Here is a 56,143-nt window from a genome sequence, read left to right as displayed (position 1 = left end):
GCACCGCCCGTGGCTTGCCGCCTACGCCGACGGTGTGCCCGCGGACATCGACCCGGTCGACCAAACGCTCGTCGACATGCTTTCGGCATCCGTCGACCGATACCGCAAGGACGTGGCCCTCGAGTTCTTCGGCAGAACGACGACGTATGGCGAGCTGGGGGAGCAGGTCGAGCGCGTCGCGAACGGACTCCGTAAGCAGGGGGTCGTCGCGGGTGACCGGGTCGCGCTCGTGTTGCCGAACTGCCCGCAGCACGTCGTGGCGTTCTACGCGATCCTGCGCCTGGGCGCCATCGTCGTGGAGCACAACCCGCTGTACACGGCTCGGGAACTGCGGCACCAGTTCGAGGTGCACGGTGCGGTCGCCGCAATCGTGTGGGATAAGGTCGCCGACACGATCGCTGAGATGCCCTCAGACGTCAGGCCGCGAACGATCGTGTCGGTACGGATGCCAGACGCGCTGCCCCTGGGCAAGCGTCTCGCTCTGCAGCTCCCGGTCCCCGCAGCGCGGGAGACCCGCACCGCGATGACGGCAAAGCCGACCGCGAAGAAGCTCGTGGCGTGGAAGACGCTGACGGCTGCCCGTCCTCTTGCGAGGAAGACCGCGAAGCCGACGCTCGATGACATTGCGCTGCTGCAGCTGACCAGCGGTACGACCGGCACCCCGAAGGCCGCCATCCTCAGCCACCGTAATCTGCGTTCCAACGCGGCGCAGGGCCGGGCGTGGGTGCCGGGTCTGAAGGAAGGCGCCGAGACCTTCTACGCGGTGCTTCCCCTCTTCCACGCCTACGGCCTCACGCTGTGCCTCACCTTCGCCGTCTCGATCGGCGCACGCATCGTGCTGTTCCCTCGGTTTGACGTCGACGCAGTGGTGGCCGCTGCGAAGCACTCGCCGCCGACGTTCTTGCCCGCCGTCCCGCCGGTCTACGACGCCCTGGCCCGGGCTGCTGCCCATCGCCGGATCGACCTGCGCAGCATCCGGTTCGCGATCTCGGGGGCGATGAGCCTGCCGATTCCGACAGTCACGCGGTGGGAGGAGGCCAGCGAAGGCCTCCTTGTCGAGGGGTACGGCATGACCGAGTCCTCTCCTGTTGCCCTCGGAAATCCCATCGGTCCGACGCGGCGCCCCGGGACGGTCGGGGTTCCGTTTCCGAGCACCGAGATTCGCGTGGTCGACCCCGACAATCCGGGCATCGATCGTGAGATCGGCGAAGCTGGCGAGCTGCTCATTCGGGGACCCCAGGTCTTTCAGGGCTACTGGGAGCGTCCCGAAGAGACAGCTGCAGCCCTGCTTCCGGGCGGCTGGCTGCGCACGGGCGACATCGTGACGGTCGCCGAGGACGGCTTCGTCACGGTGATCGATCGCGTGAAGGAGCTCATCATCACGGGCGGCTACAACGTCAGCCCGAGTGAGGTCGAGCAGGTGCTTGTGTTGCATCCGGATGTCGGTGCCGCAGCCGTCGTCGGTGTCCCGCGTTCCTCGGGTGGCGAGGATGTCGTGGCAGCCGTCGTACTGCGCGAGGGTGCCCACTTCGACTCCACGGGACTGCGCGACTTCTCGCGTCAGCATCTCGCTGCGTACAAGGTTCCCAAGCGCATCGTCGAGGTGGCCGATCTGCCCCGCTCGCAGATCGGCAAGGTCCTGCGCCGGTCGGTGCGCGAGAGCCTCACGGGGAGCTGAGGCGAGCGCCCGGCTCCTGTAACGCGGGTGAAACCGACCGCGCGTATCGTGGCGCGCGACGCTCATGAAAGCGAAAGCCCGCTCCCGGCGGGTGAATGGAAAGCGTGAAGCGGCTCGAGAAGGAGTTGCTATGACATTCCAGGTTCCCCTCGTGGACATCACCGCGTACGTGACCGACGGGACGCCCGAGGCGAAGGCCGAGGTCGCCCGCCGCATCGACGACGCGTGCCGCACAGTCGGGTTCGTCCAGATCACCGGCCACGGCATCCCCGATCCCGTCATCCGCGGCCTGACCGACGCGATGGACGCCTTCTTCGCCCTCGACCTGGAGGCGAAGAAGACCTATCGAACCCCGCCGCAGATCAACCGCGGTTACAGTCCGCCGAAGTCCGAATCGCTGAGCCTCAGTCTCGGCGTCGAGCAGGCCAGCCGCATGAACGACTTCTTCGAGGCGTTCAACGTCGGGGCATCCGCTGCGACCTACCCGCACATGGCAGAACTCCCACAGCCCGACTACGCCGAGAACCTCTGGCCCGCGGTCGAGGGGTTCCAGACGCAGGTGGAGGCCTACTTCGACGAGGCTGCCCGCGTCGCCCGGGTCATGACCCGGATCTTCGCCGACGCACTGGGGCTGGACCCGGAGTTCTTCGCCTCCCGCACCGATCACTCGCTGGATGTCATGCGGATGAACAACTACGCGCTGCCGCCTGGGACCGATGTGACTCTCGACGGCGACCTCATCGGCATGGGCGAGCACACCGACTACGGGATCGTGACGATCCTCTGGGCCGATCAGGTCAAGGGTCTGCAGGTGCTCGGCGCGGACGGCTCGTGGAACGACGTGTCGCCTGCCGACGATGCCCTGCTGATCAACCTTGGCGATGTCACGGCCCGGTGGACCAACGAGCGGTGGATGTCGACGCTTCACCGTGTGAAGCCACCCGTGATCGACGGCACGATCGAGCGGCGCCGATCGGCTGCCTTCTTCCACGACGGGAACGTCGATGCCCTGATCGAAACGCTGCCCTCGTGCGTGGATGCCGAGCATCCCGATCTCTACGAGTCGGTCACCGTGGGCGAGCACATCGCCGCAAAACTTGCCGGGTCCCGCGCGGGTGTGCGCAACGAGGCGGCCGCGCGGGAGTCGGCGCGCGTGCTCGCGAGCCAGCGCTACTGAGGATGTGAGCGTTCGAGGCGCGCATCGAGACCGTCGAGCAGAAGCATCAGACCGAAGTCGAATCCCGACCCCTGGTCGGAGGCGTGAAGGTTCACGTGCTCGATGAGATGAGTGTGTCCGACCTGTTCGAGGTAGGCCAGGGCGGCGTCGCGTTGTTCACGCTCGGCGGCGGCATCCGTCGGCGCGAAATCGAGGGCCTGGATGACGTACCCCTGGATGTAGGCCTCGAGCACGTGATGGGCATGAAAGGCCTGTTCGGGTGTGAAACCAGCGCTGCGCAGGTGCCCGAGGGATACGTCGATGTAGGTCATCCGTGCCGGACCACCGCTGGACGCACGAATCCGGTTGGCCCACGGGTGGCGCAGCAGCGTCGTGAACGCTGATCGGGCGGTGCGACGCACAGCCGTGCGCCAGTCGCGCGTGTCGCCGGTCAGGGTGACCTTGGCCCAGACGAGATCAACGATCCCGTCAATGACAGCTTGCTTCGATGGCAGGTGGTGGTAGATCGACATCGCCTCGACGCCGAGCCGGGCACCCAGTGCCCGCATGGTGAGCGATTCGAGCCCCTCGGCGTCGACGAGTTCCAGCGCCGCGGCGAGGATGCTGTCGCGGCTGAGCGGTCGGCGAGTCGCGTCGGGCTCCCCGTCGGATCTCGTCATGTGACGACCTTCCCGCACCTTGACGAACTTACGGTGTAAGACTAGCCTGGTCGCCAACCATACGGTGTAAGGCTGAATCGATTCGACTCAGGAGGGCCACCATGCTCGCTGTTCGCCGCTCCCGCTACGGCGGACCGGAGACGCTCGAGATCGCTGACATCGATGAGGAGCCGCTGGAAGCGGTGCGCGTTCGGCTGAGGGTGGCTGCTTCATCGCTGAACCCGTTCGAGTGGCATCACATGCGCGGCCTGCCGTGGTTGATGCGCCCCACATCCGGATGGCGCCACCCGCGCAATCCCGGACTCGGCGTAGACGTCGCCGGCATCGTCACCGAGGTCGCGGATGACGTCGCTGATCTGCGAGTGGGCGATCCCGTGTTCGGCGTCGCGCGAAACTCGCTGGCGGAGTCGGCGACCGCGCGCGCCGAGTATCTCGTGCGGATTCCCGATGGCGTGGAGCTGGAAGCCGCGGCTGCTGTGCCGCTTGCGGGTCTGACGGCGCTGCAGGCCCTGCGCAACCAGGGGCTCATCACGGCGGGCTCCCGTGTGCTGATCCTCGGCGCCGCGGGCGGCGTGGGGCACTACGCCGTGCAGATCGCCCGCGCCCTCGGTGCCGGTCGGGTTGTGGCAAGCTGCAGCGGGCGAAACGCCTCGTGGGTCCAGGGTCTGGGAGCGGACCGCGTTCTGGATTACACGCGGGGCGAGGTCGACGCCATCGACGAGCGGTTCGACGTCATTCTCGATATCGCCGGCGGAGCACGAATCGCGTATCTGCGATCCCTTCTCGCGCCGGGAGGCTCGCTTGTCCTCGTGGGTGGCCCCGGCGACGGGTTGCTCCTCGGGCCTGCCACACGGATCTTTCGAGGACTGATCACGAGTCGATTCCGCCGAGAGCGGGTCGTCATGGTAAACGCGACGTGGTCGGGAGAAGACCTCGCGACCCTCGCGACGATGCTCGGCGAGGGGAGCCTGCGCAGCATCATCCATCGAGAGGTCGGACTCACGGAGGTGCCCGCGGCGATCGCGGAGCTCGAGGGTGGACACGTCCCGGGAAAAATCGTCGTGCGACCCTGACGGCCGCGGTGGCCTCAGCGGGGACCTTCGGCCCTTCATGTGGCCTGACCACAGGCGTATCGTGCCCGTGTGCGCACGATCGAAGAGACCCTCGACCTCCAAGCCGATGCGGCGATCCACAAGATCGAGGGGATGAGGCATCCGCTGCGCTTCACCGTCTCGGGGATGCTCGCCGGCGCCTACGTCGGCATCGCCGTCGTGTTGATGCTCAATGCGGCAGGCCCGCTGGTCGACACCAGCGGCGGTTGGGCGAAGCTCGTCAGCGGCTTGGTGTTCGGTGTCGCACTGACCCTCGTCGTCTTCGCGGGGGCAGAGCTTGTGACCTCATCGATGATGACGCTCACGCAGGGAACACTCATGCGCGCGACAGCACCCGGCCCGGCCGCGGGCGCGCTCGGCTTCACGTTCGTCGCGAACCTCCTCGGCTCGGCACTGTTCGGGGTGCTCGTCGCGGTATCGGGAGTCCTGCACGCCAATCCCGCTGCTGGCGCGATGCTCGAGACGATGCTGGATGCCAAGGCTCACGAATCACCTCTGGAGCTGTTCGTGCGCGGCATCCTGTGCAACGTGCTCGTGTGCCTCGCGATCTGGATGGTCGCGCGGTCGACCACCGACGGTCCGAAGTTCGTGGTCATCTTCTGGGCACTTCTGGCGTTCATCACGTCGGGTTTCGAGCATGTCGTGGCAAACATGACGACCTTCACCCTGGGGTTTGCGACCGGAGTCCCGAGCGCGACCTGGCTCTCGTTCGGCACAAACATGCTGTGGGTCGGCCTCGGCAATCTCGTCGGCGGTGCGGTGTTCGTGGGACTTGCCTACTGGGTGATCGGCGGGGCGCCGCGCTGGCCCTCCGTACAGACCCTCAGGCCCGAGGAGGCCCAGGCATCGGTGTGACGGATGCCGCGAGCTGTGTCATCCGACGCTGGCGCATCGCCAGAAACAGGGGGAACGTGAAGGCGAAGGCCGTAAGCCCCGAACCGAGGATGTAGAGCCACGCGAAGCGCATCCCGAGCCGGCGAGACTCGGCGACGATGAACACGCACCCGGCGACGGCGACGACGAGCAGGTCGACCGTGATCGAAGAGACAGCCGGGCCGCTGGAGATGAGGTCGCCGATGAAGTCTCGCAGCTGGATGATCGCGAGGGTGTTGAAGAACCACGTGCCCACCAGCCCCGCGAGGGCCAGGACGAGGTAGGTGATGGCGAGGGGGCTCCAGTGTCTGGTCATGCCTCGATCCTGACCGCTCGCTCAGCATCCGACCAGATGCGCGCCTCAGGCAGGATGAATGAGTGATCGATGACTCCTCGCACGGCTCCCCCGATCCTTCCGTCGACCTCGACGCTCTTGCCGGCCGAGCGAGCGAGATTCGTCTGATCGCTGTCGATATGGACGGCACCTTGCTTGACGGCGAAGGCGCGGTGCCGCCGGCGCTGTGGCCGATGCTCGACCGCCTGCGCGCGGCGGGGATCGCGTTCGCACCCGCCAGTGGCAGGCAGCACGCCACACTGCGCCGGGAGTTCGGCACGCACGGTGACGATCTTGTCTTCATTGCCGAGAACGGCACGTTCGTGACGCGCGGTGATGAGGAGCTCAGCTCCGATGTCATGGACCGCGCGTTCGTCGCAGAGCTTCTGGGTGACATCCGCGGCTTCACCCACGACGTCGGCGTCGTGCTGTGCGGCAAGGGCTCGGCGTATATCGAACGAACGGATGCCGTCTTCCGCAGCCAGGCGGAGAAGTACTACGCGCGCCTGACCGATGTCCCCGACCTCACCGCCGTGGAGGACGAGATCCTGAAAGTCGCCGTCTTCGACGTCGAGGACGGCGAGAAGAACACGGCTCCCGCGCTGGAGCGACACCGTCTGACGCACCAGGTCGTCGTATCGGGACACCACTGGGTCGATGTCATGAACCGGGGAGCCTCCAAGGGCAAGGCGCTTCGCGCCATCCAGGACCTCCTGAACGTCACTCCCGAGCAGACCGCCGTGTTCGGGGACTACCTCAACGATCTCGACATGATGGATGCCGCAGACTTCTCGTTCGCGATGGCCAATGCGCATCCGGATGTCGCGGCAGCAGCCCGCTACCGGGCGCCATCCAACGTCGACCACGGCGTCATCCGCGTCCTGGAGCGCCTTCTGGGCTGACGGCCCCGCGTGCGGCTGCCACGGGGCAGGATGGACCCATGATCTCTATCCCCACCGTGACCCTGGCCGACGGCGTGAGCTTCCCGCAGGTGGGCTTCGGCACCTATGGCCTCCGCGGCGACGAGGGCACCGATGCCATCGTCTCGGCCGTCCAGGCGGGATACCGCCTCCTGGATTCGGCAGTGAACTACGAGAACGAGGGCGAGGTCGGTGAGGCAGTTCGGCGCAGCGGCCTGGACCGCGACGAACTGATCGTCACGACGAAGATCCCGGGGCGCGACCACGGGTACGACGAGGCCCGCCGCAGCGCCCACGAGTCTCTCGACCGCCTCGGGCTCGACCGCATCGACCTGTATCTCATCCACTGGCCGAACCCCAGCGTCGACAAGTACGTCGACACGTGGCGCGCGATGATCGACCTGCGGGCTGAGGGACTCGTGCGCTCGATCGGAGTGTCGAACTTCACGGAGGCGATGCTCGATCGGCTGCACGGCGAGACGGGAGTGATGCCCGTCGTGAATCAGGTCGAGCTCCACCCCTACTTCCCGCAGGCATCGCTGCGCGCGTACCACGCGACTCACGGCATCCGCACCGAGAGCTGGAGTCCGCTCGCGCGCCGCAGCGAACTGCTGAGCGAACCGGTGATCGGCGACCTCGCGACTGAACTCGGCGTCAGCCCCACGCAGGTCGTGTTGCGCTGGCACGTGCAGGTCGGCGCCACGCCCATTCCCAAGTCCGCTCACGCCGGTCGCCAACGCGAGAACGCCGATGTCTTCGGATTCACGCTCACCGACGATCAGGTTGCCGCGATCTCGGCGCTTGAGCGCGGGCGGCTCTGGGGCGGCGACCCGAACACGCACGAAGAGATGTGACGGCGACTCGCTTCAACCGCCGGCCGGGCTGTCAAGTCCCTCGCTGAGGAGGGCCGTCTGGCGCGATCCTGACGTCCTCCGTGCCGCGCGGGTTGCGCGGCTCCTGGCGAAAGGAAATCGACATGACCGACAGCGCACGTGATCCCCTGGAAGAGGCCGACACCGTCGAACAGATCGCCCCCGTCGAAGGAGCTGAGCCCACGGTCGACCCGCAGCGCTCGTCGGAGGACGGATCGGTCGAGGATGCCACGGTCGATATCGATCCCGACATCCTGCCCGAAACGCAGGGCGAGGATCCGCTGAGCGCCGACCTCGGTGAAGAGGGGCAGGGTGATCTTGCCCCCGAAGACGAGTAGACGGACCGGAGTCAGCGTGACCGGTGATCCTCGGGGTGCAGCCGCGGGGCGCGCCGCGGCTCGCGGGGTGCGCCGGCCGCCGCGAGCAGTCGGATGACGCGCTGCCGGTGACCTGCCCAGGGGGACAGCAGTTCGAGCATCCCGTCGTCGTCGGTGCGCGAGCCGGTGAGCGCGTAGCCGACCTCGTGGGCGAGGTGGTAGTCACCGACGCTCACCGCATCTGGGTCACCGAGCGCCTTGATGCGTGTCTCGGCTGAGGTCCAGGGCCCGATGCCGGGCTGCGAGATCAGGACCCGGTCGATCTGCTCGGAGTCGCTGGCGGTGACGATGGCACGCACGAGCGATTCGCCGCGCTCGGCGACTCGGGCGATTGTTCGCGCCTGAGGTGGTTCGAGTCCGGCCCGGTGCCAGTCCCACGATGGGATGCGCCGCCACCCCTCGATCGTGGGTGGCGCGGACATCGGCCGCGGCGTAGGACCCGGCGCCGACGTGCCATACCAGGTCACGAGCCGCCGCCATGCCGCGAACGCCTGCAATCCCGTGATCTTCTGCTCGACGACGGAGCTCACGAGAGCATCGAAGACGAGCTCGGTGCGCCCGAGCCGGAGCCCGGGGTTGCGGTGTGCGAGGTGCGCGATGAGCGGATGCCGCGTCGCGTCGAACCCGGTTGCATCATCGCTGGCACCGCACAGGGCGGGCGCCTGCTCGAGGGCCCACTCAGCGCCCGGGCCCCACGCCGCAATCCGCACCGAACCGTCCGCGGTGCCGCGCAGCGCGAGGGTCGCCACCCCGAGCGGCGTACGGCTCGCGCGCCAGATGACGGGTCCATCGACGGTGAGCGTAGGGTCGTTCGTGCCGCGGCGCTGGAACACCACGGTCGCGCCCAGATCGAGCGGGTGCCGCGGCCGGTAGACGGTCTCGAGGGCCGCCGCGGAAGCGGTGGGGCTCGGCGCCAGCGAGGTCATGGGATCACGATACGTGGGTCGGCTGACACGCCGACGGCGCCTGATGGTTCGGTCGCGCTGTCGTGCGGGTGAGTGGCGCTGAAGCCCGCGTCAAGGCGCGACCGAACCGGGAGGTCGCACGCCGATCGGATGCCGAGGGAGAGACCCTGTGCGCTCTAGAACCGGTCGGGCGAGGGCGCACCGTGGCCGTAGCGGATGACGACGTCGGCGTGACGATCGAAGCGGTAACCGACACCGCGCACCGTGCGCACGATGTCTTCGTAGCGGCCGAGCTTGGAACGCAGGCGTCGGACATGCACATCGATCGTGCGCTCTCCGGGCACCTCGCCGTCCTCGGCGCTCTGCCAGAGCGACGAGACCAGTTCCGCCCGCTCGATCGTTCGGCCTTCGCGGAGCACCAGGTACTGGAGCAGTTCGAACTCCGTGAAGGTGAACGGCGCCGTCTCGCCGTCGATAACGACGCGCTTGCGCGAGATATCGAAGACGACGCCGCGTGCGGAGCGGTCGGTGTCTTCGGGTTCGGTGGCAGCAGTAACCGCGGCGATTGCCGACGGCTCACGCAGTGCGCGGCGCACCACATCGACATCGCGTCCGCCGGCGCCTCGGGGCGCAAGCGCGACAGTGGCGTAGGTTTCGGCATCCGGTGCGAGCTCGGCCAGGGTGCGGCGCAGCGCATCGACGAGAACCGGGAGTGAAACGCCGGCAGCGGCGGCTTTGGCCTCATCGAGACCGACGTAGAGAGCGAAGCCGCGGGGAGTGCGCGCGGCGGGCTCGTCAGCGATCGGCGGCACGGCGTGCAGGTGACGGGCGGGAGCGGGGCGGGTGAGAAGGGCGGTGTTCGACATGGGGATGATGGTCCTTGCGGAGGGCCCGGCTGGTTCGGGCAGAGGTGTTGCGGTGACCCGGCGGTCGGTGTCGAGCGCCGTTCTGATGGAGGCGCTCTGCGAGAGGGCTAGGGGGCGGTGCGATCTGGATCGCAGAACGAGCCCCGCTGAGGTGTCGTCAGCGACACATTCGACAACACATGACTGAGCGGCCGGCCATCATCATGCCGGCAGTACCGTTCGCCTCCCAGGCGGACAGGACATGCGCGTTGTCAGTCATGCGGCCGATTATGACCGACAGTGTCGAAGTGCGTCAAATCGCGGGCACCGCGCCCGGTTTCCCCGGTATTTCGCGAGCAATCTGCTCACGGGGAGTAGGTCGGTCGTGACACTTCGTCAGACGAGCGGCATGGGTCACGACCAGGTCACGGTTTGTTGTTTGCAAAGACAAAAAGGTTGCGGTCGGCATCCACCTGTGCGTACTATCGCCGTCGAAGCGTTTAGCGAAGCGCTTCGAGTATCAGGCAGGCACGTGAGATCCAGACAGCGGAGTCGTCAATGGCGAAGATCAACGAGGTGGCAGAGGCCGCCGGCGTGTCGATCAGCACCGTCTCGTACGCGCTCAGCGGCAAGCGACCTGTGTCGCCCGCGACGCGGAAGCGGATCGAGGATGCCGTCGCCAAACTCGGCTACAGCCCGAACGCGAGTGCCCGGATGCTCGCAGGGCGCCGCACGAACATCTTCGCGCTGACCGAGCCGCTGCGCACCGACACGCACGTCCCGACCCACATGGCGTTCGTGCTGGCCACGGCAGTCGCCGCACGCCGGCATGACTACGACATCCTCCTGCTGACCGAAGAGCAGGCGGTGTCGGGCATGAAGCGGGTGGCCTCCAGTGGTCTGGCCGACGCGATCCTCGTGCTCGATGTCGCGCCGGATGACGAGCGCGTCGCGCTCGCGCGGAGCCTCGCAACGCCGACGGTGTTCATCGGCGTACCCGACGATCATGAGGGTCTGGTGTGCGTCGACCTGGACTTCGAGGCTGCCGCTCGCCTGGCTGTCGAAAAGCTCGCGACGCTCGGTCACCAGCGCATCGGGATGCTCGGCATGACAGAGTCCGCGTACGAGAAGTCGAACTTCCCGCCGCGGGTCCGGGCAGCCTACGAACACCGCGCCGCTGAGCTGGGTGTGCAGACGTTCTTCCGCACGAGCGGCCCGGCACAGACCGACCGCAACGGATGCCGCGTGGCGGTGTCCGAGATGCTCGCCGCCGGTGTCACGGCACTTGTTCTGCACGCGAATGAGGATGCGCACGCGATCGTGCTGAGCGAACTCGACCAGCGCGGTGTGAGTATCCCGTATGACCTGTCGCTCATCTCGGTGGGCAACAGCTTCGATATCGACACGCTCGCGCGCCCGATCGACTCCCTGCCGCTCATTCCTGCCGAATCCTGCAACCGCGCTGTCGAACTCGCGCTCGAGAGCCTCGACGAGGGGCATCGGCAACCCGGGCTCCACCTCATTGCTCCCACCTACCTTTCCCGCGACTCGATCGGGCCGTGGGTTGGATCGACAAGCGACGAGCCGGAAGCGCCCGCAGCGATGTGACTCCCCACCGAGAAGCGATCTCGCATGTCCATTGTCGAAGCGCTTCGATGACTTTCCCTCCACAACTACACAGCCCCTCCGAATCCACCGACCGACGACGGTCACCAAGAAAGGAGTGCCACCGATGGCACGCTTCACCCGCACCACACAGCGAGCACTGGTCGCCGCAAGCGCGATGACCGTTGCCGCCCTCGCCCTGGCCGGATGCTCCGGCTCCGGTTCTTCGGATGCCGAAAGTGGCGACACCCTCGTCCTCTGGCACTACGAAGGCGAAGACAGCGCGATGGGCAAGGCCTGGGACGCCGCGATCGAGACCTTCAAAGAGGAAAACCCCGACGTCACCGTTGAGTTCGAGGCGAAGGGCTTCGAGCAGATCCGCTCCACCGCCAGCCAGGTGCTCAACTCCGACGAGGCTCCCGATGTCATGGAGTACAACAAGGGCAACGCGACCGCAGGCCTCCTGGCCAGCCAGGGTCTGCTGACCGACCTCAACGACGCCGTTGCCGAGTACGGCTGGGGTGACCTTCTTGCACCGGCGCTGCAGACGACGGCCAAGTACAGCCCCGAGGGCGTCATGGGCGGCGACACCTGGTACGGCATCCCCAACTACGGCGAGTTCGTGACGGTCTTCTACAACGAGGACATGTTCGCGGATGCCGGGCTTGAGGTTCCCACCACCTACGACGAGTTCGTCGATGTGCTCGACGCGTTTGTCGCCCAGGGTGTCACGCCGCTTGCCGAGGCCGGCGCCGAGTACCCCCTCGGTCAGTTCTGGTACCAGCTCGCGCTGAGCCAGGCCGATCGCCAGTGGGTCGATGACTACCAGCTCTACGCGAACCCGGTCGACTGGCAGGGCGAGCAGATCTCCTACGCGACTCAGACCCTGAAGGACTACATCGACGCCGGTTACATCTCGTCGGATGTCGCGGGGATGAAGGCCGAGGATGCCGGAACGGCGTTCATCGCCGGGCAGTACCCGATCTTCGTGTCGGGCAGCTGGTGGTACGGCCGCTTCCTCAGCGAGATCAGCGACTTCCAGCTCGGTCTGTTCCCCTTCCCGGGCTCTGACCTGAGCCTCGGGTCGTCGGGCAACCTCTGGGTCGTGCCCGAGAACGCGAAGAACAAGGAGCTCGCCTACAAGTTCATCGACATCACGATGCGCCCCGAGATCCAGGCGATCATCGGCAACAACGGTGGGCTGCCCGTCGCCGCGAACGAGGCAGACATCACCGATGAGGCAAGCCTGCAGCTGATCTCGGCGTTCAACGCGATCAACGAACAGGACGGCCTCGCCTTCTACCCCGACTGGCCGACGCCGACCTTCTACGACGCGATCGTCGCGAACCTGCAGGAGCTGGCCAACGGTACGGCAACGCCCGAGCAGGTGCAGACCTCGCTGGGCGACGAGTACGACTCGTACGCCTCGCAGTACTGGGAGTAAGTCCCGCAGTGGTGGGGCGGCTGCAGCGCCGCCCCACCACCTCCAATCCCCGGCCGGATCCCCGGCCCCCGCATCCACCCGAGGAATCGGAACTATGACCGCAGTACCCTTCGTCCGGCCCGCCCGGGCCAAGCGACTCCCACCCGAGGAGCCCCTGATCCCGCAGCGCGGCGGTCGCGGCACCGGCGGCTACTGGCTCTACCTGCTGCCTGGACTCGTCTTGCTCACGGTCGTGGTGATCATCCCTCTGGTATGGAATCTCTACCTGACGTTCACCGAGTGGCGAGGAATCAAGCCGCCGATCTGGATCGGGCTGGACAACTGGGTAGCGCTGATGCAGGACCAGAAGTTCTGGACCTCGTTCGGCAACAGCATCTGGATGATCGTCGCCATGGTCATCGTCCCCACCGCCATCGGCCTGGTGCTGGCGGCGGTGCTCTTCGACCTCGTCGGCCGCAAATTCGGCGGTCGATTCGCGAGCTTCCTGCGCGCTACCTACTACCTCCCGCAGATCCTTCCCGTCGCGGTGGCCGGTATCGTCATCGGCTGGATCCTGCGGCCTCAGGACGGCGCGCTCAACACGATCCTCGAGAACATCGGGCTCGGCTTCCTCGCCCACAACTGGCTGGGCAGCCCCGACACCGCGCTTCCGAGCATCATGGTCGTGCTCATCTGGGTGCAGATCGGCTATCCCGTTGTGATCTTCATGGCCGCGCTCCAGCGTGTCGACCCCGAGCTGTACGAGGCTGCCGAACTGGACGGAGCCAACTGGTTCCAGCGCTTTCGTGCCATCACGGTGAGCATCATCCGTCCCGAGATCTATGTCGTGACCCTCACCACGACCATCGCGGCGCTGAAGGTCTTCGGCCCGGTCTACGTCCTGACCCGCGGCGGCCCCGGAACCTCCACGATCGTCCCCGCGTACTACGCCTACACCGAGTTCTTCCAGGCGCAGCAGGTCGGCTACGGTGCGACGATCGCCACCGCACTCACACTCGTCATCGGCGTCATCGCCGTCATCTTCATCCGCGCGCAGAACGCGTCGGAGCGCAAGGAAAGGGCGGGGCTGTGATGGCGACCGTGACAGCGACATCCACCGGGACGACCCGGCAAGAGAAGACCCCGGGTCGCCGCCGCGGCGGGATGAACAAGCCGCGGGGGATCGACTGGTTGATGGTCGCGTTCGTCGTGGTCGGTGCCATCCTGGTGGTCGCGCCGTTCTACCTGATCATCGTCAACTCGTTCAAATCGCCAGCCGAGTACTCCAACTCGGGCCCGCTGTCGATTCCCACCCAGTTCTACATCGACGGTCTCGTGGCGTTCTGGGAGCGCGTGAACTTCCCCGAGAAGCTCTGGAACTCGTTTTTCATCTCGGGCACCGTCGCGGTGCTCGCCGTCCTGATCTCGGTGCTGAACGCCTTCGCTATCGGCATCGGACGCATTCGCGGGCGCAGCTGGATCGTGCTGCTGTTCCTCCTCGCGAACCTGCTCCCGCAGGAGGCGCTGCTCTACCCGCTGTACTACATGGCCAAGGGTGTCGGGCTCTACAACACCGTCTGGTCGGTGATCATCATCTTCACCGTCATCCAGGCTGCGTTCGGGACGTACCTGCTGGCATCCGTCTACGGCACCTTCCCGAAGGAAGTGCTCGAGGCTGCGGCCATGGACGGCGCCACCCGCTGGCAGATCCTCTGGCGGGTCGTGTTCCCGATCAGCAGGCCGACCCTCTCGGTGCTGCTCATCTTCTTCTTCATCTGGACCTGGAACGAGTTCCTGATCCCGCTGACGTTCCTGGTGTCCAACGCGACGCAGACGGTGCCGGTAGCGATCAGCGTGCTGCAGGGCGACCGGCTCATGGATGTCACCACCACGAGTGCGTCGGCGCTGCTGGGCATCGTTCCGACACTCCTCTTCTTCCTCATCTTCCAGCGCACCCTCACTCGCGGCATCACGGCAGGAGCAGTCAAGTAATGAGATTCACCGACGGGTTCTGGCAGATACGCCCCGGCGTCACTGCCCTGTACGCGCAGGAAGCGTATGACATCTGGGAGACCGCGCATCCCGCCGATGGTGCGGCGCTGCAGATCACCGCTCCGACCGCGCGGATCACCAAGCGCGGGGACGTGTTGAACCGGCCGGCCCTGACTGTCACGCTCAGCTCGCCGCTTGCGGGTGTCATCCGCGTGCGGATCACGCACCACGAGGGTGGGCTCTGGCACGGCGGATTCGCTCTGCCCGGCGCCGTAGCTGGAGCGGGTCAGGCGAGGGTGACGGATGCCGACGGCATCCTCTCTTCCGGTTCTCTCACCGCCCGCGTCACCCACGGCGCGCCCTGGTCGCTCGTCTTCGAGCTCGACGGGAAGACCGTCACCGCCAGCGGGCACAAGTCGGCCGGCTATATCCGACTGAGCCCGGATGCCGATGTCAGCCACGGCGTCGCGGGCAACGCGCGCACCGGGCTTGCCGCACCGGCATCCGATGCCTACGTCCACGAGCAGCTGGACCTCGGTGTCGGTGAGCTCATCTATGGCCTCGGCGAGCGGTTCGGTCCGCTCGTCAAGAACGGCCAGAGCGTCGAGATCTGGAACGCCGACGGGGGAACCTCGAGCGAGCAGGCCTACAAGAACGTGCCGTTCTATCTCTCCAACCGCGGGTACGGGGTGCTCGTCAACGACCCCGGCCATGTGTCGTTCGAGGTGGGTTCGGAGGCCGTCGAGCGCGTGCAGTTCTCGGTGCCCGGCGAGGTGCTGGAGTACTTCGTCATCGCAGGTCCCACGCCCGCTGAGGTGATCGAGCGGTACACGGCACTGACAGGCCGCCCTGCGCGGGTGCCGGCCTGGTCGTACGGGCTGTGGCTCTCTACGTCGTTCACCACCGACTACGACGAGAAGACGGTGACGGGATTCATCGACGAAATGGCGCGCCGCGAGCTGCCCGTGTCGGTGTTCCACTTCGACTGCTTCTGGATGCGCGAGTTCAACTGGTGCGACTTCGAGTGGGATCCGCGGGTGTTCCCCGACCCCGACGGCATGCTCGAGCGACTCCATGCCAAGGACCTTCGCGTCTGCGTCTGGATCAACCCCTACATCGCGCAGCGCTCGCCGCTGTTCGCCGAGGCTGCCGAGCAGGGATACCTCGTCACCCGGCCCGACGGCTCGGTGTGGCAGTGGGACCTGTGGCAGGCGGGCATGGCGCTCGTGGACTTCACGAACCCCGACGCGAAAGCGTGGTTCCAGGGCAAACTCCGGCGCCTGGTCGATCAGGGGGTGGATGCCTTCAAGACCGACTTCGGCGAGCGCATCCCCCTGGGCGTGGACTATTTCGACGGCTCCGACCCTGAGCGGATGCACAACCTCTACACGCAGCTCTACAACGAGGCCGTATACGAGGTCTTGGTGGAGGCTCGCGGCGCGGGGGACGCCGTGCTGTTCGCGCGGTCGGCGACCACCGGGGGTCAGACCATGCCGGTGCACTGGGGAGGCGATTCGACCTCGACGTTCACGTCGATGGCAGAGACGCTTCGCGGTGGTCTCTCGCTCGCGATGAGCGGCTTCGCCTTCTGGAGTCACGACATCGGCGGGTTCGAGGGCACCCCCGACCCGGCGGTCTTCAAGCGCTGGACGGCGTTCGGTCTCCTCAGCTCCCACTCCCGCTTCCACGGCTCGGAGTCCTACCGGGTGCCGTGGGCCTTCGACGAGGAAGCCGTCGACGTGACACGCTTGTTCACGCGGCTGAAGATGCGCCTCATGCCGTATCTCTTCCAGGCGGGACAGGATGCGGCATCCACCGGAACGCCGGTCATGCGGCCCATGGCGCTGGCCTTCCCCGGTGATCCCGCCGTCGAGTACCTCGACCGCCAGTACATGCTGGGCCCAGACATCCTGGTTGCTCCGGTGTTCACGGCTTCCGGCGAGGTGACCTTCTATCTCCCGCCCGGCGCCTGGACCCACCTGTTGACGGGTGAGCGCGTCGAGGGTGGCGGATGGCGCACCGAGGTCCACGGGTTCGACAGTGTGCCACTGTACGTGCGCCCCGGCGCAGTCCTGTCCTGGGGTGCGCGCGATGACAGGCCCGACTACGACTATCTCGACGGACTCGCGCTTCGTGTCTTCCCGGGGGGAGAGGGCGTTGCTAGCGTCACGGTGACCACCCCCGACGGGCGGGTCGAGACGTTCGAGGTCGACCGCGCCGCGGTGACCGAAGGCGAATGATCGAGAGTGAGCGAGCAATGACCGGATCTCCTGACTACCGCGATTCCGGCCTGGTCTTTCCCGAGGGCTTCACCTTCGGCTCCGCCACCGCGTCCTACCAGGTGGAGGGTGCGTTCGACGAGGACGGACGTGGCCCATCCATCTGGGACACGTTCAGCAAGACGCCGGGCAAGGTGTGGAACGGTGACACCGGGGATGTGGCGTGTGACCACTACCACCGGTGGGAGAGTGACCTCGACCTGATGGCTGAGCTGGGGCTGGATGCGTACCGGTTCTCGATCGCGTGGCCCCGCATCGTGCCGGCGGGCCGGGGCACGGTGAACCAGGCAGGCCTCGACTTCTATTCGCGACTGATCGACGGTCTGCTCGCCCGAGGCATCAAGCCGGTGGCGACGCTCTATCACTGGGATCTGCCGCAGCCGCTCGAGGATGCCGGGGGCTGGGCGAACCGCGCAACAGTCGATGCGTTCGAGGACTACGCGCGGATCGTGGGCGCGGCATTCGGTGATCGAGTCCACACCTGGACGACGCTGAACGAGCCGTGGTGCTCGGCCTACCTCGGTTACGGCCAGGGCGGCCACGCCCCGGGTCGCCATGAGCCGGCAGCTGCGCTCGCGGCAGTGCATCACCTCAACCTCGCGCATGGGCGAGCCGTGCAGGCGCTGCGGGCGACCTCGACCGGCAACCCGCAGTACTCGGTCACGCTGAACTTCCACGTGCTGCGCGGTCAGGGCGACGGGGCCGCCGAAGCCATGCGCCGCATCGATGCCCTCGCGAACCGCGCCTTCACGGGGCCCATGCTGCGCGGGGAGTACCCGGCCGACCTGCTGGAAGACACGGCGTCAGTGACCGACTGGTCGTTCGTGCAGGACGGGGACCTTGCCGACATCCATCAGCCGATCGACGTGCTCGGCGTCAACTACTACTCGACCGCGACAGTGCGCATGTGGGACGGCGTCTCGCCGAAGCAGCAGAACGACGGTCACAAGGGCGCCGAGGGTGGTACCGCGTGGCCCGGCAGCGACAAGCTCGTCGAGTTCGTGGAGCAGCCCGGCCCGTACACGGCCATGGGCTGGAACATCGCCCCCGAGGGGCTCGAGGAGCTCCTTGTGTCGCTGCGCGAGCAGTTCCCACAGCAGGCGCTCATGGTCACTGAGAACGGCGCGGCCTTCGACGACGTCGTGGCCGAGGACGGTTCGGTCCCGGATCCGGAGCGGCTGGACTACCTGCGGCGCCACTTCACCGCGGCCCACCGCGCGATGGCCCGTGGCGTGGATCTGCGCGGGTACTTCGTCTGGTCGCTGCTCGACAACTTCGAGTGGGGCTACGGGTACGCCAAGCGGTTCGGCATCGTGCGTGTCGACTTCGACACCCTCGATCGCACCGTGAAAGACAGCGGCAGGTGGTACCAGGAGTTGGTCGCAACGCACCGGATCCCCGCCTAGCGAGCGGCTGCGTCATCCGGTGCAACACCGACGCCGCGCCTTCTGCGCGAGCGTACGCTGGAGGCATGAGCGAGACGCGGTTCGCCGACCAGAAGGATGCCTCCCGGTACACCCTGCACGTGGGTGACGATCTGGTCAGCGCGCTCGACTACAACGACGACGGCCGCTCCGTCGCCCTCACCCGGGCGTTCACGCCACCACCCTTCCGGGGCAAGGGCTACGCGGCCGAGATCGTTGCGCGCGCCGTAGCGGAGCTGGAGGAGCGCGGCGACCGCGAGGTCATCCCGGTGTGCTGGTACGTCGCCGAATGGTTCGAGCGGCATCCCGAGCATGCCGGCATCCTCAAGGCTCGCGCCTGAGCATTCTCGTCAGCCACTGGGCGCGAGCTTCTTGCGCGTCGTGGGCGATGGCAGCATCCGGAGCGAGGGCATGGAAGCCATGCACGCCGCCCTGCCAGACGTGGAGTTCCGCTTCACCACCGGCAAGCCAGATCTGTTGTGCGTAGGCGATGTCTTCGTCGCGAAAGGTCTCGGCCGAACCGACATCGATGAACGCCGGCGCAAGGTTTGACAGGTCGGCTGCCGCAGCGGGGGAGGCATCCGCCGGGGGAGCGTCCCGGTTGGGGCCGAGGTAGGCAGTCCACGCGGTCTCGTTGGCGGTTCGGTCCCACGCCCCGATCCCGGTCATCTGCTGCGCCGAGACGGAGTCGTTGCGAGCGTCGAGCATCGGGCACAGGAGCATCTGCGCGAACACCGAAGGTTCCCGCCGGTCGCGAGCGCGCAGCGCGGCCGCGGCAGCAAGCCCGCCGCCGGCGCTGACTCCGTGCAGCACGATGCGCTCACGGTCCAATCCGAGCTGCGCAGCGTGGTCGGCGGTCCATGTCAGGCCCGCGTACACATCGTCGATGGCGGCCGGGTAGGGATGTTCGGGCGCGAGACGGTACTCCACCGCCATGATCGCCACACCGACGCGTTTGGCAAAGCGCGTCAACGCGGGGAGTTCGTCGTAGGCGTTGCCGACGACAAGCCCGCCCCCGTGCACATGGAAGAGCACGGGAACCGCGCCCTCGCGCAGCGCCGGACGCAGCAGCACCAGGTCGATCTCCGAACCGTCGCCGCGGGGCGCTCGGTGGTGCGACAGCTCGAACTCTCCTGACAGGGTCAGTTCGTCGAGCGTTGGCTGCACACTGCGCAGGCGCAGGTCGGGGATCTCCTCAGCGCTCAAAGTGGTAACGACATCCGGCGTCGACGCCAGCACCCGTTGGAGCTCCGGATCGATGGGTGGGGGAGTTCGCACGGTCATCCCTTCACCGAGCCCTGCAGCAGCGCAGCGACGAACTGGCGCTGGAAGATCAGGAACACGATCAGTGTCGGGGTGAGGATCAGCAGCGACCCGGCACACAGCAGCGGGATGTCGGTTCCCCACTGGCCCTGGAAGGCCCCGAGTGCTCCGGCCATCGTCCGCTTGAGCGGGTCATCGACCAGCACGATCGCCAGCAGGAACTGGTTCCAGGTCCACAGGAACAGCAGGATCGCGAGCGACGAGATCGCTGGCATCGAGAGGGGGACATGGATACGCCAGAACAGCTGCCAGGTGTTCGCGCCGTCCATGCGCGCTGCCTCCGAGAGATCCTGCGGCATGTTCACGAAGTGCGCACGCATCCAGGTCACGGCGAACGGCATGAACAGGCCGATGAGGGGCAGGATGATGGCCCATCGGGTGTTGAGCAGCCCCATGTCGCGGATCTGGTAGTACAGCGGGACGATGATGCCTTCAAAGGGGAGCGTCAGACCCAGCAGGAACACGATGAACACGATTCGTCCGCCGACAGGTCGCAGGTGACCCAGCGCGAATCCCGCGAGGGTGGCGATGATGATCGCGACGGGAACGACTCCCAGCTCGATCAGGATGCTCGACCACAGCAGCGCCGGCATGTTCGCTGCGTTGAAGGCCAGAAGGAAGTTCTCCCAGTGCGGTTCTTCGGGCAGGCTCAGTCCGCTCGGATAGGTCCCAGGCTCGTGTAGGGCGGTGATGAACAGGCTGATGAACGGGACGATGGTCACGAGCATCATGAAGATCAGAAGGGCGCGTCCGAGCCACTTCTCGGTCGTCGAGACGATCATCCGTCGCGTCCTCTCAGAATGCGCTGCAGCGGCAGCACGACGATCAGTACCAGGGCCATGAGGGCGATGCCGAGGGCCGAAGCTGTGCCGATGTCGCGTTCGAAGAAGGCCAGATAGTAGATCTGCAGGCCGGGCACGAGCGTCGCGTTGCCGGGACCGCCCTGCGTCGAGATGTAGATGATGTCGAAGCTCGCGAGCGCGGCGATCACCGTGATGGTGATCGCAACCGCGAGTTCCTGCCGAAGACTCGGCAGGGTGATCGAGACGAACTCTCGTACGGGGCCTGCGCCGTCGATGCGGGCTGCCTCGTAGAGATTCGGATCGATCTTGGTCATGCCGGCCAACAGCAGGAGCAGACAGAAGCCGAACTGCACCCATGCTCCGATGACACCGACGGCGGGCAGCGCCGTCGCAAAGTCACCGAGCCAGGCGCGGGTGATCTCCCCGAGTCCGATGGCGCGCAGGAGCTGATTGACAAGACCGTTGGTGGCCAGGAGCCACGTCCACATGATGCCCGCGGCCACAAGCGGAATCACCTGCGGCAGGAACAGCACGGTGCGAGAGACGCCCGCGAGCCGTGTGGTGGCGATGCCGCGGATGATGTTCGCCGCAAACAGGGCGAGCAGGACCGGGATGATGCTGAAGTAGAGGATCAGCTCGAACGAGTTGAGGATCGAACCGACGAGCTTCGGATTGGTGAAGACCTCGACGTAGTTGTCGAAGCCAGCCCATGTCGCCGGGCCGATGCCATCCCAGTCGTAGAGCGAGTACTGAGCGGTGCGTCCGATGGGCAGGATCACGAAGACGACGTAGAAGAACGCGGCGGGGAGAACGAGGAGGTAAATCCCCGCCGCGTTCCGGAGCCGACGCGCGGGCTGCGCCGGGGTTCGGTGCCGTTTCGTGGTGGGGGCCACGCCGGAAACCGGCGCAGCCCCCGTGGTACGGGAGGTCATGAGCGTTACTCGCTCACTTCCTGCTCGTAGTCGGCCTGCACGTTGCTGAGCAGCGTCGCAGCATCCTCTTCGCCAGCCGCCAGGCGCTGAACATTGGGGGTCCAGCTCTGCGCGTAGATCGATCCGGTTGCGTTGGCGATGAAGTCCATCGCGCCGTTGACCTCGTTGATGACGTTTCCGGCAGCCAGCGTCGCGGCCGTCACCGAGTCGGGGTCGACCTCGGGCATGAACGCGTCAGCCGGACCCATCGGGTGGGAACCGCCGACCTCGACCGTGATGGTGCGTGCGGTCTCGTCGGTCGCGATCCAGTTCAGGAACTCCGCAGCGCAGTCCGGGTGCTCGGCACCGGCAGCGATGCCGTAGGTCAGCGGGGCCGACATGGCGCCCATCTGGCCGCTTCCCTCGAGCGGGGGCATCAGGAAGAAGCCGGCGTTGCCGGGCATCTGGGCGTCGAGGTTTCCGGACTCCCAGTCACCACTGAAGACGAACACGCTCTCGCCGCCGATGAACCGGCTCATCATCTGCGAGTAGTCGAGCGAGTTGATGTCAGGCGCGAAGTATCCGGCATCCACCCACTTCTGCAGGTGCTGGGCGGCCTCGAGGTTCTCAGGGGTGTCGATCGTGGCATCCGGCACCTGGAAGATCCAGTCGTTGATCGGAGCCGTCGGCCCGTAGGAGGCCATCAGCGCCTGCAGCGGGAACAGCAGGCCACCGGTGGCACCGCCGTTGAACTGCGCCATCGGGGTGAGCCCGGCATCCTTGGCAGCCTGCAGGTAGCCGTCGAACTCTTCGAGGGTCTGCGGCGGCTCATCCATACCGATCTGGGCGGCAAGTTCCTTGTTGTAGAACACGCCGGTCATCGAGAAGTTCAGGCCCATGCCGTAGAGCGGGCCGTTGCCGCGGCGGCCCTCATCGTCGACGCGCAGCTGCTCGAGCTGCGATTCCGGCCAGTCCACCCAGCCGTAGGCCTCGGCATAGGGGTCGAGGTCGAGCAGCAGCCCGCCCGATGCCAGCTCGGACATCTGCGGCAGGCGCATCAGGTCGGGCGGCGAGTCCTGCAGCACGCGCGGGGCGTTCTGGGTGATGACGGCGAATTGGTCCTCGCGGATGTCGAAGGTGACGTTCGGGTGTTGGTTGGTGAACTCGGCGGCAAGTTCCTTGGGGAGGGGGAACCCGGTCTCGATGTACATGTCGAGAACGACGTCATCGGTGCCACAGCCGGCGGTCGGGTCGACGGAAGCGGCAGAGGTCGGTGCGCTGTCGCTTCCGGGCGGTGCGCAGGCGGTGAGTGTCAGGCCGGCTGCTGCGCCGGCTGCGAGGATCGCCAGGACTCGGCGGTGGGGGACTCGAGACATCGGTGTCTTCCTTCCGATTGGGGTGTGTACAGCGATGGCGCCAGGGCTGTGTTTCTGATGTCTCCGCGGGTGCGGCGGCGGCGTCACCACGGGGCTAGCGCGTGTGCTAAATCGCATTAGCAAGGCCATCCTCCGTCACGTCCACCCGATCTGTCAACTGCGTAAGCCATCCTCGTCGACGCACCGGCGAGGCGACGCGCGGCGCCGCAGCGCTCTAGGATGCTGCGAACGAAGGAGGAACGCCGTGAAGTCCAAGCGCGTGACCCTCGCCGATGTCGCAGCTGCCGCCGGTGTCTCGCGGACGACCGCCTCGCTCGTGCTCTCGGATCGAGGAGACGAACTGCGGATCTCGGAAGCGGCGCAGCAACGTGTTCGCCGCGTCGCAGCCGAGCTCGCTTATCGCCCCAACATCCTCTCGTCAGCGTTGCGCCGCGGATCGAGCCGAACAATCGGCTTCGTCTCCGACACGGTGGCCACTTCGCAACTGGCCGGCGATCTCATCAAGGGTGCTCTCGAGCACGCCCACCGAAACGGGTACATGCTCTTCATCGGTGAGACCGAGGGCGCCCCTGACGAGGAGCGGCGCCTTGTGCAGGGCATGATCGACCGCCAGGTCGATGGCCTCATCATCGCGTCGATGTTCACGCGCGTGCGTGCGGTGCCCGCGGGAATCGATCCTCGCAGCGTCGTGCTGCTGAACGCCCTTCCCGAAGACAGCGCCGTCGGAACCGTCCCCTCCATCGTGCCCGATGAGTACTCCGCCGGGCGCGCGGCAGTCGATGTGCTCCGGGCGGCAGGGCACTCCCGCATCCACCTCGTCGGCGCCGGCCCGGGACCCGACGACGTTCCGGTGCAGACGGTCGCGGGATCCGAGCGGTTGCGCGGCATCCTTGATGCCCTCGACGACGACGGGCTGGAGCCCGCCAGCGCGCGGCTGTGCTCGGTGTGGCTGCCTGAGGACGGGTGGGCTGCCACACGTTCTCTGCTGGACACGGGCGTGCGCGGCGAGGCCATCATCACGTTCAACGACCGTCTGGCCTTCGGGGCTTACCAGGCGATTCAAGAGGCGGGACTGTCGATCCCCGGCGACTTCTCGATCGTGTCGTTCGATGACCATCAGCTCGCGAGCTGGTTGCGGCCGCGTCTGACGACCTTCGCGCTGCCCCATTACGAACTTGGCGCGCTGGCACTTCAGGTCCTCCTGGAAGACGATGCTCCCGACTGGGGGCGGATCCGGCGCGTTCCGATGCCGCTGCGGATGCGCGAGTCGGTGGCAGCTCCGGACCCAGGCGGGCAGATGCCGGAGCCCACCGAGCGGCATCGGCCCCCCACCAGGCCGCCGTATCCCCGTGAGCCTCGGGGCGGATGTCGGGAGCCCGCCGTAGCGTGAGGGCATGCGCATCCTCCACACCTCCGACTGGCACATCGGGAGGTCCTTCCACGGACACTCGACCCTGCCTGCGCTCCGGGAGGTGCTCGACGCGCTGATCGAGCAGGTTCGGGAGAACTCCGTCGAGGTCGTGATCGTCGCCGGAGATGTCTTCGACTCATCGACGCCGCCAGCGGAGTGCTACACGCTGCTCACCGACATGCTCTCGGGGCTCGCTGATGCCGGTGCCGCCGTGGTCGTGACCAGCGGCAACCATGATTCGGCGGCCCGGCTGGGGTTCCAGTCCGGCCTGCTGCGGGCGGGAATCCACGTCCGGACCGATCCGGCGACCGTGGATGCGCCGATCACGCTGACCGACGAGCACGGGCCCGTTCACGTCTACGGCATCCCCTACCTCGAGCCGGCGCTGCTGCGACGGACCTGGCCCGGCGAGAAGCTGCGCACCCAGCACGACGCGATTGCGCACGCCATGGGTCTCATCCGCGCAGACCATGCTTCGCGGGGTGGCCGCTCGGTCGTCGTATCCCACTGTTTCACCGCGGGCGTCGACCCCACTCCCGGGCTCGAACGAGACATCCAACAGGGCGGACTCGACGTCGTCCCGCTCGCCGAGTTCGTGGGCATTGACTACGTCGCTCTCGGGCACATCCACGGTCGTCAGCAGCTCGCGCCCACCGTGCGGTACGCGGGCGCGCCGCTGCACTACAGCTTCGGCGAGGCCGACAAGCCGCGCGGCTCGTGGCTCGTTGACCTCTCGGCAACCGGCGAAGCCTCTGTCACCTGGCTCGACCTGCCGGTACCGCGTCGCCTCGTCACGATTCGCGGCACCCTCGATGAGCTGTGTTCCGCGGCCGAACACGAGTACGCGACGACCGCGTGGGTGCGAGCCGAGTACACGGATGCCACACCGCAGCGCGATCCGCTGCGCCGACTGCAAGAGCGCTTCCCCTTCTGCGCGGCAGTGGTCCACGCCCCTGAGCGTCAGCACGAGCGCGACGATCAGACCTACGCCGGCCGCGTGCGGACGGCTCGGACCGACGTCGAACTCATCGGCGCCTTCCTTGCTCACGTCCGCGAGGGTGAGGGTGCCAGCCCGGCGGAGGCGGAGCTGATCTCCGAGGTGATCGAGGGTCGTACGGTAGCGGAGGCCGTCGCGTGAGGATCCACCGGGTGCAGATCGAAGGGTTCGGTCCCTTCCGTGAGCGGCAGGATGTCGACCTCGACGCTCTCGCCCCCTCGGGTGTGTTCGTGATCGCCGGTCGCACCGGAGCGGGCAAGTCCAGCATCCTCGATGCCGTCTGTTTCGCCCTCTACGGCACGGTCCCCCGCTATGACGGAGTCGATCGGCGCCTGCGCAGCGATTACTGCGGCCCCGACGATCCGACGCAGGTCACGCTGGAGTTCAGTACCGGAAGTGATCGTTGGCGGATTTCGCGGTCGCCGGACTACGAACGCCCCAAGCGTCGCGGCACCGGCATGACAATCGTCGCGGCCGACGCTCTGCTCGAGCGGCTGGAACCGGCTGCGGACGGCAGCGAGCACTGGGTGGGGTACGCCGCCGGGCCGCGGGACGTGGGCCACGCGATCGACGAGGTCGTCGGCCTGTCCCACCAGCAGTTCCTGCAGGTGATCCTGCTCGCCCAGAACCGTTTCTCGCAGTTCCTGCTGGCAGGAAACGTCGACCGGCAGCGGGTGCTGCGGACGCTGTTCGGTACCCAGATCTACGAGGACTACGAGAAGCGCCTCGACGAACTCCGACGCGAGTCCGAGCGTGAACAAGAGCGTGACGCCGGACACCTGCAACGCCTGCAGAGCGACGCCGAAGCGCTCGCACGAGAGGCCGGTTGGCACGTCTCGGACGAGACGATCGACCTGGAACGCGTGGCTGCCCGCGCGGGATACGACCTGCAGACCCGCGCTGACGCCGTCGAGCGGGCCGATGCGGCCCTGGCGGCCGCGGAAGCCGCGCACACCCGCGTGCGCCAGCTGCGCGAGCAGCAACAGCAGCGCAACGCCGCACGCGAGCGCATGGCGGCGATCGAGACCGAATCCGCGTCGCTCGCGCCGGACCGAGCGACGCTCGAGAGGGCCCGCGCTGCCGAGCCGCTGCGCGCCGTGATCGAAGAGGCGGGCCGCGCCCACGCCGACGTCGAGGCGACAGGCGCGATCGAGGCGGCGGCGCTCGCTGACGCTGCGGCGGGGGTAGACACCGCCCTTCCTGTCGACGAGTTGTTCGCCGTGGCACAGGCCCTCACGGGCGACATCGCGCGATGGCAGGATGCGGAGAATGCTGAGCGGCAGCTCGCTACCGACCGCGCCGACCTGACCCGTGCAACCGCTCAAGCTGAGGCAGTTCGGGCGGTTCTTGCCGTGACCCGCGACGCGCTCACCCGGGCCGAGCATGAACGGGGGCGGCTCGGCGATGAGATCGAGAAACTGTCCGTCGCTGCGGCTGGACTCGAGGCCGCCCGTGCCGACAGCGAGGATCTTGCGGTGCGCCTGGTCGCTGCGCGAGAGGCCGAAGCTGCCGCAGTGGAGCTTGCCGCGGCAAGCGCCGACCGGCTCGAGGCGTCGCGCGCCGTCGAAGAGGCTGTGGCAGCCTGGGGTCAGCTCATGCGTCGGCGCCTCGCCGGATTCGCCGCAGAGCTTGCCGACGGGCTCACCGATGATGACCCCTGCCCCGTGTGCGGTTCGCTGGATCACCCCGAGCCGGCTCCGAGCAACCACGATCCCGTCACGGACGCTGTCCTCGCGGCCGCCGAAGAAGATCGCGACCGCGCCCTCGCGGCGGATCGCGAGAGCGCCGCACGCCATACCGCGGTCACCGCGCGCGTCGATGCCGCACGTGCCCGGGCGCGCGGCTCGGTCGAAGACCTTCACGTGCGTCAGCGCGAGAGCCAGTCCCGGCTGGAGCTCGCCGAACGCGCAACCGAGGCACTCGATCGCGCTCGCAGTCTGCGCGGCGAACTCGAGGCGCGTGAGCACGACCTGCGGGCCGAACTGGACGCCGCTGCCGCTCGCCTGGCAGAACTCGACACCGCACGGACGGTCCTGGACGGTCGGATCACCGAGGCCGAGGAAGCTGTAGCTACCGCGCGCGGTGCTTTTCCCAGCGTTCACGCACGGATCGCCGATGCCGAGGCTCGGCGACGAACGGCGCAGCGGCTTGCCGAGGCTCGCCGCGCCCATGAGCTCGCCCTCGAACGGGAGCATGACGCCGATCGCAAGCTCGCCGCGGACGTCTCGGTGTCATCGTTCCCTGATCCCCCGTCAGCATGTGCCGCGCTGCTCACACCGATCCAGCTCGAAGACCTGTCGTCGCGGCTGAGCGATCATGACGCCGCGAAGCGCATTGCGAAGGAGCGGCTGCTCGAACTCGAACTGCAACTCGCCGACGCGCCCGAGGACCTCGCTGACACTGACGCCTCGCTCCGCGATGCAACGCTCGCGCGCGAGAGATGGCAGCATGCCGTCGCTGAACTGGCGGCGGTCCGTGAGCGTGTTACCCGTTTCGGAGATCTGCGACTGGCGATCGAGACGCAGGGTCGTGAGGGTGAACAACGGCGCGAGCAGCACCAGATCCTGGTCCGTCTGGCCGATACGCTCGCCGGGCGTGCTCCGAACACCATGCGCATGACGCTCGAGACCTTCGTCCTGGCCGCCGAGCTCGAAGAGATCGTCGCAGCCGCGAACCTGCGCCTGGCCGACATGTCCGACGGGCGCTACCGTCTGGAACACACCGACGCGCTGGCGCGTCGCGGCGCCGCTTCGGGACTTGGGCTCCATGTCCACGACGCCTATACGGGCCGCACCCGCCCTCCCCAGTCCCTGTCCGGCGGCGAGACCTTCCTTGCCTCCCTCGCTCTCGCCCTGGGCCTCGCAGAGGTCGTCACGAGCCGTGCCGGCGGCATCCGACTCGACACGCTCTTCATCGATGAAGGGTTCGGGTCGCTGGATGCCGAGACTCTCGAGCTGGCGCTGCGCACCCTCGACGACCTGCGCTCGGGCGGCCGCACGATCGGCGTCATCAGTCACGTCGAGGCGATGAAAGAGCAGCTTCCGATCGGCATCCTCGTTGAGGCGACGCCCTACGGGTCGAGCGTCACCACCGAGGCCGCGCCCAGTCTGCTCTGATAGCGGGCGCTGCGTGACGATCCGTCACTGAGCTGGGGGGCATACGCTGGCAGGGTGGGTTCGGATTCGGGAGCGTCGTCGCAGCCACGAACCATCACCATCCCGCTCACCAACGCCGCACGGTGGCGAGCGTTTGCGGTAGCCGCGGCAGTAGCCGCGATCACAATCCTCGACCTGTCGAAGGTCAACGTTGCGCTGCCCTCCATCGAACAGGCCCTGGGCGCCGGTTCCACCGAACTCCAGCTGATCGTCTCGGGGTACGTCCTGACCTTCGGTCTGTTCCTGGTTCCCATGGGGCGCCTCGGTGACCAGCGTTCCCGGCGCGCGCTGTTCCTCGTAGGCCTGATCCTGTTCACTCTCGCAAGTCTCGGGTGCGCGCTGGCCCCGAACATCGTGGTTCTCATGGTCTTCCGGTTGCTGCAGGGTGTTGCTGCCGGCATCCAGATGCCACAGGTCCTCGGGCTCATTCAGCAGATCTTCCAGGGAGCCGAGCGCGGGCGGGCGTTCGGCCTGTTCGGGGCGACAATCGGGCTCGCAACGGCGTTCGGGCCGACGCTCGGTGGGCTCATGATCGCCCTCGGCGGTCCGGATGACGGCTGGCGCTGGATCTTCTGGATGAACGTTCCCCTGGGAATCGCCGCGATCGCGGCGGCGGTCTGGGTGCTGCCGACCACCCGAGTCCACACGGGGCGCCGCATCGCTCTCGATCCGATCGGTGTGATCCTGTTCGGGGTCACGGTGCTCGCACTGATGTGGCCGTTCCTGTTCACCACGGGCTCACCCGACGACGACCCGCGTCGGTGGTGGTTGCTGACCGTCTTCGTCCTGTTCGCGACCCTGTTCGTCGCCTGGGAGCGGAGATATGCCGCCCGTGGGCACGCGCCGCTGATCCCGTTCTCGCTGTTTCGCATCGCGTCCTACCGCAACGGCACTCTGCTCGCGACCTCGTATTTCGCAGCCCTTCCCGCCCTGTTCCTGCTGACCACCCTGTACTTGCAGGCGGGGCTCGAGCTCGAGCCGGTCTTCGCCGGGATGGTCACCATCGGCTTCGCGCTCCCGAGCGCGGCGGCCTCCTGGGTCGGCGGCAATCTCGTGACCCGCATCGGTCGCCCGTTGGTCGTCGGTGGACTCATCATGGTCCTGGTCTCGGCGATCGGTCTCGTGCTCGTCGCCGTCTTCGCCACCCCCGCGCTGACCCCGTGGCTGATGGGCGCCGTGATGATCATCGGAGGCCTCGGGGGTGGGCTCGTGATCTCGCCGAACCAGACCCTTGCCCTCGCTGACGTGCCGGTATCCGAGGGAGGTCTTGCCGGCTCGGTGGGTCAGCTCGGTCAGCGCATCGGTACTGCGGTCGGCACCGCCGTGGCTCTTGCCCTGTTCTACGCCACGATCTATCGCGAGACCGGCAACCGGGACTCGCTGGCCGTCTACCACGACGCCTATCTCATCGGCATGTCCTCAGTCGCGCTCTTCATTGCGCTGGCCTTCGTCGTCTCGATCGTCGACCTGTCTCGGCGCCGAGCGGCGGTACGGGATGCCGAAGCCGACGAGGCTGAGGAGCGTCGCGCGGGCCCGACCTGAGCCAGGAGCCCCAAGCTAGCGGCCTCAGAGACCGTAGTCTCGGCGCACCCGCTCCAGGAGCAGCACGCTGCAGGCATCCGTCGCTTCGCCCCAGTCCCACCGGGCGCCATCTTGGGCCCGATCCGACACGGCCTTCAGTACCCGGATCGGCACGTCGTACTGCTGAGCGACCCACACATACGCGTAGACCTCCATATCGACGAGTGTCGCTCCCAGATCGCGGATGCCTGCAGCGGCGTCCGCGTCATCCACGAAGTGGTCGCCGGTCGCGATCGTATGGCCAGTCCCGCCGAACGAGAGCATGGTCGGGAGTGACACGTGCTGCCCAACGACATTGTCAAGGTCGGTCACATCGTGCTGGATCGCGGCAGTGACCTCGTGCACAGTGGCCTCGACATCCTCGTGGATGGCGCCGGCGGTGCCGACGACGACGATCTCGTCGTAGTCTCCGCGTTCCAGGGCGCGCGTAAGCGCGTGCGTTGCCTGGAGCTTTCCGGGGCCCGTGACGAGGCGGTCGAATCCGGGCAGCTCGTCGGGAAACGCAACCAGTTCGCGGTCGAGAGCCGCAACGAGAAGTCTCATGCCTTCATTTTGCCTGGCGTTTCGAGGTGTACGGGTTCACGCTCAGCGGCGAAGATGGGAGGCGACGACAGGAGGACGCGAGTGAAGTCTGTGGTGTTGGAAACTCCCGACGGGATCGATGTGCGGCTCGGGTGGGACCCGTCGATGAGCGAGCACGATCGCAAGCGCGTCCTGGCCAAGGAACTCGTCGCCGCCAAGCTCAAGCTCGACCCGAAAGACGTTCGGGTTGAGCGGGAAGCCCCGGCTCAGTTCGGGTTCCACACGCAGCTGTTCGCGAGCGTTGAGGGCAAGGAACTGCCCCTGCAGATCCGCAACGCAAGCTTCCGCGCAGCAACCGTGGTCGCTCTCACCGATCAGCCGTACACGATCGGCCTCGACATCCGCGACCTGCATCCCGACGAGGCCACCATCCACGAGATGCAGCGGCACTCACGTCTGTTCGACGAGTCCAACATCCTGAACCTCATCGACCACTGGACGCGCGTGCAGGCCGTGCGCGAGGCCGACGGCCGCGGTGCGCGCGTTGTGCCCGATGTCGTCAAGCTCGACGCGACCCGGCAGCGGGGGTGGGTTCCCGACCGCAGGGCGCAGTACACGATCCTCGATCTCTCCCGCGATGGCTTCGTCGTGACGCTCGCTTTCGCCGACGCGGAGGACGCCCGCACCCCCGTGTGAGGAAGGCGGCTTCGGCTTCCGGGATATTCGTTCGGTCGCGCCGTGAGGCGGGTGGTGGATGCCTGAACTCGCGATTGGGTGCGACCGAACTCGGGACCCGACCATTCGGTCGCGCTGATGTGTGGGTGATGCAGCCTCCACGCCGCGCGACGGCGCGACTGAACGGAGGAGAGTGGCTGGATCAGGCGTCGGATGCCGGGCCGAGCGCGGCATCCAGTTCGGCAAGCCACACCCGGGCGTTGCCGTCAGAGGGGGCGCGCCAGTCGCCGCGCGGCGACAGGGACCCGGCCGGCGACACCTTGGGGCCGTTGGGGATTGCTGAGCGCTTGAACTGCGCGAACCCGAAAAAGCGCTGCAGGAACACCCGCAGCCAGCGCACGACGGTCTCTCGGTCGTAGGCATAGCGCTCGTCGAGCGGGAATCCGGGGGGCCACGCGCCGGCGTCAGCGTCCCGCCACGCCCGCTCGGCGAGGAAGGCGATCTTGGAGGGGCGGATGCCGTAGCGCAGCACGTGGAAGAGGGTGAAGTCATGCAGCGCGTAGGGTCCGATGCGATCCTGGGTTGACTGGATCTTGCCGTCCTGGTCAGCGGGCACCAGTTCGGGACTGATCTCGGTGTCGAGTACCGACTGCAGCACGGTGGTCGCTTCGGGCGTGAGGGCAGCGGCTCCCTGATCCTCGCCATGCGCGATGACCCACCGGATGAGGTGCTGAATGAGGGTCTTGGGGACTCCCGAGTTCACCGCGTAGTGGCTCATGTGGTCGCCGACGCCGTAGGTGGCCCAGCCGAGGGCGAGCTCCGACATGTCGGAGGTCCCGATGACGATGCCACCGTTCTGGTTCGCCAGACGGAAGAGCAGGTCAGTGCGGACCCCGGCCTGCACGTTTTCGAACGTGACGTCGTAGACCGGCTCGCCCTGGCTGAACGCGTGTCCGATGCTGCGGAGGATCTCGGATGCCGTGGCACGGATGTCGATCGTCTCGATCGAGGCGCCGATCGCTGTCGCCAGGGCGACCGCGTTGGACTTCGTGTGGTCGCTGGTCGCGAAACCGGGGAGCGTGTAGGCGAGGATGTCGGAGCGTGGCCGCCCCATCCGGTCCATCGCCCGGGCGACGACGAGCAGCGCGTGCGTTGAGTCCAGCCCACCGCTGACGCCGATCACCGGCTTCGGGTCGCCGATCGCCCGCATCCGCTGCACGAGGCCCTCGACCTGGATGTTGAACGCCTCGTAGCAGTCCTGCGCGAGGCGGGCCGGGTCGTCGGGGACGAACGGGAACCGGTCGAGGTGACGGCGCAGCCCGACATCCGTGGCAGGCGGGTCGAGGACGAACTCGACCCTGACGAAGTCGTCGGCGCCGAGCGCACTGCGGTTGTCGTCGAAGGTGCCCTGTCGGATGCGATCTTGACGGAGCCTGTCGAGATCGATGTCGGCGACGCTGCGGCGCGGGCCGTCGGGGAAGCGCTCGGTTTCGGCCAGCAGCGCGCCGGCCTCGTAGATCATCGTCTGGCCGTCCCACGACACGTCGTTCGTTGATTCGCCCAGGCCCGCAGCAGCGAAGACGTAGGCGCCGAGGCACCGCAGCGACTGCGACTGCACGAGAATGCGGCGATCCTCGGCCCTGGCGATCGTGATCGGGCTTCCCGAGAGATTGGCGATCACGCTCGCTCCCGCCAGTGCTGCCCGGGATGACGGCGGAACGGGCACCCACATGTCTTCGCACACCTCGACATGAAGGACGAGGCCCTCGATGTCGCGGGCCTCGAAGAGCAGGTTCGTGCCGAAGACGGTCTCGAGAGTGCCGATCCGGATCGCCTCGCCCGACCACGCCTCGCCCGGTGCGTACCAGCGCCGCTCGTAGAACTCGCGGTACGTGGGCAGGTACGTCTTCGGCACGACGCCGAGCACCTCGCCGCGATGGATGACGACCGCACAGTTGTAGAGGCGGTTGCGGTGGCGCAGGGGGGCGCCGACCACCAGCACAGGGAAGAGCTCGACCGATGCCGCCACGATGCGCTCGATGGCGCTGGCCACACCGTCCAGAAGCGCGTCCTGCATGACGAGGTCGTCGATGGCGTAGCCCGACAGGCAGAGCTCCGGGAACACGGCGACGGCAACGGCATCCGCGTCGCACTCGCGTGCTGCTGCAAGGACCGCCTCGGCGTTGGTGGCGGGGTCGGCTACTGCTACCGGGATCGTGCACGCCGCGACGCGCGCGAATCCGTGGCGGTACGCGCTTTCGAACGGCAGGCTCGTGCTCACGCCTCCAGTCTCGCACTTCGCGTCTGTACGCGCCGAGAAGCCCGAGACTGCGTCGTGCCCGCGAGCCAGGACGAAGCAGACGCAGGGTCGCGGGCACGATGCGCTCTCGTCGAGGTATCGGCGATAAGCGCGCATCCGACTGGGTCGTGTCGGAGGGCCCGGCTATCGTCGGGAGCGGAAAGGCATCATGCGATACATCGAGAGCGAGCGTCGGTTCGTCTGGAGCGCGAGCGACCTCAAGGCCGCCGCCGAGTGCGAGTTCGCCTGGGTGCGGGCCATCGACGCGAAGCTCGGTCGGGTCGATCCGGTGGAGGATCCGGTTGATCTCACCCTCGAACGCGCTGGACGACTGGGCGTCGTCCACGAACGACGAACGCTCGAGGCGTACCGCGAACGCTTCGACGGCGCCGTCGTGGAGATTCCCGAGACCGCCTCCTCGGATGCCGAAGCCCTGGCTCACGCCGTCGCGCTCACCAACGACGCGCTGCGGTCCGACGACGCGGCCGTGATCTATCAGGCGAGCTTCGCCGACGACGAGTTCGTGGGTTTCGCGGATTTCCTCCTGCGGGATTCGGACGGGCGCTGGATCGTACAGGACACCAAGCTGGCCCGCCATGCGCGCGTCACCGCGCTCATGCAGCTCGCGGCATACGTCGACCGACTCGACCAGCTGGGGGTGCCCCGGTCCAGCGAGGTCCAGTTGTTGCTCGGCGACGGATCGACCAGCACCCACCGCGTCGACGACCTCCTTCCGGTCTATGCCCTGCGCCGCCAGCGTCTCCGTGCGCTCCTGGCAGACCGGCTCTCGGCATCCGCCCCGGTCGCGTGGGATGACCCGCGCGGCGACTTGGGGATCGTCGCGTGCGGCAGGTGCCCGACGTGCGAGCTCGAGGTCGTCGCGAGCCGGGATCTGCTGCTGGTGGCAGGCATCCGTCCCGTTCAGCGCGAACGGATGCAGGCAGCGGGCATCCGCACGATCGATGATCTGGTCGATGCGAACGCGACGCCGGCGGGGATGAACCCCGACACCTTCGCGATGCTGCAGACCCAGGCGAGACTGCAGTTGCGAACGGCAGCCGGTGTGGGCGCGTTCGACTCGGTAGCAGCCGTGGATGCGGCATCCGGTGCGCCCGCGGCACCCGCGCCACCGCCGTTCGAGGTCGTCGTACCGGCTGCCCTCGCGGCGCTGCCGAGGCCCGACCACGGCGACCTGTTCTTCGACTTCGAGGGTGACCCGCTCTACACCGAAGCGTCCGACGATGATGCGCCCGGGCGTGAGCAGACGATCTCGTGGGGTCTGGACTACCTGTTCGGCTGGGTTGACGATCGCGAACAGTACAGCGCGCTGTGGGCCCACTCCTTTGCCGACGAGCGCGCTGCCCTCGAGACGTTTCTCGACATGGTCGCGGTGCGCAGGCATGCCCATCCCGCCATGCACATCTACCACTACGCGCCTTACGAGCCCACGCACCTCTTGCAGATGGCGGCGCGCTACGGGGTGCGCGAGGCGGAGGTCGACCGTCTTTTGCGCGACGGTGTCTTCGTCGACCTCTATCCCGTGGTCAGGCGCGCGCTGCGAGTGGGGTCGCGTTCCTACTCGATCAAGAAGCTCGAGCCCCTCTACATGGGCGACGAGGTCCGCACGAGTGATGTGCAGCGCGGCGATGACTCGATCGTGCGGTACGTCCAGGCGCGGGCGCTCGCCGAAGACGGGGACGCGGATGCCGCGCAGCTCATCCTCGACGACATCGCTGACTACAACCGCTACGACTGTGTCTCGACCCGGCGTCTGCGCGATTGGCTCGTCGACCGCGCCCGCGAGACGGGTCGGCGCCCGGCCGCGAATCCGGAACCGAGCGAGACCGGCTACGAGCCCTCGCCGCAGGCGACGACTCTGCTGCGCCTGGCGGGTGACACGCCCGATGAGGCCGACGCGCAGGCCCTGCGCCTGGCCGCCGCGGCGATCGACTACTACCCGCGTGAGGCGAAGTCGTTCTGGGCCACCCACTACCTGCGGCTTCGCGAGCCGATGTCGCTGTGGGAAGACACGCGAGATGTCGTTGCCGTAGACCCGGCACGTTCCCGCATCCGGGAGGACTGGCACCGACCCGAGGGCTCCCGAGCCGATCGACGCGTCGTCGAGGTGCGCGGAGAACTCGCTCCTGGCACGCGGCTGCGCCCCGGCGCCGACCCGTTCGCGATGTACGAACTGCCCGCGCCCTTTCCGTTCGACGCCTCGGCGCGGTGGATTCACGCCGATCATCGAGTCAGCGTCATCGAGGAACTCGAGGACGGCGTGGTCATCGAAGAGCGAGCTGTCGAGGGTTTCACCTGGCACGATCTGCCGATCGCGCTGACCCCGGCTGCACCGCCGCGCGCTGCAAGCCAGCAGACCGCCATCGACGCGTGGGCGGCAGCCGTCATCGATGCCCACCCCGGGTTCCCGAAAGATCCGGCATCCGACATCCTGCGGCGCCTGCCTGCCCGCCTGCGTGCGGGTGACCCGGCCCCAATCGCCGCGGATGAGGACGACGTCGACGCGCTCGTCGAGGCAGTGCTCCGCCTCGACCACAGCGCCCTGTCGGTGCAGGGGCCACCCGGTACCGGCAAGACCTACGTCGGTTCGCACGTGATCGAGCGGCTCGTCGCCGAGCACGGGTTCCGCGTGGGAGTCGTCGCCCAATCACATGCGGTGGTCGAGCACATGCTCGGCCGCGTCATCGCGGCGGGGGTGCCCGCTTCTCGAGTCGGCAAGGCGCCAAAGGATGCTGACGCCGATGTGCCCTTCACCGTGATCCCGAAGAACGGCGTGCCGGCGTTCGCGGCCGAGAACGCGGCAACCGGCTTCGTCGTCGGTGGGACGGCATGGGATTTCAGCCACGAAGGTCGTGTGCCGCGCGGAAGCCTCGACCTGCTCGTGATCGACGAGGCCGGCCAATTCTCACTCGCATCCACGATCGCCGTCTCGCTCGCAGCCCCGCGGCTGCTGCTCATCGGAGATCCTCAGCAGCTTCCGCAGGTGAGCCAGGGGACCCATCCGGAGCCGGTCGATACGTCCGCGCTCGGGTGGATCATGGACGGCGAGGACGTCATCCCGCCGAGCTTCGGGCGCTTCCTCGCTGCCTCGCGGCGGATGCATCCCGCCGTCACCGCCCCGGTCTCCGACCTGTCGTACCGCGGTGCGCTGCGCGCTCACCCCAGCACAGCGCTGCGGCGTCTCGAGGGTGTGAGGGCCGGCGTCGTTCCGGTGCCGGTTCGTCATCGCGGCCGGGCTACCCAGTCGCCGGAGGAGGCCGAGACGGTCGTCGAGATCGTGCGCGATCTCGTCGGGCGCTCGTGGACGGATGTCGTCGTGGACGACGGTGACAGCTCGGCGACCAGCGCGCCATCCCGGCCTCTGCGGGCTTCCGACATCATCGTCGTGACGCCGTACAACGCGCAGCAGGTGCTCGTGGAGTCAGCGCTCTCGGCCGCCGGGTTTCCGGACGTGCCGGTCGGGACGGTCGACCGCTTTCAGGGGCAGGAGGCTGCCGTCGCGATCGTGTCGCTCGCGGCATCCTCGGGTCGAGACGCACCCCGAGGACTCGAATTCCTGCTGCTGCGCAACCGCCTGAACGTCGCCATCTCGCGGGCGATGCACACCGCCTACATCGTCTACTCGCCGGGGCTGCTGGACGATCTTCCACGCACGCCCGAGGGAGTGGCTCGCCTCAGCGGATTTGCGCGGTTGGTCGGCGCCGTACCCACCGAGACGGGCAGGGCGATGGATGCTGCTTCGGCGGTTCCAGCGATGAGTGCGGTGGTTCCCGGAGGCGATACCCCCGTCGGCTAGGATCCGGCCGAGGCTCGCTCGCGCCTCGGATCTCGGGAGTACATCATGCCGGTCATCGATAGTGCCATCTATGTCGACGGGGTGCGGGTCGAGAGCCCGACGTCGCTCGAGGAGGCGTACCGGCTTCGACAAGAGCTCCATGGGTTCGCGTGGATCGGGCTGTACCGTCCCACGGCAGAGGAATGGGACTCGGTCTCGCGGGAGTTCGACCTCCATCCGCTCGCGGTCGAGGATGGTTCGACGGGTCACCAACGCGCGAAGGTGGAGCGGTACGACCGCACGCTGTTCGTCGTGTTGCGCCCGGCCCGCTACGACGACGCTCGAGAGCGCGTGGAGTTCGGTGAGGTACACCTCTTCGTGGGACACGGCTTCGTGATCAGCATCCGGCTCGCCGAGTCTCCCGATCTTGCCGCAGTGCGCCGGCGCCTCGAGAGCACACCCGAGCTGCTACGGCTCGGCTCGGAGGCGGTTCTCTACGCCGTTCTCGACCGGGTCGTCGATGACTATGAGCCGGTCATCGGTGGCATCGAGAACGACATCGATGAGATCGAAGACCAACTCTTCGGAGATGCCAACGACGAGTTCCTCTCGCGGCGGATCTACGAGTTGTATGGTGAGGCCGCTGCGTTCGGCCGGGCGGTCCACCCGCTGATCGGCATGATCGAGCGCCTGCGGCGGGGATACGAGAAGTTCGACGTCGATCTGGAACTGCGCCGCCATATGCGGGACGTCCTCGACAACGTCACCCGAGTAAGCGAGCGGGTCCAGTCATCGCAAGCTCTGCTCGACAAGGCGCTGACCGTTCACTCGGCCCTTGTCGCTCGTCACCACACCGAAGTGTCGATGCGTCAAGACGAGCAGGTCAAGAAGATCTCGGGATGGGCGGCGATCATCTTCGCGCCGAGCCTTATCGCCGGGGTCTACGGGATGAACTTCGATTACATGCCCGAGCTTCATTGGCCGTGGGGCTACCCCATGGCGATCGGAATGATGCTGGCGTTCGCAGGCGGGCTGTACGCGATCTTCCGCTCGCGCAAGTGGCTCTAGCGGCGACCCGGCGCGCAGCCGGGCACCGTCAGTGCGCGAGCCGTCAGACCGTGCCGTACAGGCGATCGCCGGCGTCGCCGAGGCCCGGCACGATGTAGCCGCGCTCGTTGAGGCGCTCGTCGATGGCGCCGAGCACCAGCGTCACATCGCGACCGTCGACCTGCTTCTCGATCGCGGCCACTCCCTCCGGGGCGCCGAGCAGGCAGATCGCTGTCACGTCCTGGGCGCCGCGGTCGAAGAGGAAGTCGATTGCCATTCCGAGCGAGCCGCCGGTTGCAAGCATCGGATCGAGCACGAAGCACTGCCGGTCGCTCAGGTCGGCCGGCAGTCGCTCGGCGTAGGTCGTGGGCTCGAGGGTCTCTTCGTTGCGCACCATGCCGAGGAACCCGACCTCGGCGGTGGGGAGGAGCTTCACCATCCCGTCGAGCATCCCGAGGCCCGCGCGCAGGATCGGAACCACGATCGGACGAGGTTCGCTGATCTTCACGCCGGTCGTTTCGGTCACGGGCGTGCGGATGGTGATCTCGGACACCCGGACGTTGCGCGTCGCCTCGTAGGCAAGAAGGGTCACGAGTTCCTCGGTCAATTGCCGGAAGACCGGCGACGGCGTGCGCTCGTCCCGGAGGACGGTGAGCTTGTGCGTGATGAGCGGGTGATCGGCGACGTGCAAGCGCATACGCCTCAGAGTAGTCCTAGGCTCGTGGCGTGACCCACGCCGACACCGACCGCACGGCGATGGGCCGCGCGCTCGAGCTCGCGCGCGATGCCGGAGGAGCCGGCGAGGTTCCGGTCGGCGCCGTCGTTCTCGATGAGACAGGGGTGATCATCGGAGAGGGTCGAAACACACGCGAGGCGACGACCGATCCGACAGCGCATGCCGAAGTCGTCGCGATGCGTGAGGCAGCCCAGACACGGGGTTCCTGGAACCTCGAGGGATGCACCCTGGTCGTGACGCTCGAGCCATGTCTCATGTGTGCCGGCGCCCTGCTCCAGGCACATGTCTCCCGGCTGGTCTTCGGTGCGTGGGACGACAAGGCGGGAGCCGCCGGGTCGCTCTACGACGTCGTCCGGGATCGCCGGCTGCCGGTTCGCGCCGAAGTGGTCGCGGGAGTGGAGGCGGATGCCGCGGCATCCGTGCTGCGCGACTTCTTCGCCGCCCGCCGCGACGCCTGATCGCGGAAGCCGCTAGCGGGGCAGGCGGGGGAGGATGTCGGACCCGAGCTCCTCGAGCTGGTCGAGATCAGTCAGATCGACCTGCTGGAAGTAGATCCGGGTCGCGCCCAGCGCAGCCAGACGCTCGACCTTCGGGATGATCTCGTCGGCGCCGCCGACGAACATCGCCTCGCCCTCGGCGCCGCCCCGATCCCGGCCGATCGCGGCCAGTCTCCGGTCGAGAGTGGCATCGTCCTGCCCGACCACGGTGGGGAGCGCGACCGAGAGCTTGAGTGAACCCGGGGCCCGCCCGGCGTCGACGCATGCCTGCAGCACGCGTTCGAACGCGTCGGCAACCTTGTCCTCGGGTTGGAAGCCGATGTTGAACTCTGTGGCGAATCGTGCCGCCAGCGCAGGGGTGCGCTTGAGCCCCCCGCCGCCGATGATGACGGGAACCTGCGGTTGCACGGGCTTGGGCAGCGCTGGTGACTGAGTCAGTTGGTAGGCAGCGCCATCGTGGTCGAACGTCTGGCCTTCGGGCGTTTCCCAGAGGCCGGTGATCACCTCGAGCTGCTCTTGGAACAGGTCGAATCGCCTCGCGGGGAAGGGGATGCCGTAGGCCTCGTGCTCCTGCTCGAACCACCCGGCTCCGAGGCCAAGCTCAGCGCGGCCGCCTGACATCTCGTCGACCTGCGCCACCTGAATGGCGAGGACGCCGGGGTGACGGAAGGTCACCGGCGAGACGAGTGTGCCCAGGCGAACCCGCTCGGTTTCCCGGGCGAGCCCGGCAAGGGTCGTCCACGCATCCGTCGGGCCGGAGAGCGGGTCACCGGTGCCCATGGCGAGGTAGTGGTCCGAGCGGAACCAGCCATCGAACCCGAGGCGCTCCGTTGCCTGGGCGCTCACCAGCTGCTGCGCGTACGAGAACCCCTGCTGCGGCTCGGTGAAGACGCAATACTCCATGACTGCCTTTCTAGGGGTGGGTCTGGGTACCGTCGGGAGCCGAAGCCCCGGCCACACTGGTGTCGGCAATCGGTTCAGTTGGGGAGTGGTATATGTCGGGCTCGAGATAGATCACCCGCGCGATCGGGACGACCTCGCGGATCCGTGCCTCGATGGCGTCGATGTCGGCGGCTACCTCTCCGAGGGTCTTGTCGGAGGTGAACCCGAGCTTGCCGGCGACCATGAGTTCGTCGGGGCCCAGGTACAACGTCTTCAGATGGATGACGCGCTCGATCTCGTCTCCGCTCTCGATCGCGCTGACGATGCGGTCTCGATCGGCGCGCGTTGCGCCCTCGCCGACGAGCAAGCTCTTGGTCTCGATGCCGAGCGTGACGGCAACCAGGATCAGCAGCGTGCCGATGAGGAGGGTTCCGATCGCGTCGTAGACCGGGTTGCCCGTCAGCCACGTCATCCCGACGCCGAAGAGGGCGAAGACCAAGCCGGTCAGCGCCGCGACATCCTCGAGCAGCACGACCGGCAGTTCCGGAGCCTTCGCGTGGCGGACGAACGATACCCACGATTGGTTCTTGGTGCGCACGAGGTTGCTCTCGCGAATCGCCGTGCGCAGTGAGAACGACTCAAGGCCGATCGCGATGAACAGCACGATGACCGGCACCCACACGTTCTCGAGCTCGTGAGGATGCGTGAGCTTGTCGATGCCCTCATAGATCGAGAAGAGCCCACCGACCGAGAACAGGATGATCGAGACGACGAACGCGTACACGTAGCGCTCGCGGCCGTAGCCGAACGGATGCTCCGCGTCGGCTGCACGCCGCGACTGACGACCGCCCAGCAGGAGCAGCAGCTGGTTCCCGGAATCGGCCACCGAGTGGATGGCCTCGGCGAGCATCGACGCCGATCCGGAAACGAACCACGCGACGAACTTCGCCAGCGCGATGCCCATGTTTGCGAGGAACGCCGCAATGATGGCGCGATTACCGCCCGATGCACTCATGAGCGGGAGTCTAGGCCCGTCGAGTGTCGGGTTCGTGCCGCTCAGTCGGCGGAGCGCAGGATGATCGTCTCGGTCGCGGGGAGTGAGGTCGGCGGCTGCCCGATGTAGCCGATGACCTGCAGCAGCGCGTGGCGGAACTCGACGGGGCGCTCGAGGTGCGGTGAGTGGCCAACACCCTCCAGGCTCAACTCTTCGACGTGCCCGCCAGCCGCCGCGTAAGCCTCGAGCACGTCACGGGTCTGCGACACCATCTGCTGGGCGGGAGCGACATCCTCCCCGGGCCAGCCCGGGATGATGCCGAGAGCGCCGAGGTGGTTGAGGTCGTAGAACGAGGCATCCGACACGATCGCGTCAGCCGTCCCGTGCACCCAGAGGATCGGCGGCTTGGGTTCGATCTCGACGATCGATGAGGTGTTGAAGTACTTCGGCGCCATGGTGTTGAGCACCCCGACGCTCCCCGCGGCAAAGCCTGGCCAGTTGTCGCTGGGCACGCCGTCACCGGGGTAGTTTCCGGATGCCGTGGATGTCGTCAGCATCGAGGCCACCCAGATGTCCTCGTTCTCGCTGCTGTAGCCGGGAGCCACGTAGCCGGAGCGGAAGACGCTGCGGGGCGAGGTCTGTGCCTCATCGCTCGTGTCGCCGGCGTTCAGCCGCTCGACGAAGTCGGGGTTGCCGCCCCCGCCGCCGGTGCCTGCATCGTCGTCGGTCAGGCGGCTGCCGTCACGGCGCGTGCCGCCGAAGCCGTACGGCGAGACCGGGGCCTGCAGCGTCAGGCTGAGGACGGGGTGATCGATCGCGTACTGCATGACGACGCCGCCGCCCATCGACCAGCCCACGAAGTGTGCGGTGGGGATGCCGAGAGCCTCCATCGTTGCGAACACGTCGTCACTGAAGTCGCGGACTCCGCGGGTGGCGTCCACCGGCAGGTTCTCGGTTCCTCCGAAGCCACGCAGATCGATCGCGATGACGCGGAGATCGGACGGCAGATCCTGCATGATCTCCTGCCAGAACAGCGCAGACGACACATTCCCGTGCACGAACACGACAGTTCGGTCAGCGGGTGTCGTCGGGTCATCCTCGGTGCGCTCCAGGATGTTCACGGCGAGCCGAGGAGTCTCGATCGTGCGAGAGACAATGCCATCGAAAAGGGTCATAGCGGATCCTTGGTTCTCGAGTGTTCTGGAGTGGCCCAGGCCGGGGACGCGTGCGTTGCGCCGACTCCTCCGACGATAGCCCGCCCGTGCTGTGAGAAGGGAGACGCCGAGCGTGAAAATTGACAGAACGTGCGCGCCTAGGATGACGCCATGGCATCCTCTGCACCGTCCGTCGTCGTCGCCGTCCTCGGAGCAGGTTCGATGGGGGGTGCGATCGCGCGCGGGGTCGCCGCATCCGGCTCAGCCGATGTCATTGCGACCAACCGCTCGAGGCAAAAGGCCGCCGTCCTCGCCGACCTCCCGGGTATCCGCAGCTACGCACTCGAGGTATCCCCGGAGCGTAACCGCCTGTCTGCCGCGGAAGCCGACGTGATTCTCGTCGGTGTCAAGCCCGCGATGGTCCCGGACCTGCTGCGCGAGATCGCTCCGTCGCTGCGGCCCGGGGCAATCGTGGTGAGTCTGGCCGCCGGCGTGACGACGGCGACATATGAAGCGTTGCTTCCCGAGAGCGTCGCCGTGCTGCGATCCATGCCGAACACACCAGCCCTGGTCAGCCGGGCCGTCACGGGACTTGCGGCAGGCTCACGCGCGAGCGAGGCTGACCGCGCGAGAGTGCGCGGCCTGTTCGAGACAGTCGGGGTCGTCGTCGAGGTCGACGAGGAGCAGATCGATGCCCTGGGCACGATCTCGGGGTCGGGACCTGCCTACGTCTACCTCCTCATCGAGGAGTTGGCCCGGGCAGCCGAGGGCAAGGGCTTCACACCCGAGCAGGCAAGGCTGCTCGTCGAGCAGACCTTCATCGGCGCGGGCGCGCTGCTAGAGGCATCCGGAGAGGACCCGAGAGAGTTGCGCCGGCAGGTGACTAGCCCGAAGGGCACGACCGAGCGGGCGATCGCGGTGCTTCAGGATGCCGATCTGGGCGCCCTCTTCGGACGGGCGACGGATGCCGCGCTCGCGCGCTCGCGCGAACTCGCTGCGGGCTCCTGACACTGCGCTCCTGCCCTCGCGTAGCAGGTGAGGCGTGAGTCAGCGCAGATCCGCGCGACACCGGCGTATGCTTCTCGTTCGTGACTTCCCGCGCGGCGTTGACGTCGTCGACGCGACGAGGCTGGTGGCGACCCCACCCGGCCCAGGTGATCGTGTTCGGCTTCGCCGGCGCTGTTCTCGCGGGCACCGTGCTGCTTCTCCTCCCGATCTCAGCGGCGGATGACCGCAGCACCAGCGTCGTGGATGCGCTGTTCACCGCGACATCGGCGGTGTGCGTCACGGGCCTCACGGTGCTCGACACAGCGACGCACTGGAGCGGGTTCGGGCTCGTCGTCATCATGCTGCTGATTCAGCTGGGTGGCCTCGGGATCATGATTTTCGCGTCCCTCGTCGGTCTGCTGATCGCCCGACGGTTCAGCGTGCGGGCCCGCATGACGGCAGCTGCCGAGGCGGGAGCACTGTCTACCCGCGATGTGAAGGGTCTCGTCCGTGGCATCGTGCTCATGTCGCTGGCGATCGAGGCTGTCGTCTTCGTCTTTCTCTTTCCGCGCTTCTTCTTCCATTACGGCTATGGCCTCGGCGAGGCAGCGTGGCACGCCCTTTTCCACTCCGTCTCCTCGTTCAACAACGCGGGATTCGCGCTCTACACCGACAACCTCATTCCCTTCGCCGCTGACCCGTTCATCGTGCTGCCCATCTGCGGCGCGGTGATCCTCGGCGGGATCGGATTCCCCGTCTTGCTCCAATTGCGAAAGGAGTTTCGCAAGCCGCTGCACTGGAGCATGAACACCCGCATCATGCTCTGGGGCACTGCCGTGCTGCTGGTTGCCGGAACGGTGTACATCACGGTTATCGAATGGTCCAACGAGGGCACCTTCGGCACCTACCCGCCCGCCGATCGGGTGTTGATGGGCTTCTTCCACTCGGTTCAGACCCGCACCGCCGGTTTCAACTCCGTCGATATCGGTCAGATGCACGACGAGACCTGGCTCGGCATGGACGTGCTGATGTTCATCGGGGGAGGCCCTGCGGGCACAGCGGGTGGTATCAAGGTCACGACCTTCGCCGTGCTGTTCTTCATCATGTGGACGGAACTGCGTGGCGAGGCAGCGGTCAACGTCTTCGGCAAGCGCCTGTCGCGCGCGGTTCACCGACAGGCGATCACCGTCGTTCTCGTCGCGCTCGGCGCCGTGATGGTCGCCACCATCACGCTCATGATCATGACAGGGCGCGGTCTCGACGAGATTCTCTTCGAGGTGATCTCGGCATTCGCTACCGTCGGCTTGAGTACCGGTATCACTCCCGACTTGCCGGCGGGCGGCGATATCGTCCTCGTCGTCCTGATGTTCCTCGGCCGCCTCGGTCCCCTCACCCTCGGATCGGCTCTCGCGCTACGGGAGCGCCGCATCCTGTATGAACTTCCCAAGGAAAGGCCCGCCATTGGTTAGGTTCGCCCTCTTTGCCGACTCCTCCCGGCGCATCGCCGAGGCAGACTCCGTTGCGGTGATCGGGCTCGGGCGCTTCGGCAGCGCCCTGGCTCTGGAGCTCATGGCAGCTGGTACGGAAGTCCTGGGCATTGACACCGACGAAGACCTCGTCCAGTCACACAACGGTGAACTCACGCAGGTGGTGCGCGCCGACGCGACCAAAGAGGAAGTACTGCGTCAGCTCGCCGTCGATGAGTTCGACCGCGTCGTCATTGCGATCGGCCAGGACCTCAAGGCCTCCATCCTCACGGCATCCCTGCTCATCCAAATGAAGGTTCCCGTGATCTGGGCCAAGGCCGTTGACGATCAGCACGGCCGCATCCTCGAGCAGCTCGGCGTGCATCGCGTGATCTACCCCGAAAAGGACATGGGGCGGCGGGTCGCCCACCTCGTTCGAGGCGCGGCCAAGGACTATCTCGAGATCGAGCCTGGATACTCGCTTGCCAAGATCACGACTCCCGACCTGATCGTTGGGACACCCCTGGGTCAGACCACGCTTCGTCGCAAGTACGGCGTCACGGTGACCGCCTTCAAGCACGCCGAGGAGACGTGGATGAACGCCGACAATGAGACCGTCCTCGCTCACGGCGACAGCATCCTGATCGTCGGCCCCACGGATCGCGTCGAGGCCTTCGCCCAGTTGCGCTGACGCTGATGTCTCACGCGAGGGGTCGCAACATGCCGTCTGTGCACGCGACTCAGCGGCGTGTTGTGACCCCTCGCGGAGGAGTTCTGGCGCGGAGACGGCTGGCTAGCGGTCGAGGGCGGCGAAACGCTCGATGTCGCTGTTGGTTCCCGACACGATGATCAGGTCGTGGTTGGTCACCACCGTGTTCGCCTCCGCGTAGCGGAAGGGCTTGCCCGGGCTCTTGACGCCCACGACCGTGACGTTGTACTTCGAGCGCACGCCCGATTCGTTCAGTCCCACGCCGCGGATGAACTTCGGCGGGTACATCTTGGCGAGCACGAAGTCGTCGTCGAAACGGATGAAGTCCAGCATCCGCCCGCTCACGAGGTGTGCGACGCGTTCACCGGCTTCCCGTTCGGGATAGATGACGTGGTTCGCGCCGACGCGCGCCAGAATCTTGCCGTGCGACTGGGATACCGCTTTCGCCCAGATCTGCGGCACCTTGAGGTCCACGAGGTTCGCGGTGATGAGCACTGACGCCTCGATCGAGGAGCCCACCGCGACGACGGCTACCTGGAAGTCCTGCGCGCCGATCTGCTTGAGCGCGTCGATGTTTCGCGCGTCTGCCTGCACGGTGTGGGTGACCCGCTCCGACCACTTCTGGACGAGCTCGAGGCTCTCATCGATCGCGAGGACTTCGCGCTCGAGACGGTCGAGTTCACCGGCGCAGGCGGCGCCGAATCGGCCGAGTCCGATGACGAGGACGGGGGAGTCGCTTCGGATGCGCTCAACCAACGATGGGCCTTTCCACGGGCAGCGAATACAGCTGCGAACGGGATGTCGCGGCCACGGCCGCGGCGAGTGTCACTGTACCAACGCGTCCCATGACGATCGTCACGGCGAGGACGTATTTCGCCGACTCCGGCAGGGTCTCGGTCAGCCCGGTCGACAGGCCCACCGTGGCAAAACCCGAGATGACATCGAACAGCACCGAGGCGACATCAGCCTTCGTGATCTGCAGAATGATGACCGTCGAGACGGCGACGATCGTCGACCCCCACGCGAGCACCGAGAGCGCCACCCGCAGGACGTCGCTCGGGATGCGGCGGCGGAACACCTGCGTCGAATTGCGTCCCTTCGCCTCTGACCAGACGGCGAGGGCGATGACAGCCAGTGTGGTCACCTTGATGCCGCCGGCCGTGGAGGCCGATCCACCGCCGACGAACATGAGCATCATCGCGACGATCTGGCTCGATCCGTTCAGCTCCGACATATTGAGGACCGCAAATCCGCCCGATCGGGTCATCGCCGAGAGAAAGAACGACTGCATCGTGGTGTCGGCGGCATCCAGATTGCCGAGGGTCGCCGGGTTGTTGAACTCCAACCCCAGGAAGACGAGCCCGCCCACCACGAACAGGGTGGTCGTCGTGATCAGGGTGAGCTTGGTGTGGAGGGGCCACCGACGGATGTGCCAGAGCTCCCGGCGCAGCGCGAAGATGACGGGAAACCCGATCGACCCGAGGAAGACCCCGCCCATCAGGACGAGGAGGACCCAGTAGTTGTCGGCGAAGGCGCCGACGCCCTCGACGTTGGGGGTGAAGCCGGTGTTCGTGAACGCCATCGCGGCGTAGAACGGCGCCTCCCAGAGCGCGACATTCCATTCGATGCCCGAGGCCAGCATCCCGGGATACAGCAGGACAGCGACGACGAATTCGATCACGAGGGTCGATAGGGCCACCACCCGCAGTAGCGCGCCGATATCCCCCAGCCGCACGGTCTGGCTCTCATTGACCGGTCCGCCGTGGCTGCGCAGGGGATTCGTGTCGCTCGCGGCGATGAGCTTTGCCCGCAGGCCCAGTCGTCGCGAGATCACGAGCCCGAGGATGGAGGCGAGCGTGAGGACACCCATCGCGCCGATCTGCACGCCGATGAAGATCAGGACGTGCCCGAACGGTGACCAGTGGGTGGCCATGTTCACGGTCGCGAGGCCCGTCACACAGATCGTCGAGACCGCCGTGAACAGCGCGTCGGCAAAAGCCGTCACCTGACCGTTCGCCGACGCTATCGGCAGGGAGAAGAGCCCCGTGAAGATCAGGATCAGACCGACGAACACGAAGATCGCGAACCGCGACGGTGAGTTCTGAGCGAGGGTGCGGAACAACTCGAAGAGGCGGTGCCCCAGGGTGCGCAGAGGATGCGGCGTCGCACGCACGCCTTCGGACATCCCCACCCTCCCTGGTGTCTTGCTCGGCGGCTCACGCGGGAGCGCTGGCGGCCGGATCGCTCACTCATGCTACTGCCGGGCGCGCACGCGACTACCCTGAACACATGGCGGACATCTTCGACGTGATCGCAGACGGCACCCGGCGCGACATCCTGCGGCTCTTGCTCGACCGCGAGTCCGCGTCCGACTCGGGTACGAGTGTGTCCCAGATCGTGAGTGAGCTCGGTGTCAGCCAGCCCACTGTGTCCAAACACCTGAAGGTGCTGCGCGATGCCCATCTCGTATCAGTTCGGGAGGACGGGCAACATCGCTACTACAGCCTTTCGCCAGAACCCCTCGACGAGGTCGACGATTGGCTGGTGCCGTTCCTGACCACCGAGGACGACCTCGAGTTCGAGCTGCCTGCCGCACTGTCTGACTCTGCGGCGCACGCGGCCGAAGCGGTGGGCCGCGCCGCAGCATCCGCCAAGTATGCCGTCACCAACGCCTGGCGCAAGCTCCCCGGCCGGTAACCACTCACGTCACACGAGTCACACCGGTTTACACGCGTCTCGCGCAGGCTCTAGAGTGTTCGCTACCGCCGGTGCGTCGTTCCGGCGCGCTGGGCGTGGAAAGGGGAGGCCATGGCAGAGCTGCCGGATGTGCGCTTCCTGACGGTCGCTGAGGTCGCTGACCTGATGCGGGTGTCGAAGATGACCGTCTACCGTCTGGTGCACAGCGGCGAGCTGCCGGCAGTGCGCTTCGGACGAAGCTATCGCGTACCGGAGTCTGCGGTGACAGCCGCCCTTCAGCGGCCCATCGCCGACGTCGGCTAGACTGATCCGAGGCATTTTTCCATTCATGCCCGTTCCCGGGCGAGAACGCACGCCGCGTTCGACGCCCAGACCCCGACATTGTGAGGTTTTCCGTGGGTTCTGTCATCAAGAAGCGCCGCAAGCGCATGGCGAAGAAGAAGCACCGCAAGCTGCTTCGCAAGACTCGCCACCAGCGCCGCAACAAGAAGTAGGTTGCGGCCACCACACCAAGCGCCTGTCCGAGGGACGGGCGCTTCGTGTTTGCGTGGGCACCACTGACGGCATCCAGCGTGCTTGCAGCGGCCGCACGGAGGAAGGCAATCTCACTGGCGTAGGACGATTCGGACCTGGATCGTCCTACGCTGCGGATTTCTCCTACTTCGGCGACTCCGGGCGGGCCGGCTCTTCGCCACCGTCGGCGCCGTCATCGGGGTTGCCCTCCTGGACCGGAATCGCATTGGTGTACTGGGCGGCGCGGGCTTCTCCTTGCGCGCTCCCCGAGAACAGCCCCTCCACGGCGCCGGTGTTCGTGCTTTCGGCCTCGCTGGCTTCGGCCGGCTGCGTGACCAGGATCCGCTGCACCGGAAGTGCGTCCGGATTGGTGCTGCGCACCCAGGCGACCATCTCTTCGCGCACCAGGCACCGTAGGTCGAAGAGCGTCCCCGCGTTCGCGGCGGTGACCAGGATGCGTACCCGAACCAGTCCGCCGGTGGCTTCGGTCACCTGGAGCACTGCCGTGCGCCCGTCCCACAACTCGGTCTCGCTGACCACGCGCTGCAGGTGCTCGCGCATTCGGGCAGTGGAGATACGCCAATCCACGTCGAGCTCGACAGCTCCCAGCAGCTCGCTGCCCTTGCGTGTCCAGTTCTCGAACGGCGTCGTGGTGAAGTACGTGCAGGGCAGCACCAGACGGCGGTCATCCCAGAGGTCGAGGACGACGTAGCTGAGGGTGATCTCGCCGACGCGGCCCCACTGGCCGTCCGCAACGACGACATCATCCACGCGCAGGGCTTCGCTGAAGACCAACTGGATGCCGGCGAACATGTTGGCGAGCACGGACTGCGCCGCAAGTCCCGCGACGATCGAAGCGATACCGGCCGATGCCAGAATGCTGGCGCCGAACGCCTGGATCGAGGGGAAGGTGAGCAGCGCTGCACCGATGGCGATGATGACGATGATGACCACGGCGACGCGGCGCAGAATCAGCACCTGGGTGCGGATGCGTCGAGCGACGCGATTGTCGGGCACATCGATCCGGTAGTGGCCGAGCGCCATCTCGGTGGCAAAGCGCACCAGTTCGATCAGCAGCCACGCCGCCGCCGCGATGGAGGCGATCGCCGCAGCGCGGTCGATGGCGGCATCCCACGCTGCATTCTCGGCGCCGTCGCCGCCCGCAAGGCCCAGTGGGAAGGAGTGGTCGATTGCGATCCACAGGGCAATGATCAGGATGATCGTGCGAAACGGCCGACGCGCGTAGCTCACGAAGCTCTGACCCCACCTCCGTCGCCGGAGCGCGAGCTTCACGATCCCCGAGACGATTGCGGTCAGCAGCAGTGCGGAAACGACGGCCACGACCACGGCGATTGCGAAGGTCAGCCAGGGTCCGAGGGCCGCGGTCGTCGCATCGACAATGTCTGTCGCGCTCTGCCAGTCGTGCGGGCGCAGGTTGAGCATCCGTTCTCCCTCCGGGGCCTTCGTCCACGCTACGGGGCGCACCGGGTGCACCGGCAAACCAGGCGCCAGGAACACAGGAGGCTCGGAGGATCGCCGCCCCGTACGATGGCACCGTGACGACAGTTACTCTCATCGGCCGGGACGGATGCCACCTGTGTGATGTCGCGCGGGGCGTGATCGACCACGTCCTCTCCGGTCTCCCCGAAGAGCAGGCCGATGCGGTCACCGTCACGGAGCTTTCGATCGATGATGATCCGGCGCTGTCGGAGCTGTGGTGGGAGAAGATCCCGGTCGTGCTCATCGACGGTGACTTTCACGCGCATTGGCGCCTCGACGCCGCGCGGTTGAGTTCGGCGTTGCAGAAAGCGGATGCCGCGCCCCGAGCCCAGGAGGTGTCGCGATGACGCTGCGTCATGTCGTGATGTGGACGATGGCGGCGGGCGATGCTGCCACGCGCGCCGAGCACGCTGCCGAGGTCGCGCGGCGATTGAACGCTCTGGTCGGGGTCGTTCCCGAGATCCGGGCGTTGTCGGCCGGCGCCAACAGCGAGTACCCGGATGTCAACGCCGACGTCGTGCTCATCATGGACGTCGACGACCTTGATGCCCTTGAGGCCTACCAGGTGCATCCAGCCCACGAAGACGTCGCCGCCTACATCCGCAGCGTCGTGGCATCCCGTCACGCCGTCGACTTCGTCATCTAGTCGCGGCGCGCCCGGCCTCAGACGAGGCGCTGCCGCAGGGCGTCGAGTTCGGCATCCGTCAGTCCACCCGAGTGCAGGTAGCCGGCAGCGCCGTCGTGGTTCGCGTCTACCCACTCCAGCGCGGTGAGAATCGCCGCGGGCGGTGTTGCGGCGACGAGATCATCCAGCGCGGGTGTGCGGGGGAGACCCATGGCCTGCAGCATCCCGAACATGCGCTCGGTCCACGGTCCCGCGAGGTTTCGCTCCGAGGATGCGTAGTCCTCGACGATCGAGGCTCGTTCGACGCCGACAGCTTCGAGGATGAGCGCGATCGCGACACCCGTGCGATCTTTGCCTGCCGTGCAGTGCACGAGCACGGCGCCGTCGGACTCGGCGACCGTGCGCGCCGTGTCTGCAAAGGCGCTCGCGCCGTGCTGCAGCATCGAGACATACAGATCGGGGAGCGAGGGGATCCGGGCCAGGGCTGCCTCGATGGCGCGGGAGGAAGCCTCGGGATCATGCGCGGTCGACGCGGAACGCAGCACCTCCTGAGCCATTCCCGCCATGGCGCCTTCGAGCACGCCGAGCTGCACGACGCGCGGCGGCCTCAGGGCAGGAAGGAGGTCGGGACCCATCTGCCGCTCCATGTCGGTTCGGAAGTCGATGATGACCCCGATGTCGCTCGTGGCGAGTTGCTCCAGGCCCCGGGGTGTCAGGCCACTGAGCGCGTCCGACCGGTACAACACCCCGGCCCGCGTTCGACCACGCGTGCCCGCGGGCAGCCCGCCGATGTCGCGAAAGTTATGTGTTCCCTCGAGGCTGAGGGGCGTGAGGTCGGATGCCGAAGCCGCGGTCATCTCTCCAGCGTAGGCGCGAACCGAGCGTGCCCTGGTCGGTGACACAGACAGCTGGCTGACGGGTGTAGTCGGTATCCGTAGCGGATCGTTGAAAAGAACAATTGTGCATTCGGCTCCTGCGAACAGGCCCTCTCGGCGTCCTCTCAGCTTGCCCTCGTGCACACATGTGCAAGTTTTCTGCACTAACTCCCAGACCGAGCGCCAACCGCGCTACTGTCGGTCGTCGCGAGGCCGACGGTGGCCCGCATCCGACGAAAGGGAGTTCCCATGGCGACGTCGCCATCCGAGACGACTGCTCCCACCGCGAGCCCGGCACGCCGCTTCTGGCGCGATCGTCAGGCAGTCCTCGCGGTGGTCGCGGTAGTCATGATGATCCTCGGCAGCCTCATGGCTGCGCTCGTGCAAAACGATGGTGGCCGGACCACGGTCACCAATGCCACTTTCACCGCAAGTGATGGCACGCAGATCAGCGCGCTGGTCTATACCCCGGCATCCGCGACGCCTGCGACCCCCGCTCCCGGTATCGCGATGTGGCACGGGCTGAACAACCAGAAGGAGTACATGGCGCAGACGGCGCTCGAACTCGCGCGGCGCGGGTTCGTGGTCGTTTCGGCGGACCAGACCGGTCACGGTTCGTCGGCCGGCGGCAACAACGCCGTGGGATGTGGCGGGCCTGCCACGCTGTCTTTCCTGCAGTCCCAGGCGACGGTTGATCCCGACCGTATCGGTCTGGTCGGCATGTCGCAGGGCGGCTTCTGCGCCGCCACCGCTGCCGCGCTCTCGCAGCCCGAGGGCTACGAGTCGATCTTCTACATGGAGTCAGAGCCCGGCCCGCCGGGATCGGTCGACGCGGAGCCGTTCGCCGGGCTACGCAACGCGGCTGTCATCATCGGCGACTGGACCGAACTGGCTGGCATGATCGCTGCGGCCCGCGGGGCTGACGCCGTCACCTCACCGGCACTGATGCCCTTCTTCGGCACCGACGAGCCGATCGTTCCCGGTGAGCTGTACGGTTCGCTCGCGGCCGGGACAGGCCGCATGCTCTACACCGGCTGGGAGGGTCACGCCTCATCCACCGACTCGACTGTCGCGATCGGTGCGGCCGTCGACTGGATGCAGCAGACGCTCACCGACGGTGAGGGTCTTGCGCCCGGCAACCAGATCTGGCCGTTGAAGCTCGTCGGCACGGCCATCGCGTTGCTCGGTGCGTTCCTGTTCCTGTTCGCCGGCGGCGCGCTGCTGCTGCGCACGAAGGCGTTCGCCGGAATCGTCCGCCCCGTCCCCGAGTACCGCGGCCTCCGCGGCATCGGTGGTGGGTCGGTGCCCTGATCACCACGGCACTCGGTCCGCTGCTGTATCTCTGGGTGTGGCAGAACATGTTCTTCACGCCGTGGATTCGCCCGAGCACCCTGTGGCCGCAGACCTTCACCAACGTGTACATGGTCTGGTCGCTGATCGTCGGCGTCATCGCTTGGATCCTCATCGCCCTGAATCACTTCGCGTTCACGCGGCGTGGTGGCGCGACCTTCGCCAACTACGGTGTCACCGAGCCCGGCAGCGGTATCGCGTGGGGTTCGGTCGGCCGGTCGGTGTTGCTGGTGATCGCGACGGCGCTGCCGGTGTACCTCATCCTGACGTTTGTCAGTGGGGTGTGGCACGTCGACTTCCGGGCGTGGGTCGTGAGCCTCATGCCGTTCACTGAGACGCGGTTCCTGGCGTTCCTCGGCTACCTCGTTCCCTTCGGGTTCTACTTCGTCGCGCAGGGCATCCTGTTCAACGGGTTCCTGCGGTGGCGCGGCGGTAAGTCGCCGCTGTGGCAGGAGATGCTCGTCAACTCCGTCGTGATGACTCTCGGCGCGGTCGTGTGGCTGCTCATCGCCTACGTCCCGCTGTGGGCCGGGCAGCCGATGCTCTTCGCGACGGATCCCCTCTCGGCGACCGCGGGCGGTATGGGTGCGATCTACTACCTGCCGTTGCTCGTGTTCTGGCCGGTGGCGGCGTGCTTGTGGACGTACTTCTTCCGCAAGACCGGCCGCACCTACGTCGGTTCGATCATGGTCACGGTGCTGATCGTGTGGAGCCTGACGGCGGCTGGCGTGTTCGGCCTCGCACCGATCGCCGGCTGAGCCAACGCAGAAGGTCCCGCATCCGTCTGATGGATGCGGGACCTTCTGCGTGTGTCGGTGTGATGCTTCAGGGCGCCAGGCGTGTGGGCCCGCGGAAGAGGAAGGTCACCTCGCGGATGGACGATTCGCCCAGCAGCAGCATGAGCAGGCGCGCCAGGCCCATCCCGAAGCCACCGTGCGGCGGAACGCCATAGCGGAAGAAGTCGAGGTAGTGCTCGAGTCCCGCAACGTCCAGACCCTTTTCGGTAGCCTGCGCCTCGAGGACCTCGACGCGGTGCTCACGCTGCGCGCCCGTGGTGATCTCGGTGCCTCGGTAGAGCAGGTCGTAGCTCTTGGTCATGCCGGTTTCGGGGTCGCGCATGTGGTAGAACGGCCGGATTTCGGGGTGGTAGTCGGTGACGAACACGAAGTCGTGGTCGTAGGTCTCTTTCACGTAGGCCGACAGCTGGCGCTCGCCCTCGGGGTCGAGGTCGCCGTCGGCGCGGGGGATCTCATACCCGCGGGAAGCGACGATCGACCGGGCCTCGGCAAGCGGAATGCGGGGGAACGGCAGTGTCGGGACCGTGACTTCGAGTCCGAAGAGCTCTTCGATCTCGGTTCCGTGCTTCTCTTTGACAGCCGCGATCGCCGTCTGCAGCAACTCCTCCTGCATCCGTGCGACGTCTTCGTGGGACTCGATCCAGCTGATCTCGGCGTCGATCGAGGTGAACTCGGTCGCGTGACGGCTCGTGAAGCTCGGGTCGGCGCGGAAGGCGTCAGCGATCTCGAACACCTTGCCAAAGCCCGCGGCCTGAGCCATCTGCTTGAAGTGCTGGGGGCTTTGCGCCAGGTAGGCGGTCTGGTCGCCGAAGTACTCGAGCTGGAATAGCTCGGCGCGCGACTCGGCGGGGCTCGACATGAGCTTGGGGGAGTGGATCTCGATGTAGTCGCGCTCGACCCAGTAGCTGCGCATCGCGTGCTCCAGAGTGGTCTGCACGCGGAAGATCAGGTTGTTGCGGGCCTGCCGCAGGTCGATGAAGCGCCAGTCCATGCGCTTGTCGAGCCCGCTGTCTGCGGCGATGGGGGTCTCGGGGTCGGAGGCCGCCGCGATCTCGAGAGTATGGATCTTGATCTCGACGCCGCCGAGCTTGACGCGCTCGTCGTGCTTGAGTTCGCCCGTCACGGTCAGAAAGGTGCCCGTCGAGAGGGCTGAGATCGTCTCGGTGAGAGCAAGGGCCGTGCGGGCCGCGTCGTCGGCATCCTCCGACAACTCTCGGGTGGCGGGGTTCACCAACTGAACGGCGCCGGTCTCATCGCGCAGGATGACGAACTGCACCTTCTTCTGATCGCGCACCGTCTCGACCCATCCGGAAACGGAGACGGTGCCCGCGGGCAGTTGCTTCAGCTGGTTCACCAGGACGCGTTCACTCACGAGCGCCCAGTCTACGGGCCGGTGCGCCGCGGACCGCCTGCGCCCTAGGATGGGCCCGTGAGCGACCCGAAAGAGCCCGTCTTCCGCATGGATCCGAGCACGTTCCGTGTGCAGGACGCCCCGCGGGCCGAGCACGCCGACGTGTCGAGCGAGACGGATGCCGTAACCGAGGCCGACGCGGGCGATGCCGCCGAATCGGGGGCGCCGGCAGCCCCTCGCCCTCGCAAACCCCGCCGCCCGGTGCGCTGGGCCGATCTCATCGTCTCGAGCGTGCTGCTTCTCCTCTTGGCGGCAGCAGCAGTTACCGCATCCGTGTTCGGGGCCTTCCTGACATTCGCGTCGGACTCGTGCTCGCCCACGGGGTGCAACTTCAACGTCATGACGATCGGCATCTGGGTCGCCGTGCTCTCGCCATGGGTTGTCTTCCTCGTCGCGCTCGCCGGTTCGATCGTCATGATCGTGCTGCGACGGATCTCGTTCTGGATTCCGATCACCGCCTTCGTTCTGATGGTCGCGCTGTGGCTGATCGGTGCCGTCCTGGTGTGGGCGGGTACCTGAACCGACCTGTCCTACACAGGCAGCGTCCAGCCCGCTGTAACCTGACGCCCGTACCGTGGCGGG

General features: G+C 67.0%; 52 protein-coding genes (1 of these 52 running past the window's edge). 33 read left to right on the top strand and 19 right to left on the bottom strand.

The features are described from left to right. Nucleotides 1-1,678, top strand: partial view of a long-chain-fatty-acid--CoA ligase gene (locus BGO47_RS08975; protein ID WP_292710902.1) — the 3' portion only. The gene continues 41 nt to the left of window position 1, outside the view; 1,678 of the gene's 1,719 nt are visible here — the last part of the coding sequence; its start codon lies beyond the left edge, outside the window; the stop codon is at nt 1,676-1,678. Between the two features lie 130 nt (nt 1,679-1,808). Further along, nucleotides 1,809-2,855, top strand: a complete 1,047-nt coding sequence (locus tag BGO47_RS08970) for a 2-oxoglutarate and iron-dependent oxygenase domain-containing protein (RefSeq protein ID WP_292710899.1) — start codon at nt 1,809-1,811, stop codon at nt 2,853-2,855. Here the strand turns inward: BGO47_RS08970 and BGO47_RS08965 are convergent. Next, nucleotides 2,849-3,514, bottom strand: coding sequence for a TetR/AcrR family transcriptional regulator C-terminal domain-containing protein (locus tag BGO47_RS08965; RefSeq protein WP_292710896.1), 666 nt, complete (start codon nt 3,512-3,514; stop codon nt 2,849-2,851). The two genes, BGO47_RS08970 and BGO47_RS08965, sit on opposite strands and share 7 nt — an antisense overlap. A gap of 101 nt (nt 3,515-3,615) precedes the next feature. Here BGO47_RS08965 and BGO47_RS08960 point away from each other — a divergent pair, with 101 nt between their 5' ends. Then, complete coding sequence (locus BGO47_RS08960) at nt 3,616-4,587, top strand: NAD(P)-dependent alcohol dehydrogenase (RefSeq protein ID WP_292710894.1); 972 nt, start codon at nt 3,616-3,618, stop codon at nt 4,585-4,587. Between the two features lie 69 nt (nt 4,588-4,656). Then, nucleotides 4,657-5,481, top strand: coding sequence for a formate/nitrite transporter family protein (locus BGO47_RS08955; RefSeq protein WP_292710891.1), 825 nt, complete (start codon nt 4,657-4,659; stop codon nt 5,479-5,481). On the opposite strand, the gene BGO47_RS08950 is transcribed toward BGO47_RS08955, so the two are convergent. After that, nucleotides 5,450-5,815 (bottom strand): DUF2834 domain-containing protein, encoded by a 366-nt coding sequence (locus BGO47_RS08950; RefSeq protein WP_292710888.1) that lies wholly within the window; start codon nt 5,813-5,815, stop codon nt 5,450-5,452. The genes BGO47_RS08955 and BGO47_RS08950 overlap by 32 nt on opposite strands. A 62-nt stretch (nt 5,816-5,877) precedes the next feature. On the opposite strand from BGO47_RS08950, the gene BGO47_RS08945 reads away from it, so the two are divergent. From BGO47_RS08945 to BGO47_RS08935, 3 genes are all read left to right on the top strand, one after another. Beyond that, the gene (locus BGO47_RS08945) at nt 5,878-6,735 is read left to right on the top strand and encodes an HAD family hydrolase (RefSeq protein WP_366246881.1); all 858 of its coding nucleotides are present in this window, start codon (nt 5,878-5,880) and stop codon (nt 6,733-6,735) included. Nucleotides 6,736-6,773: 38 nt separating this feature from the next. Further along, nucleotides 6,774-7,607: an aldo/keto reductase gene (locus BGO47_RS08940; protein ID WP_292710886.1), complete on the top strand. Its 834-nt coding sequence runs from the start codon at nt 6,774-6,776 to the stop codon at nt 7,605-7,607. Nucleotides 7,608-7,729: 122 nt separating this feature from the next. Then, entirely contained in the window at nt 7,730-7,963 is a 234-nt protein-coding gene (locus BGO47_RS08935; RefSeq protein WP_292710883.1) for a hypothetical protein, read from the top strand. An 11-nt stretch (nt 7,964-7,974) separates the two neighbouring features. Here the strand turns inward: BGO47_RS08935 and BGO47_RS08930 are convergent, their stop codons facing one another. Further along, entirely contained in the window at nt 7,975-8,928 is a 954-nt protein-coding gene (locus BGO47_RS08930; RefSeq protein WP_292710881.1) for a DNA-3-methyladenine glycosylase 2 family protein, read from the bottom strand. A gap of 155 nt (nt 8,929-9,083) precedes the next feature. Further along, entirely contained in the window at nt 9,084-9,773 is a 690-nt protein-coding gene (locus tag BGO47_RS08925) for a winged helix-turn-helix domain-containing protein (RefSeq protein WP_292710878.1), read from the bottom strand. A 537-nt stretch (nt 9,774-10,310) separates the two neighbouring features. On the opposite strand from BGO47_RS08925, the gene BGO47_RS08920 reads away from it, so the two are divergent. The 7 genes from BGO47_RS08920 to BGO47_RS08890 all read left to right on the top strand — a co-directional run bounded on the left by BGO47_RS08920 (nt 10,311) and on the right by BGO47_RS08890 (nt 18,816). Next, entirely contained in the window at nt 10,311-11,360 is a 1,050-nt protein-coding gene (locus BGO47_RS08920; RefSeq protein WP_292710876.1) for a LacI family DNA-binding transcriptional regulator, read from the top strand. A gap of 124 nt (nt 11,361-11,484) precedes the next feature. Continuing rightward, nucleotides 11,485-12,801 carry an extracellular solute-binding protein gene (locus BGO47_RS08915; protein WP_292710875.1) on the top strand — a complete coding sequence of 439 codons (1,317 nt, stop codon included), beginning with the start codon at nt 11,485-11,487 and terminating at the stop codon, nt 12,799-12,801. Between the two features lie 94 nt (nt 12,802-12,895). Then, nucleotides 12,896-13,873, top strand: coding sequence for a sugar ABC transporter permease (locus BGO47_RS08910; RefSeq protein ID WP_292710873.1), 978 nt, complete (start codon nt 12,896-12,898; stop codon nt 13,871-13,873). Beyond that, the gene (locus BGO47_RS08905) at nt 13,873-14,772 is read left to right on the top strand and encodes a carbohydrate ABC transporter permease (protein ID WP_292710871.1); all 900 of its coding nucleotides are present in this window, start codon (nt 13,873-13,875) and stop codon (nt 14,770-14,772) included. The genes BGO47_RS08910 and BGO47_RS08905 overlap by 1 nt, the downstream gene beginning before the upstream one ends. Then, nucleotides 14,772-17,012, top strand: a complete 2,241-nt coding sequence (yicI, locus tag BGO47_RS08900; protein ID WP_292710868.1) for an alpha-xylosidase — start codon at nt 14,772-14,774, stop codon at nt 17,010-17,012. Before BGO47_RS08905 ends, yicI begins: the two co-directional genes overlap by 1 nt. A gap of 17 nt (nt 17,013-17,029) precedes the next feature. Beyond that, entirely contained in the window at nt 17,030-18,457 is a 1,428-nt protein-coding gene (locus BGO47_RS08895; RefSeq protein ID WP_292710865.1) for a GH1 family beta-glucosidase, read from the top strand. 65 nt (nt 18,458-18,522) lie between these two features. Beyond that, nucleotides 18,523-18,816: a GNAT family N-acetyltransferase gene (locus BGO47_RS08890; protein ID WP_292710862.1), complete on the top strand. Its 294-nt coding sequence runs from the start codon at nt 18,523-18,525 to the stop codon at nt 18,814-18,816. Here the strand turns inward: BGO47_RS08890 and BGO47_RS08885 are convergent. The 4 genes from BGO47_RS08885 to BGO47_RS08870 are packed head-to-tail and all read right to left on the bottom strand — an operon-like array spanning nt 18,800 to nt 22,888. Continuing rightward, complete coding sequence (locus BGO47_RS08885; RefSeq protein WP_292710859.1) at nt 18,800-19,759, bottom strand: alpha/beta hydrolase fold domain-containing protein; 960 nt, start codon at nt 19,757-19,759, stop codon at nt 18,800-18,802. The two genes, BGO47_RS08890 and BGO47_RS08885, sit on opposite strands and share 17 nt — an antisense overlap. Next, nucleotides 19,756-20,580 carry a carbohydrate ABC transporter permease gene (locus BGO47_RS08880; RefSeq protein ID WP_292710856.1) on the bottom strand — a complete coding sequence of 275 codons (825 nt, stop codon included), beginning with the start codon at nt 20,578-20,580 and terminating at the stop codon, nt 19,756-19,758. The genes BGO47_RS08885 and BGO47_RS08880 overlap by 4 nt, the downstream gene beginning before the upstream one ends. After that, entirely contained in the window at nt 20,577-21,533 is a 957-nt protein-coding gene (locus BGO47_RS08875; RefSeq protein ID WP_292710851.1) for a sugar ABC transporter permease, read from the bottom strand. The genes BGO47_RS08880 and BGO47_RS08875 overlap by 4 nt, the downstream gene beginning before the upstream one ends. Nucleotides 21,534-21,538: 5 nt before the next feature. Continuing rightward, nucleotides 21,539-22,888 carry an extracellular solute-binding protein gene (locus BGO47_RS08870; RefSeq protein ID WP_292710847.1) on the bottom strand — a complete coding sequence of 450 codons (1,350 nt, stop codon included), beginning with the start codon at nt 22,886-22,888 and terminating at the stop codon, nt 21,539-21,541. A gap of 244 nt (nt 22,889-23,132) precedes the next feature. On the opposite strand from BGO47_RS08870, the gene BGO47_RS08865 reads away from it, so the two are divergent. From BGO47_RS08865 to BGO47_RS08850, 4 genes are all read left to right on the top strand, one after another. After that, a complete protein-coding gene (locus tag BGO47_RS08865; RefSeq protein WP_292710842.1) occupies nt 23,133-24,278 on the top strand; it encodes a LacI family DNA-binding transcriptional regulator in 1,146 nt (381 codons plus the stop codon). Between the two features lie 4 nt (nt 24,279-24,282). Further along, complete coding sequence (locus tag BGO47_RS08860; RefSeq protein ID WP_292710839.1) at nt 24,283-25,437, top strand: exonuclease SbcCD subunit D; 1,155 nt, start codon at nt 24,283-24,285, stop codon at nt 25,435-25,437. 11 nt (nt 25,438-25,448) lie between these two features. Further along, on the top strand, nt 25,449-28,412 hold the full coding sequence (locus tag BGO47_RS08855; protein WP_292710835.1) for an SMC family ATPase: 2,964 nt from the start codon (nt 25,449-25,451) through the stop codon (nt 28,410-28,412). A 93-nt stretch (nt 28,413-28,505) separates the two neighbouring features. After that, nucleotides 28,506-29,993 (top strand): MFS transporter, encoded by a 1,488-nt coding sequence (locus tag BGO47_RS08850; RefSeq protein ID WP_292710961.1) that lies wholly within the window; start codon nt 28,506-28,508, stop codon nt 29,991-29,993. A gap of 24 nt (nt 29,994-30,017) precedes the next feature. Here the strand turns inward: BGO47_RS08850 and BGO47_RS08845 are convergent, their stop codons facing one another. After that, nucleotides 30,018-30,575 (bottom strand): nucleoside phosphorylase, encoded by a 558-nt coding sequence (locus tag BGO47_RS08845; protein ID WP_292710832.1) that lies wholly within the window; start codon nt 30,573-30,575, stop codon nt 30,018-30,020. Between the two features lie 93 nt (nt 30,576-30,668). On the opposite strand from BGO47_RS08845, the gene BGO47_RS08840 reads away from it, so the two are divergent. After that, entirely contained in the window at nt 30,669-31,250 is a 582-nt protein-coding gene (locus BGO47_RS08840; RefSeq protein ID WP_292710959.1) for a hypothetical protein, read from the top strand. Nucleotides 31,251-31,431: 181 nt separating this feature from the next. Here BGO47_RS08840 and BGO47_RS08835 read toward each other — a convergent pair whose 3' ends face one another. After that, nucleotides 31,432-33,510, bottom strand: coding sequence for an NAD(+) synthase (locus tag BGO47_RS08835; protein ID WP_292710829.1), 2,079 nt, complete (start codon nt 33,508-33,510; stop codon nt 31,432-31,434). Nucleotides 33,511-33,697: 187 nt separating this feature from the next. Here BGO47_RS08835 and BGO47_RS08830 point away from each other — a divergent pair, with 187 nt between their 5' ends. After that, nucleotides 33,698-37,342, top strand: a complete 3,645-nt coding sequence (locus BGO47_RS08830) for a bifunctional RecB family nuclease/DEAD/DEAH box helicase (protein ID WP_292710826.1) — start codon at nt 33,698-33,700, stop codon at nt 37,340-37,342. A gap of 45 nt (nt 37,343-37,387) precedes the next feature. After that, nucleotides 37,388-38,389: a magnesium and cobalt transport protein CorA gene (locus BGO47_RS08825; protein ID WP_292710823.1), complete on the top strand. Its 1,002-nt coding sequence runs from the start codon at nt 37,388-37,390 to the stop codon at nt 38,387-38,389. 43 nt (nt 38,390-38,432) lie between these two features. On the opposite strand, the gene upp is transcribed toward BGO47_RS08825, so the two are convergent. Then, nucleotides 38,433-39,065: a uracil phosphoribosyltransferase gene (gene upp / locus BGO47_RS08820; protein WP_292710820.1), complete on the bottom strand. Its 633-nt coding sequence runs from the start codon at nt 39,063-39,065 to the stop codon at nt 38,433-38,435. A gap of 59 nt (nt 39,066-39,124) precedes the next feature. Here upp and BGO47_RS08815 point away from each other — a divergent pair, with 59 nt between their 5' ends. Next, nucleotides 39,125-39,562 (top strand): nucleoside deaminase, encoded by a 438-nt coding sequence (locus tag BGO47_RS08815; protein ID WP_292710956.1) that lies wholly within the window; start codon nt 39,125-39,127, stop codon nt 39,560-39,562. 12 nt (nt 39,563-39,574) lie between these two features. Here the strand turns inward: BGO47_RS08815 and BGO47_RS08810 are convergent, their stop codons facing one another. Genes BGO47_RS08810 through BGO47_RS08800 form a run of 3 tightly spaced genes read right to left on the bottom strand, consistent with a single transcriptional unit; the run spans nt 39,575 to nt 42,652 of the window. Further along, nucleotides 39,575-40,504, bottom strand: coding sequence for an LLM class F420-dependent oxidoreductase (locus tag BGO47_RS08810; RefSeq protein WP_292710817.1), 930 nt, complete (start codon nt 40,502-40,504; stop codon nt 39,575-39,577). A gap of 10 nt (nt 40,505-40,514) precedes the next feature. Next, the gene (locus BGO47_RS08805) at nt 40,515-41,498 is read right to left on the bottom strand and encodes a cation diffusion facilitator family transporter (protein WP_292710814.1); all 984 of its coding nucleotides are present in this window, start codon (nt 41,496-41,498) and stop codon (nt 40,515-40,517) included. A gap of 41 nt (nt 41,499-41,539) precedes the next feature. Next, nucleotides 41,540-42,652: an alpha/beta hydrolase gene (locus BGO47_RS08800; RefSeq protein ID WP_292710811.1), complete on the bottom strand. Its 1,113-nt coding sequence runs from the start codon at nt 42,650-42,652 to the stop codon at nt 41,540-41,542. A 150-nt stretch (nt 42,653-42,802) separates the two neighbouring features. Here BGO47_RS08800 and proC point away from each other — a divergent pair, with 150 nt between their 5' ends. The 3 genes from proC (at nt 42,803) to BGO47_RS08785 (ending at nt 45,775) form a co-directional block, all read left to right on the top strand. Further along, entirely contained in the window at nt 42,803-43,639 is an 837-nt protein-coding gene (gene proC, locus BGO47_RS08795; RefSeq protein WP_292710808.1) for a pyrroline-5-carboxylate reductase, read from the top strand. Between the two features lie 80 nt (nt 43,640-43,719). Continuing rightward, nucleotides 43,720-45,087, top strand: a complete 1,368-nt coding sequence (locus BGO47_RS08790) for a potassium transporter TrkG (protein WP_292710805.1) — start codon at nt 43,720-43,722, stop codon at nt 45,085-45,087. Beyond that, nucleotides 45,080-45,775, top strand: a complete 696-nt coding sequence (locus tag BGO47_RS08785) for a TrkA family potassium uptake protein (RefSeq protein ID WP_292710802.1) — start codon at nt 45,080-45,082, stop codon at nt 45,773-45,775. The genes BGO47_RS08790 and BGO47_RS08785 overlap by 8 nt, the downstream gene beginning before the upstream one ends. Before the next feature lie 102 nt (nt 45,776-45,877). Here the strand turns inward: BGO47_RS08785 and BGO47_RS08780 are convergent, their stop codons facing one another. Continuing rightward, nucleotides 45,878-46,549 (bottom strand): TrkA family potassium uptake protein, encoded by a 672-nt coding sequence (locus BGO47_RS08780; protein WP_292710799.1) that lies wholly within the window; start codon nt 46,547-46,549, stop codon nt 45,878-45,880. Further along, nucleotides 46,542-47,978 carry a potassium transporter TrkG gene (locus BGO47_RS08775; protein ID WP_292710796.1) on the bottom strand — a complete coding sequence of 479 codons (1,437 nt, stop codon included), beginning with the start codon at nt 47,976-47,978 and terminating at the stop codon, nt 46,542-46,544. Before BGO47_RS08775 ends, BGO47_RS08780 begins: the two co-directional genes overlap by 8 nt. A gap of 104 nt (nt 47,979-48,082) precedes the next feature. Between BGO47_RS08775 and BGO47_RS08770 the strand changes: the two genes are divergently transcribed. The 3 genes from BGO47_RS08770 (at nt 48,083) to BGO47_RS08760 (ending at nt 48,984) form a co-directional block, all read left to right on the top strand. After that, on the top strand, nt 48,083-48,490 hold the full coding sequence (locus BGO47_RS08770) for a metalloregulator ArsR/SmtB family transcription factor (protein ID WP_292710793.1): 408 nt from the start codon (nt 48,083-48,085) through the stop codon (nt 48,488-48,490). 111 nt (nt 48,491-48,601) lie between these two features. Next, a complete protein-coding gene (locus BGO47_RS08765) occupies nt 48,602-48,793 on the top strand; it encodes a helix-turn-helix domain-containing protein (protein ID WP_195692293.1) in 192 nt (63 codons plus the stop codon). A gap of 92 nt (nt 48,794-48,885) precedes the next feature. Continuing rightward, nucleotides 48,886-48,984: an AURKAIP1/COX24 domain-containing protein gene (locus tag BGO47_RS08760; RefSeq protein ID WP_003792170.1), complete on the top strand. Its 99-nt coding sequence runs from the start codon at nt 48,886-48,888 to the stop codon at nt 48,982-48,984. A 163-nt stretch (nt 48,985-49,147) separates the two neighbouring features. Here the strand turns inward: BGO47_RS08760 and BGO47_RS08755 are convergent, their stop codons facing one another. After that, on the bottom strand, nt 49,148-50,446 hold the full coding sequence (locus BGO47_RS08755; RefSeq protein ID WP_292710786.1) for a mechanosensitive ion channel domain-containing protein: 1,299 nt from the start codon (nt 50,444-50,446) through the stop codon (nt 49,148-49,150). A 113-nt stretch (nt 50,447-50,559) separates the two neighbouring features. On the opposite strand from BGO47_RS08755, the gene BGO47_RS08750 reads away from it, so the two are divergent. Then, on the top strand, nt 50,560-50,850 hold the full coding sequence (locus tag BGO47_RS08750) for a glutaredoxin family protein (RefSeq protein WP_292710783.1): 291 nt from the start codon (nt 50,560-50,562) through the stop codon (nt 50,848-50,850). Then, entirely contained in the window at nt 50,847-51,149 is a 303-nt protein-coding gene (locus BGO47_RS08745) for a Dabb family protein (RefSeq protein ID WP_292710781.1), read from the top strand. Before BGO47_RS08750 ends, BGO47_RS08745 begins: the two co-directional genes overlap by 4 nt. Before the next feature lie 17 nt (nt 51,150-51,166). On the opposite strand, the gene BGO47_RS08740 is transcribed toward BGO47_RS08745, so the two are convergent. After that, entirely contained in the window at nt 51,167-51,985 is an 819-nt protein-coding gene (locus tag BGO47_RS08740) for a tyrosine-protein phosphatase (protein ID WP_292710778.1), read from the bottom strand. Nucleotides 51,986-52,252: 267 nt separating this feature from the next. Here BGO47_RS08740 and BGO47_RS08735 point away from each other — a divergent pair, with 267 nt between their 5' ends. After that, nucleotides 52,253-53,314 (top strand): CocE/NonD family hydrolase, encoded by a 1,062-nt coding sequence (locus BGO47_RS08735; RefSeq protein ID WP_292710775.1) that lies wholly within the window; start codon nt 52,253-52,255, stop codon nt 53,312-53,314. Between the two features lie 47 nt (nt 53,315-53,361). Then, nucleotides 53,362-54,111 carry a hypothetical protein gene (locus BGO47_RS08730; RefSeq protein ID WP_292710772.1) on the top strand — a complete coding sequence of 250 codons (750 nt, stop codon included), beginning with the start codon at nt 53,362-53,364 and terminating at the stop codon, nt 54,109-54,111. 67 nt (nt 54,112-54,178) lie between these two features. Here the strand turns inward: BGO47_RS08730 and aspS are convergent, their stop codons facing one another. Further along, on the bottom strand, nt 54,179-55,522 hold the full coding sequence (gene aspS / locus BGO47_RS08725; RefSeq protein ID WP_292710769.1) for an aspartate--tRNA(Asn) ligase: 1,344 nt from the start codon (nt 55,520-55,522) through the stop codon (nt 54,179-54,181). Nucleotides 55,523-55,579: 57 nt separating this feature from the next. On the opposite strand from aspS, the gene BGO47_RS08720 reads away from it, so the two are divergent. After that, nucleotides 55,580-56,080, top strand: a complete 501-nt coding sequence (locus BGO47_RS08720) for a DUF6264 family protein (protein ID WP_292710766.1) — start codon at nt 55,580-55,582, stop codon at nt 56,078-56,080. The last annotated feature ends 63 nt before the right edge of the window (nt 56,081-56,143 follow it).

This window comes from Microbacterium sp. 67-17, from assembly GCF_001898325.1.
GTDB classification, from domain to species: Bacteria; Actinomycetota; Actinomycetes; order Actinomycetales; family Microbacteriaceae; genus Microbacterium; species Microbacterium schleiferi.
The sequence above is the reverse complement of the archived record's forward strand: the minus strand, read 5'-3'. Positions and strand labels throughout refer to the sequence as shown.

What these genes read in the sequence shown, in the direction of transcription:
- BGO47_RS08930 (WP_292710881.1), bottom strand. Translation starts at nt 8,928, where the DNA reads ATGACCTCGCTGGCGCCGAGCCCCACCGCTTCCGCGGCGGCCCTCGAG.
- BGO47_RS08830 (WP_292710826.1), top strand. Translation starts at nt 33,698, where the DNA reads ATGCGATACATCGAGAGCGAGCGTCGGTTCGTCTGGAGCGCGAGCGAC.
- BGO47_RS08740 (WP_292710778.1), bottom strand. Translation starts at nt 51,985, where the DNA reads ATGACCGCGGCTTCGGCATCCGACCTCACGCCCCTCAGCCTCGAGGGA.
- BGO47_RS08885 (WP_292710859.1), bottom strand. Translation starts at nt 19,759, where the DNA reads ATGACCGTGCGAACTCCCCCACCCATCGATCCGGAGCTCCAACGGGTG.
- BGO47_RS08815 (WP_292710956.1), top strand. Translation starts at nt 39,125, where the DNA reads ATGGGCCGCGCGCTCGAGCTCGCGCGCGATGCCGGAGGAGCCGGCGAG.
- BGO47_RS08845 (WP_292710832.1), bottom strand. Translation starts at nt 30,575, where the DNA reads ATGAGACTTCTCGTTGCGGCTCTCGACCGCGAACTGGTTGCGTTTCCC.
- BGO47_RS08910 (WP_292710873.1), top strand. Translation starts at nt 12,896, where the DNA reads ATGACCGCAGTACCCTTCGTCCGGCCCGCCCGGGCCAAGCGACTCCCA.
- BGO47_RS08915 (WP_292710875.1), top strand. Translation starts at nt 11,485, where the DNA reads ATGGCACGCTTCACCCGCACCACACAGCGAGCACTGGTCGCCGCAAGC.
- BGO47_RS08800 (WP_292710811.1), bottom strand. Translation starts at nt 42,652, where the DNA reads ATGACCCTTTTCGATGGCATTGTCTCTCGCACGATCGAGACTCCTCGG.
- BGO47_RS08735 (WP_292710775.1), top strand. Translation starts at nt 52,253, where the DNA reads ATGGCGACGTCGCCATCCGAGACGACTGCTCCCACCGCGAGCCCGGCA.
- BGO47_RS08870 (WP_292710847.1), bottom strand. Translation starts at nt 22,888, where the DNA reads ATGTCTCGAGTCCCCCACCGCCGAGTCCTGGCGATCCTCGCAGCCGGC.
- BGO47_RS08775 (WP_292710796.1), bottom strand. Translation starts at nt 47,978, where the DNA reads ATGTCCGAAGGCGTGCGTGCGACGCCGCATCCTCTGCGCACCCTGGGG.
- BGO47_RS08880 (WP_292710856.1), bottom strand. Translation starts at nt 20,580, where the DNA reads ATGATCGTCTCGACGACCGAGAAGTGGCTCGGACGCGCCCTTCTGATC.
- BGO47_RS08805 (WP_292710814.1), bottom strand. Translation starts at nt 41,498, where the DNA reads ATGAGTGCATCGGGCGGTAATCGCGCCATCATTGCGGCGTTCCTCGCA.
- BGO47_RS08825 (WP_292710823.1), top strand. Translation starts at nt 37,388, where the DNA reads ATGCCGGTCATCGATAGTGCCATCTATGTCGACGGGGTGCGGGTCGAG.
- BGO47_RS08860 (WP_292710839.1), top strand. Translation starts at nt 24,283, where the DNA reads ATGCGCATCCTCCACACCTCCGACTGGCACATCGGGAGGTCCTTCCAC.
- BGO47_RS08890 (WP_292710862.1), top strand. Translation starts at nt 18,523, where the DNA reads ATGAGCGAGACGCGGTTCGCCGACCAGAAGGATGCCTCCCGGTACACC.
- BGO47_RS08810 (WP_292710817.1), bottom strand. Translation starts at nt 40,504, where the DNA reads ATGGAGTATTGCGTCTTCACCGAGCCGCAGCAGGGGTTCTCGTACGCG.
- BGO47_RS08920 (WP_292710876.1), top strand. Translation starts at nt 10,311, where the DNA reads ATGGCGAAGATCAACGAGGTGGCAGAGGCCGCCGGCGTGTCGATCAGC.
- yicI (WP_292710868.1), top strand. Translation starts at nt 14,772, where the DNA reads ATGAGATTCACCGACGGGTTCTGGCAGATACGCCCCGGCGTCACTGCC.
- BGO47_RS08895 (WP_292710865.1), top strand. Translation starts at nt 17,030, where the DNA reads ATGACCGGATCTCCTGACTACCGCGATTCCGGCCTGGTCTTTCCCGAG.
- BGO47_RS08765 (WP_195692293.1), top strand. Translation starts at nt 48,602, where the DNA reads ATGGCAGAGCTGCCGGATGTGCGCTTCCTGACGGTCGCTGAGGTCGCT.
- BGO47_RS08925 (WP_292710878.1), bottom strand. Translation starts at nt 9,773, where the DNA reads ATGTCGAACACCGCCCTTCTCACCCGCCCCGCTCCCGCCCGTCACCTG.
- BGO47_RS08875 (WP_292710851.1), bottom strand. Translation starts at nt 21,533, where the DNA reads ATGACCTCCCGTACCACGGGGGCTGCGCCGGTTTCCGGCGTGGCCCCC.
- BGO47_RS08940 (WP_292710886.1), top strand. Translation starts at nt 6,774, where the DNA reads ATGATCTCTATCCCCACCGTGACCCTGGCCGACGGCGTGAGCTTCCCG.
- BGO47_RS08745 (WP_292710781.1), top strand. Translation starts at nt 50,847, where the DNA reads ATGACGCTGCGTCATGTCGTGATGTGGACGATGGCGGCGGGCGATGCT.
- upp (WP_292710820.1), bottom strand. Translation starts at nt 39,065, where the DNA reads ATGCGCTTGCACGTCGCCGATCACCCGCTCATCACGCACAAGCTCACC.
- BGO47_RS08755 (WP_292710786.1), bottom strand. Translation starts at nt 50,446, where the DNA reads ATGCTCAACCTGCGCCCGCACGACTGGCAGAGCGCGACAGACATTGTC.
- BGO47_RS08965 (WP_292710896.1), bottom strand. Translation starts at nt 3,514, where the DNA reads ATGACGAGATCCGACGGGGAGCCCGACGCGACTCGCCGACCGCTCAGC.
- BGO47_RS08770 (WP_292710793.1), top strand. Translation starts at nt 48,083, where the DNA reads ATGGCGGACATCTTCGACGTGATCGCAGACGGCACCCGGCGCGACATC.
- BGO47_RS08905 (WP_292710871.1), top strand. Translation starts at nt 13,873, where the DNA reads ATGGCGACCGTGACAGCGACATCCACCGGGACGACCCGGCAAGAGAAG.
- BGO47_RS08950 (WP_292710888.1), bottom strand. Translation starts at nt 5,815, where the DNA reads ATGACCAGACACTGGAGCCCCCTCGCCATCACCTACCTCGTCCTGGCC.
- BGO47_RS08730 (WP_292710772.1), top strand. Translation starts at nt 53,362, where the DNA reads ATGTTCTTCACGCCGTGGATTCGCCCGAGCACCCTGTGGCCGCAGACC.
- BGO47_RS08935 (WP_292710883.1), top strand. Translation starts at nt 7,730, where the DNA reads ATGACCGACAGCGCACGTGATCCCCTGGAAGAGGCCGACACCGTCGAA.
- proC (WP_292710808.1), top strand. Translation starts at nt 42,803, where the DNA reads ATGGCATCCTCTGCACCGTCCGTCGTCGTCGCCGTCCTCGGAGCAGGT.
- BGO47_RS08960 (WP_292710894.1), top strand. Translation starts at nt 3,616, where the DNA reads ATGCTCGCTGTTCGCCGCTCCCGCTACGGCGGACCGGAGACGCTCGAG.
- BGO47_RS08970 (WP_292710899.1), top strand. Translation starts at nt 1,809, where the DNA reads ATGACATTCCAGGTTCCCCTCGTGGACATCACCGCGTACGTGACCGAC.